We start from the raw sequence: 46,422 nt of genomic DNA on the forward strand, positions 1-46,422 counted from the left end.
GAGTCGATGAAGTGCTCTACAAAATTGTGGGGTTCGGTGACGGCCTGGCTCTCAAAGGTGGGCGGTGGCAAATCGTTCAGCCCTTCAAAGCTGCGGCCTTGCAGGAGTTCGGTCAGGCTGCGCTCCAACGCCACTTGAAGGCTCGGGTGCGCGCCGAAGGATGCAAACACCCCCCCTGTGCGTGGGTTCATCAAGGTGACGCACATCACCGGGTAGGTGCCACCCAGCGACGCGTCTTTGACCAGCACCGGAAAGCCTTGGGCCTCCAAGCCCTGGATGCCCGCCAAGATGCTGGGGTATTTGGCCAAAACGTCTTGCGGGACATCCGGCAAGCAGATTTCACCCTCCAAGATCTCGCGCTTGACGGCGCGCTCAAAAATTTCAGACAAGCATTGCACCTGCGCCTCGGCCAAGGTGTTGCCGGCACTCATGCCGTTGCTTACAAACAAGTTCTCAACCAGGTTGGTGGGGAAGTACACCACTTCCCCGTCGGATTGACGCACAAAGGGGAGCGAGCAAATGCCACGCGCGGCATTGCCCGAGTTGGTGTCGATCAGGTGCGAGCCACGCAGCTCGCCATCGGGGTTGTAGATGGACAGGCAGTACGCATCCAAAATTTCAGCGGGCAGCGCATCTTTTTTCCCTGGTTTGAACCAGCGTTCGTTCGGGTAATGCACAAACGCGGCGTTGGCGATGTCTTCTCCCCAAAACGCACCCGCGTAGAAATGGTTGTTGTTCAGTCGTTCAATGTATTCGCCCAACGCAGAAGCCAATGCGCTTTCTTTGGTGGAGCCTTTGCCATTGGTAAAGCACATGGGCGAGTGCGCATCACGGATGTGCAGGGACCACACATGGGGGATGATGTTGCGCCAAGAGGCAATTTCAATCTTGATCCCTAAGTCGGCCAAGAGGCCGGACATGTTGGCAATGGTTTGCTCCAAAGGCAGGTCTTTGCCCGGGATGAAGGTGTGCTTGTCGGTACTGGGCTTGAGGGTGAGCAAAGACTGCGCATCGGCATCCAGGTTGTCGACCTCTTCGATGACAAACTCGGGGCCTGCTTGCACCACTTTTTTCACGGTGCAGCGTTCAATCGAATTCAAAATGCCTCTGCGGTCTACCTCTTGGATGTCTGGAGGCAACTCCACCTGAATTTTGAAAATTTGCTGGTGACGGTTCTCGGGGTCAATGATGTTGTTTTGCGAGAGGCGGATGTTTTCGGTGGAAATCTTGCGGGTATCGCAATACAACTTTACAAAATACGCAGCACACAAAGCCGAGGAGGCCAAGAAATAATCGAAGGGGCCTGGGGCTGAGCCATCGCCTTTGTAGCGAATGGGCTGGTCGGCAACAACGGTGAAGTCATCGAATTTGGCTTCCAGACGCAGTTTGTCCAGAAAGTTGACTTTGATTTCCATGGGCGATTTTCAATAGGGACTCAAAATGATGCGAGCGCACGGGTTCGCCTACATGTGGGTACCCAGTATATAAAGCCCAACTGAAAAAAAGAGGATCCCAGCCAGAAAGACGACTGGGTGGGGCCCGAGTTCAAGCGCTGTATCGGCCGCTTGTGTGCTCAAGCGTTGTGGCTGGCAGTTTGTACGGCTTCGCTGTTGTAGGCATCGGCGTACCGACTGGCCAGAAAAGCGGTGAAAAAGCCGTTGAACCAATCCATGTTGATGGGCTTGGCCATGAAAATGCAGCCTTCGGGCAAGCCGCCGCGGCTTTCAATGACCTCAGAAGTCAGTGCAGACAAGACCAAGGTTGTCATGCGGTTGAATTGCGGGTTTTGGCGCAGAGTGCGCAGCAACTCGAAACCGTCCACCCCCGGCATGTCGAGGTCGGTGATCAGCACATCGGGCTTGATGCTGGCGATGTCGATCAAGGCCTCCAGACCCGATGACATGGCGGTGCAATCGACGGGCATGTTGGAGCGGTTGCAGTAACCGCGCAGCATTTCGCGGGTGACCGCATCGTCTTCCACCAGCAAGACCCGCAGCCTCTGGTCGCGGGGCTCGCTTAGGACGGTCAACATGTTGTGCTTACGCTGGTATTCGCGGATAGAGGGCATCGAAATTCTGCGATGCCCGCCTTGCGTTTTCCAAGCTTGCAGCTCATTTTTTTCGACCAAGGTCTGGATCGTGCCGACAGACAGCCCCAGCAGCTTGGCTGCATAGGTGGTGCCGCAGTAATCCTCGGGGGTGTCGGGTGTGGTGTAGGTTTGCATGGCATTTATTTTAATAATAAAATTATAAAAAACAATCTTTTTGATTTAAAAAAACCGCTTAATAATTAAAATTCATGGCTTGAAATACTGGCGTGTGGAGTGGATTGGTGGATGTTTTCACCTCGGCGCTCAAGGAATGCCCGTTTGGCGAGGTCTCCGCTGTGACAAAGCACGCACAGAAGCCAAGCCGCAGCGGGATTAACATGGATTCAAACCACACTTGGAGACTGTCGATGCCCGCCCATGCCGCTGTTTGGCCCGTACGCTTGCCTGCCAAGATCACCCCGCCAGCCACTTCTCTTTGGATGAACCTGGCCATCAGCGCCCTGCGTTATCCCGAAAAAGCAGCCTTTGTCTTCATGGGCAGGGTCTGGACTTACCGCGAGTTGATGGCCCATGCGGAGCAACTGGCCGGGCAATTGAAGGCTTTGGGCGTGGAGGCGGGGGATCGGGTGGTGTTGGACATGCAAAATTGCCCGCAGTTGGTGATCACCCACTTTGCTGTTTTGCGCATCGATGCGGTGGTGGTGCCCGTCAACCCGATGAACCGGGCCGAAGAACTGAAGCACTACATCACCGATCCAGATACACGGATGGCTGTGACCACCGCCGATTTGGCCCCGGACCTGGCGCAGGCCAGCGCCGCTTTGGCTCCTGAGCAGCGTCTGAAGCACTTGGTGGTGACGCAGTTCACCGATGTGTTTGAGGCCCAAGCCGTTGGCCCCGAGGACATGCCCGAAGCTTGGCGACCTTGGTTGTTGCCGGTCCGTGAATTGCCCGCGTTGTCATCTGGCCAAGTGCACGCTTGGTCAGATTTGATGGCTGCGCCCGCCACTGATTTGCCACCCCCCCAAGCCCAATCCGATGACTTGGCGGTTTTGCCCTACACCAGTGGCACCACCGGCTTGCCCAAGGGCTGCATGCACACCCACGGCACCCTGATGCACAACGCCATGGCCAGTGGTTTGTGGGGCAACGGGACGCCAGAAAACGTCACGCTCTGCGTGGTCCCCATGTTCCACATCACCGGCATGGTGAGCGTGATGCACACCAGCATTTTGTTGGGGGCCAGTTTGGTGATCATGCCCCGGTGGGACCGCGATGTGGCGGGGCATCTGATTTCCAAATGGAAAGTCACCCACTGGACCAACATCCCCACCATGGTGATCGACTTGTTGGGCAGTCCGCACATGGACCGCTATGACCTGAACAGCCTGGTCTACATTGGCGGCGGCGGTGCCGCCATGCCCGAAGCTGTGGCCCAGCGCTTGTTGGAGCAGTTCGGTCTGCGCTATGTGGAGGGTTATGGCCTGACCGAGACCGCCGCCCCGTCGCACACCAACCCACCCGATGCCCCCAAAAAACAGTGCTTGGGCATCCCCTTCATGAGTGTCGAGTCGCGCATTGTGGACCCCGAGACCCTGGTCGAATTGCCGCCGGGTGAGTCGGGCGAAATTGTGATTTCCGGACCCCAAGTTTTCAAGGGTTACTGGAAACGCCCCGATGCCACGGCCGAAGCCTTTTTTGAGCGCGATGGCTTGCGGTTTTTCCGCTCGGGCGACATGGGCCGTGTTGATGAAGCTGGCTACTTCTTCATGACCGACCGGCTCAAGCGCATGATCAACGCCAGCGGTTTCAAGGTCTGGCCGGCCGAGGTCGAAGCGCTGATGTTCCGCCATCCCGCCATTCAAGAGGCCTGCATCATCGCCACACGCGACGCATACCGGGGCGAATCGGTCAAAGCGGTGGTGGTTTTGCGGCTGGAACACAAGGGCCAAGTCTCCGAGCAAGACATCATCGATTGGTGCCGTGAGAACATGGCGGTTTACAAAATGCCCCGCGCTGTGAGTTTTGTCGATGTCTTGCCCAAGAGTGGCAGCGGTAAAGTCATGTGGCGGGCTCTGCAAGAGGCTGAAATGGCCGCTTTGGATGCACCTGCCAAGGGGTGATCACCTGCTCACAACCCAGTCGAATGAATCTGAAAATTTCCATCCTTGACCAATCTGCTGCTGCCGCCGGGCGGGGGCAGGACGCGACCATTCGCCAAACGCTGGCGCTGGCCCAGCAGGCGGAGGCCTGGGGTTACCACCGCTTTTGGGTGAGTGAGCACCACAGCCACCCCAGCATTGTGGGCACGGCACCAGAAGTCTTGATGGCCGCCATTGCAGCACGCACCCAACGCATACGCCTGGGCAGCGCGGGCGTGATGCTGCCGCATTACGCGGCCCTCAAGGTGGCCGAGCAGTTCCGGGTGCTCGACGCCTTGGCCCCTGGGCGCATCGATTTGGGCGTGGGCCGAGCGCCCGGCAGCGATGGCCGCACAGCGCAATTGCTCAACCCCGATCGCAACGCCTCGGAGCGTTTTCCGCAGCAGGTGATGGAACTGCAAGCCTGGGTCAGTGGCCACAACCTGCCGCCTGGCCATCCGGGTCACAACGTGTACGCCTACCCGCAATCAGACACTGCACCCGCGGTGTGGATGCTGGGCAGCTCGGATTACGGCGCTCAGTTGGCGGCCCACTTGGGGTTGCCTTATGCGTTTGCTTACTTCATCACCGACGGTCAGGGCGCAGATGAAGCCCTGCAGATTTACCGTGAAACCTTCCGGCCAAGTGCGGGTCTGCAAAAACCAAGCTCCGCGCTTTGCGTGTGGGCGTTGGCTGCGGATACCGACGACGAAGCGCTGCGCCTGTTCGAAAGCCGTGCCCGCTGGAAGATGGACCGCAACCTGGGCCGGATCGGGCCTTTGTTGCCGCCTGAAGAAGCCGCGCGTGATTACAGCCCGGCAGAACAGTTTGCGCTCGAGCGCCTGCGGGACTCGGCCCTGATCGGCTCGGCCGAGACGGTTGGCCGAAAACTCCGTCAACTCGCGGCGCGGCTGCAAGCCGATGAACTGGTCGTCATCACCTGGGCACATGACCCTGCGGCCCAAATGCGCTCTTATGAATTGCTCGCCCAGGAATTTGCACTTGCGGCAAACTGCTGACCTTCTATTTTGTGACCTCCAAGGATTTTTGACATGTTCACCACCGCGATCGCTGGCAGTTTGCCCAAACCCGCTTGGCTGGCCGAGACCGAAAAACTCTGGCCCCAGTGGACCTCCCAGGGGCCCGAGCTGCAGCAAGCCAAAGCCGATGCCACCCTCTTGTGGATCAAGGCCCAAGAGGACGCCGGTTTGGATGTGATCGGTGACGGCGAACAGGCGCGCCAGCACTTTGTGCACGGCTTTGTCGAGCAGGTCGAAGGCATCGACTTTGTGAACAAAGTGACCATGGGCATCCGCAACAACCGCTACGACGCGCAGGTGCCACAGGTCATTGCGCCGCTGCGTCTGAAGGGCCGTGTGCACGCGTTCGAAGCCCAGTTGGCCCGTGCCCACACAAACAAGAAACTCAAATTCACCTTGCCTGGCCCGATGACGATTGTGGACACCGTGGCCGACCGCTTTTACGGCGACAAGGTCAAAATGGCCATGGCCTTTGCCGAGTTGCTCAACCAAGAAGCGCTGGCGCTGCAAGCCGACGGCGTGGACATCATCCAATTCGATGAACCTGCTTTCAACGTCTACATGGACGACGCGGCCGATTGGGGCGTCAAGGCGCTGGAGATTGCTGCGCGGGGTTTGACCTGCACCACCGCCGTGCACATTTGCTATGGCTACGGCATCGAAGCCAACAACAAATGGAAAGAGACGCTGGGCCAAGAGTGGCGTCAATACGAAAAGGTGTTCCCGGCCCTGGCCAAGAGCAGCATCCAACAGGTCAGCCTGGAGTGCATGCACTCGCATGTGCCGATGGAAATGATGAAATTGCTGGAAGGCAAAGACGTGATGGTCGGCGTGATCGACGTGGCCAATCCGGCCATCGAAACCGCTGAGGAAATCGCCGATACGATTGGCCGCGCCTTGCAGTTCGTGCCCAAGCACCGCTTGATCGCTTGCACCAACTGCGGCCTGGCACCCATGAGCCGCGCCGTGGCCGAAGCCAAGCTCAAAGCCCTGGCCGAAGGCGCCAAGCTCGCCAGCCAACGCTACGCCTGAAACCGTCACCGAGGTCGTTCATGCCCCAACAAATGCTGCAGCCCCCGCTGACACCACCTGACCTGTTGAATGCCACCTTGGCGGACCAGGGGTTTGCGGTCCTGGGGGCTGCCAGTGTTTGCGCTTTGGCCGGTCTATCGGTGGAGGCCTTGAGAGCACTCGAGCCCAGTTGGAACCATTTGCCGCCCGACCAATACCTGAAAGACGGTGGACGTTACCGCCGCCGCCGGCACGCCAGCTTCGAGGTCACGGGCGATCAGGTGCAGGCCATGCCACACCGAGCCCATTGGCAACCCTTGTCATATAACGCCTTGCACGGTGGCATGCAGCGCTGGTTTGAGCCCATGGGCCAAGAGGTGGTGCATCAAGTGGCGTGGTTGCATTTGTTGTGTTGGTTGGCCCGTGTGGCCTCCAAAGCCCAAGGCCATCAGACCTGGTTCACCGAAGCGCATCAGTTTCGCATCGACACCACCGATGGCATTGGTCGCCCCACACCCGAGGGCGCACACCGCGACGGCGTGAACTGGGTGGCGGTGTTTTTGGTGGGCCGTCACAGCATCAAAGGCGGTGAAACCCGGGTGTTTGACATGGACACCCCTCGTGGCCAGCGGTTCACCTTGAGCGAGCCTTGGTCTTTGCTGTTGCTCGATGACAGCCGTGTGATCCATGAAACCACGCCCATTCAACCCGAACAAGAAGGCGGTTGGCGCGACACACTGGTTGTCACGCTGCGCTCCGGCGGATTTTTGGACGCCCCAGCGCCCTGATCAGTCGCGGAAGTTGTCGAAAGACAGGGGCAGTTCGGTCATGTCCTTGCGCAGCAAAGCCATGGCTGCTTGCAAGTCGTCGCGCTTGGTGCCGGTCACGCGCACCGCATCGCCCTGAATGGACGCTTGCACTTTGATCTTGCTCTCTTTAATGAGTTTGGTGATTTTTTTGGCATCTTCGGTCTCAATGCCGTTTTTGACCTTGATCACTTGCTTGACCTTGTCGCCACCGATTTTTTCGACTTTGCCAATGTCCAAAAAGCGCACGTCCACATTCCGTTTGGTGAGCTTGTTGCGCAAGATGTCTTCGACTTGGGTGAGCTGAAACTCGGCGTCACCGAACATCGTGATCTCTTTGTCCTTGAGTTCGATGTTGGCGGATGTGCCTTTGAAGTCAAAGCGGGTGCCGATTTCTTTGGCGCAAGTGTCAACGGCGTTGCGCACTTCGACCATATTGGGTTCGCAAACGGTATCAAACGAAGGCATGGCGGTAAAAATCCGAAGGTTGAGAATGCGACAATTCTCCCATGTTCCTTGAGAAAAATGTCCCCTTGCAGCCGTACAACACGTTCGGCATCGCCGCCAAGGCCCAGGCTTTTGTGCGGGTGCACTCCGAAGCCGACCTGTTGGCCGTGCTGGCCGACCCCCAATTGGCCACTTTGCCTCGGCAAGTGTTGGGCGGGGGGAGCAATATTGTGTTGACGGGCGACGTGAAAGCGCTGGTGCTCAAAGTCGAGGTGCGGGGTGTGCGTTTGGCGTCAGAAACGGACAAACACTGGATTGTTGAGGCCGGTGCGGGCGTGGACTGGCACGCCTTGGTCGCGTGGACGCTGGACCACGGCTATCCGGGCTTGGAAAACATGGCCCTTATTCCCGGTACGGTGGGCGCATCGCCCGTGCAAAACATCGGTGCTTATGGCGTGGAGCTGCAAGACCGCTTCGATTCGCTCGACGCCATGGACTTGCTCACGGGCGAGCTGTTCAGCTTGAATGCCGCCCAGTGCGGTTTCAGCTACCGCGACTCGGTGTTCAAACATGCCTCTGGTGATTCCGAAGGGCTTGGCTTGGCGGGCAGGGCGGTGATTTTGCGGGTGCGCTTGGCGCTGCCCAAGCGCTGGAAGCCCGAGCTGGGTTATTTGGACCTGGAGCGCAAAATGGCCGACACGGGCATTCACAACCCCGATGCCCGGCAGATATTTGATTGGGTGGTGGCGATTCGGCGCGCCAAACTGCCCGACCCGGCGGTGATCGGCAACGCGGGCAGCTTCTTCAAAAACCCGACGGTGACGCCCGAGCAGTGCGCCGACATCATCGCCCGCGACCCGAAAGTGGTGCATTACCCCATGCCCGACGGCAGCATCAAGCTGGCAGCGGGCTGGCTGATTGATGCCTGTGGCTGGAAAGGCAAGTCTGTGGGACACGCTGGGGTTTATGAAAAGCAGGCGCTGGTGCTGGTCAACCGGGGTGGGCGCGAGAACCCCTGCACCGGGGGCGAGGTGATGACGCTGGCCAAAGCCATTCAGACCAGCGTGTACGAGCGGTTTGGCATTCGGCTGGAGCCTGAGCCGGTGGTGATTTGAGACGGTTCAACAGCGATGGCGGTCGCGGTCGCGAAACTGCGTGAAGGGTTGAGTGGCCGAATGCCCAAGAACGAGATCGAGATCGTGCGCAGCGGACTGAAATTGGCCGTTGTCACTGAACACTGGCGCCAGAACTTCGCACGACGGCGCTCCATTTTCGGACTTCGTTGGCCATGAAAACGCCCAGTTCCTCTGAACTGCCGGGGACCCCCGTGGCACCCTGGGCAATGAGCGACTCTTGAACGCTCGATTTGGCCAACATCAACTTGATGGCGCCATCCAGTCGGGCAATGGTTGCAGGTGGTGTCCCTGCTGGAGCCAGAACAAAAAGGCGAGGTGATGCATCAAATCCAGGGAAAGTATCCGCCAAAGCCGGCCAGTCCGGAGCACTGATGAGCTTGCCAGGGCTGGTCAGTGCAATGGCTTTGAGTTTGCCAGCCTTGGCTTGAACCAAAGCGGGTGGTGCAGACATGATGGCCAATGGAATCTGGCCGCCGATCAAATCCGCAACGATGGGCGCTGCGCCCTTGTAGGGCACATGCACGAAGTCAAAATTACCCTGCTTTTTGAAAAGCTCCATGGCCAGATGGTGGACGGTACCGACACCCGGGGAGGCATAGCTGTACTTGCCCGGATTGGCCCTGAGCAGGGCAATCAGTTCGGTCGTATTTTTGGCTGGCAAAGAGGGATGAGCGACCACCACCAAGGGGGTGACACCGACCGAACCCACGGGTGTGAAACTTTTGATGGGATCGAAGGGGACGGATGCGTAAATGGACGGTGCAATCAAAAGGCCCGTTTCGCCAAAAAGCAGCGTGTAACCATCGGCGGGCGCTTTGGCGACGGCGTCTGCCGCCAATGTTCCGCCAGCGCCTGCCCGATTTTCCACAATGACTGGTTGCCCCAATGACTCTGTCAATTGTGTGGCAGTCAGACGCGCCAGGGCATCGGCGCCTCCGCCTGCGGCATATCCCACGATCAATCGGATGGGTTTGTTGGGAAAAGTCTGAGCGAGGGTCGAAATGGAGCTGAATGCGATCAAAAAGCAAACAAAGCCGTATATTTTTTTCATGGTGTCTCTCCGGGTTGGTCAATCTTAGCCCTGAACAAGTGAAGCCGGCAAGTTGGCAAGCTCGTCGACTTTATCCAGGAGATTCGCTGGGTGTTCTCTGGACACCGCCATCACGGGTTACACCCATGTCGCAGGGGTGGAGGTGGTGTCCGGCTTGGCTGACCATGCGGCAGGTGCAGCGGCCACCACCGCATTGCCCGCAGGCAAGATCGCGGTCACGGTCGATTTGCATGTGAACTTCTTGGCCCCGGCCAAAGGCCAAACTTTGCACACCAATGCGCGAACCCTGCGAGTGGGGGCACGATCTGCGTGGTGGCCGTGGCGCTTGAAACCGACCCGCAAGAGAGTCAAGCTCCCTGTGCGGTGGCCCATGTCACTTTGCGGGTGGTGGACATGCCACCTTTGAAATAAAAAACGGCCCGAAGGCCGTTTTTTGTGGGGCAAGCCAAAAATCACTTTTTGCCGCTGCCTTCGAGCTTGTAGATATGCGGTCCGTCGCCTGTGGACAGCAAGCCTGTATGGGCGTAGATGCCCAGTTTGGCGCGGGTGTCGGTGATGTCCAGGTTGCGCATGGTCAGCTGGCCAATGCGGTCCAGCGGGCTGAACGGCGCGTCTTCCACTTTTTCCATGCTCAAACGCTCTGGCGCGTAAGTCAGGTTGGGCGACTCGGTGTTGAGGATCGAGTAGTCGTTGCCGCGGCGCAGTTCCAGCGTCACGGTACCCGTCACGGCGCGGGCCACCCAGCGCTGGGCGGTTTCGCGCAGCATGATGGACTGCGGGTCGAACCAGCGGCCTTGGTACAACAAGCGGCCCAGGCGCAGGCCGTTGATGCGGTACTGCTCAATGGTGTCTTCGTTGTGGATGCCGGTGACCAAGCGCTCGTAAGCGATGTGCAGCAGGGCCATGCCGGGCGCTTCGTAGATGCCACGGCTCTTGGCTTCGATGATGCGGTTTTCGATCTGGTCGCTCATGCCCAAGCCGTGGCGGCCGCCGATTTCGTTGGCTTGGAGGAACAACTCGACCGGGTCGGCGTATTCCACACCGTTGAGCGCCACAGGCATGCCTTCTTCAAAGCGCACGCTCACATCTTCGGCTTTCACGTCCACTTCGGGCTTCCAGAACGCCACACCCATGATGGGGTTGACGATCTTCATGCCGCTTTGCAGGCTTTCGAGGTCTTTGGCTTCGTGGGTGGCACCCAGCATGTTGCTGTCGGTGGAGTAGGCTTTTTCGGCGCTCATTTTGTAGCCAAAGCCGTTGGCGGTCATGAAGGCGCTCATTTCGGCGCGGCCGCCCAGCTCGTCGATGAACAGCTGGTCCAGCCAAGGCTTGTAGATCTTCAGGCTCGGGTTGGTCAGCAGGCCGTAGCGGTAAAAGCGCTCGATGTCGTTGCCCTTGAAAGTCGAGCCGTCACCCCAGATGTTGACGTCGTCTTGCTTCATGGCGGCCACCAACATGGTGCCAGTCACGGCGCGGCCCAGCGGTGTGGTGTTGAAGTAGGTGATGCCACCGGTAGAAATGTGGAAAGCACCACATTGGATGGCGGCAATGCCTTCGTGCGCCAGCTGGGTACGGCAGTCGACCAGGCGGGCTTTTTCTGCGCCGTATTCCATCGCCTTGCGGGGGATTTCGTTGTAGTCGGATTCGTCAGGTTGTCCGAGGTTGGCGGTGTAGGCGTAGGGCAGGGCGCCCTTTTGCTTCATCCACAGCAGAGCAGCGGAGGTGTCCAGGCCGCCGGAGAAGGCGATGCCGACTTTTTGCCCTTTGGGCAGGTTTTGCAGGATGGTGCTCATGGCGTCTCGATCAATCGCTTTAACCAAAATGGCAGATGTAGTGGTAGGGCTCTGTCACGCGGATCTCGAACTTGGAGTTGCCGGGGATGCTGAACTCTTCGCCTGCGCTGGATTTGACACATTCGTTGCTGCCATCAAGCTTGTATTCGCACGAGCCGCCCACGCATTCCATGATTTCAGGGGCGCCGGTGTTGAAGGTCAGGGTAGCGGGCAAGATCACACCCACCGACAGTTTGGTGCCGTCGGCCAAGGTCAGGCCGTGGCTGACGCATTTGCCGTCGAAGTAAACATTGGCATGGGTGTTGACGGAGACGCCGTCGATGGTTTGGGTGGTCATGGGTGGGGCTTTAAAGGAGCGGATTTCCTCCGCATCAAACAAAAAGGGCGTCTGAAGACACCCTTGAAGGCAAATCAAGCCGATATTTTAGGCCAGTCGGCAGGAGGGGGCTGTTGGGGCTTGGCCCTTCAGCGCCACCCACCGGGCCTGAAACCGTGGTGATAAGGTTGCACGTGGCGGTGCCCGGCGCTCCATCCCAAGTTGATGCTCGTGTAACTGGGCGGGTAGTGGCGGTAAACCGGGGTGGGCACGTAGACCACACGCGACTCGGTGATGACGGTGGCAGGCTCAACAACCGTTGGAGCCGCTGAATAGTAGGTCTGTGCTGGACCTTCGGAGCGGGGTACGCCCACAGGGGTGACTTGCAGTGGAATGGTCGTGCCGGGGTCTTGTGGCAGTTGCACGTTGTATTGCTTGCCCGCATATTCATAAACCACGTTGTAGCCGACCAAACGGTTTTCGTAGACGGTTTGTGTGGTGCAGGTGGTGGTGGGCTGGGGGGCGTTGCCTTGGCTTTCGGCTTTGTCACCCAACATGGCACCGCCAATGACGCCTGCCATTGCCGTGAGGCCTCTGTTGTCACGTCCGCCCAGCTGGCTGCCGATCAACCCGCCGGCAATCGCGCCAATGAGGGCACCGCCCCCGGAGTTCAGGGCCGGTGCCACGGCAGGGCTTTGGGTGCAGGTTTGGCGTGGCACGGCCGTTTGTTGGTAAACCGCGGTGCGCGAGATCACTTGTCCAACTTCTTGCGCTTGTGCGCCCAAGGCTAAGAACAGCAGTGCAGGCGTGGTGACCCATGTTTTCATGATTTTTGCGAGTTTGGAGTGAATGATCAGAGTTTAAGCCGGTCAGATCGAACCCACGCACACTGAAAAGTAAAGATTTGTGACGGCCTTGTCAGCGGGGCCATTGCTCGGGCACAAAGCCGACAGTGACCTTTCCGGATGGCCAAGCGATGACAGGCCGTTTGATGGTGCTGGCGTGTTCTTGCATCACGGCCTTGGCTGTTGCGCTGTTGGTGACACCGGCTTGCACTGCGGCATCGAGCTTTCGCCACGTCGTGCCTTTGCGGTTGAGCAGGGTTTCCCAGCCGACGGCGGCCAGCCAGGTGTCCAGTGCTGCTTCAGGCACACCTTGCTTTTTGAAATCGTGGAAATTGGCCTCCAGGCCTTGCTCGCTCAGCCAAGTTCGGGCTTTTTTGACGGTGTCGCAGTTGGGGATACCGTAAACAATCGGGTGCATAGGTCAAATCGGAAAGGAAAGAAACAGGACTGGGCGACAATCGCCGCCATGAAGACTCTACAGCAATGGCTCGAATGGTGCGAGCAACTACACCCTGTGGCCATTGACATGGGGCTGGACCGCGTGAAAACCGTGGCTGACCGCATGGATCTGCGATTTGACTGCCCGGTGATCACGGTGGCTGGGACCAACGGCAAGGGCTCGACCTGCGCCATGCTGGAGGCGGTGTTGCTGCAAGCGGGTTACCGCACGGGTGTTTACACCTCACCGCACTTGGTGCACTTCGAGGAGCGCTGCCGCCTGCATGGTGAATCGGCCTCGGCCGAGGTGTTTGCCGAGGCTTTTGCTGCCGTGGAAGCGGTGAGGGGGGATGTCAGCCTGACCTATTTCGAGTTCAGCACCCTAGCCATCTTGCACCTGATGGCCGGTGCCAAGCTGGATGTGGCCATTTTGGAAGTGGGCTTGGGCGGCCGCCTGGATGCGGTCAACATCATCGACGCCGATTGCGCCGTGATCACCAGCATCGACATCGACCACACCGCGATTTTGGGCAAAGACCGTGAGAGCATCGGTTTCGAAAAGGCGGGCATCGTGCGCGCCGGCCGTCCTGTGATCGTGAGCGACCCGGTGCCACCGCAAAGCGTTTTGGCGCATGCCGCTGCCTTGGGTGCTGATATTTGGCTGTTTGGCAGAGATTTCAATTTTTCGGGTGACAAGCAGCAATGGGCTTGGGCTGGGCGTGACCGCCGCTACAGCGGCATGGCTTACCCGGCTTTGCGCGGGGCCAACCAGCTGATCAACGCCTCAGGCGTTTTGGCCGCATTGGACGCTTTGCGTCAGCGCATACCGGTCACGGCTCAAGCGGTGCGCAATGGCTTGGCCATGGTGGAGTTGCCGGGGCGCTTTCAGATTGTGCCGGGCCAGCCGGTGCTGGTGCTCGATGTGGCGCACAACCCGCATTCGGTGGCAGCGTTGGCGGCCAACCTGGATGCCATGGGTTTTTACCCGACCACCCACGCTGTGCTGGGGGCCATGGCCGACAAAGACCTGCTGCCCATGCTGCAGAAGGTCAATCCGATGGTGGACAGGTGGTATTTCACCGATTTGCCCTTGCCCCGTGCGGCCAAAGCGGCCGATTTGCAGCAGGTTTGGCAGGCGCAAAACACCCGAACCGACACCGCGTCGAGCACCCATGCCGACCCCATGTTGGCCCTCCAGGCGGCCATCGATGCGGCAGACCCGGCTGATAGAATTGTCGTCTTTGGCTCCTTCTATACCGTGGGCGGTGTTTTGAAAGACGGCATCCCGCGTCTGCAAGCCAAACACCTCTCCCCGTGAGCACCCGTCATGGCCTTTTTTAAGTTCCGATTGTCTGGACCATCTGCCTCTGCCGAAGCAGTCAATGCCGTCCCCAGTGAAAACATCGAGGTGGTCCGTCGACGTGCGCGTCACCGTTTGATGGGGGCTGTGGTGTTGGTGCTGGTGGCGGTGGTCGGTTTTCCGCTGCTGTTTGACACCCAGCCCCGACCTGTCGCAGTCGATACGCCGATTGTGATTCCCGATAGACAAACCACCCCCCCTTTGGCCAGTGCGACTGCCGTGCCCGCAGCCCAAGCGCCCGCCAAACCGTTGTTGTCTGCCCCTGAGGTGGTCTCTGCCCAAGCCAGCTTGGATGCGCGCGAACAGGTGGTGTCTGCCTCGCCTTCGCCCGTGACGGCCAAGCCTGAAGCGGCTAAGGAAACCCCGCCTGCTGAAAACCCCCCAGAAAAGCCGGCGGTGATCAAACAAGAGGCCAAACCCACAACACCTGCCAAGACGGATAAACCTGCGCCAGTGGCTAAGCCCAAAGAAGATGGAAACAAAGCCCAGGCCTTGCTGGAGGGCAAAACGGCCAAACCGTCGGTTGACCGCGTGGTCATTCAAGTCGGGGCGTTCTCTGATGCCACCAAAGTGCGTGATGTGCGCAGCAAGCTGGAACAAGCAGGCGTCAAAACTTACACCCAGACCGTCGAAAGAGACGGTAAAACCACCACCCGCATTCGCGTGGGACCCTTTGATTCCAAAGAGGAGGCCGATAAAGCGGCCGCGCGCATTCGCAAGCTGGACTTGCCAGTGTCTTTTTTGAAGATCTGACATGGCGGTCAGCCTCACCGATTGGATATTGCTGGGGGTTTTGCTGGCGTCCTTGCTGGTGGGACTTTGGCGCGGTTTGGTTTACGAGGTGCTCTCTTTGGCCGGATGGGTGGCTGCTTTTGTGGTGGCCCAGTGGCTGGCGGTCGATGCGGTCGCTTGGCTGCCCTTGATTCAAGGCGCCTCCGAGTCGGTGCAGTACGCGGTCGCTTTTGCGGTGGTGTTTGTGGCCACTGTGTTCGCCGCTGGCTTCGTGTCTTGGTTGATCAAAAAGTTGGTGGAAACCGTGGGTCTGCGCCCGGTGGATCGCACTTTGGGTGCCTTGTTTGGTTTGGCCCGTGGCGTGGTGTTGCTGTTGGCCTTGACCGTGGTGTTGCAATTGACCGGGGTGGCGCGTGATGCTTGGTGGGCCACGGCCCAAGGCCCCGCCTGGCTGCAGGTCATCCTCACGGGCTTGAAGCCACTGTTGCCGCAAACCTTTGTGAATTATTTGCCCTGAAAGTTTCAGGGCGCCTCGATTATTGAACGGATAGCAGTATGTGTGGAATTGTCGGCGTTGTCAGCAGCGCACCGGTCAATCAATTGATTTACGACGCCTTGCTGTTGTTGCAACACCGAGGCCAGGACGCTGCGGGTATCGTCACCCAGCTGGACCGCAAGTTCTTCATGCACAAGGCCAAGGGCATGGTGCGCGACGTGTTTCGCACCCGCAACATGCGCAGCTTGCCCGGCAATTGCGGACTGGGCCAGGTTCGATACCCCACAGCAGGCAATGCCTTCAGCGAAGAAGAGGCCCAGCCTTTTTATGTCAACGCCCCCTTTGGTTTGGTGCTGGTTCACAACGGCAACCTGACCAATGCCCACGCCTTGAAGTCGGAGCTGTTTTCCAACGACCACCGCCACATCAACACCGAAAGCGACTCCGAGGTCTTGCTCAACGTGTTGGCCCACGAACTGGAAAAAACCACCCGGGGCTTGCCCCTCAAACCCATGGATGTGTTCGAGGCCGTGCGCGGTGTGAATCGCCGTGTCAAAGGATCGTATGCGGTGATTGCCTTGATTGCAGGGCACGGCTTGGTGGCTTTTCGCGACCCGCATGGCATTCGGCCGTTGTGCATGGGTCGCAGTGAAGACGGCACCATCATGTTGGCCAGTGAGTCGGTGGCTTTGGATGGCGCGGGCCATCAGTTTGAGCGCGACGTGGCCCCGGGCGAGGCGATTTTTGTGGATCTGGAAGGCCAGATGCACACCCAGCCTTGCGCCGAGAAGTCGCAGCTGAGCCCCTGTATCTTCGAATATGTGTACCTGGCCCGCCCGGACTCCACCATGGACGGTATATCGGTCTACCAAGCCCGGTTGAACTTGGGTGAGACACTGGCCAAGCGGGTGATCTCCACCGTGCCGCCCAGCGACATCGATGTGGTGATCCCGATCCCCGAGTCCAGCCGACCCAGTGCCACGCAGTTGGCGCATTTGCTGGGCATTCCTTACCGCGAAGGTTTTGTGAAAAACCGTTACGTGGGCCGAACCTTCATCATGCCCGGCCAAGCGGTGCGCAAAAAATCGGTACGCCAAAAGCTCAACACCATCGTGAGCGAATTCAAGGGCCGCAATGTGCTGCTGGTGGACGATTCCATCGTGCGCGGCACCACCAGTCGCGAGATCGTACAAATGGCGCGTGACGCCGGGGCCCGCAAGGTCTACATGGCCAGCGCTGCGCCGCCCGTGCGCTTTCCAAATGTGTACGGCATCGACATGCCGACCAAAGAAGAGTTGGTGGCACACGGGCGCAGCATCGAAGAAATCCGCCAAATCATTGGCTGCGATGCCCTGATTTACCAAGACGTGGACGCCATGAAAACGGCCGTCGCCCAAGCGCGTGTCAACGCAGCGGGCTTGCTGTCTGATTTCGATGCGTCTTGCTTTGATGGCGTGTACGTGACGGGCGATATTTCGGCCGACGACATCCACCGTTTGAACCAAACCCGTCCTCAAACCGAAGAGGGCGACGACGATAACTCGCGTCTGGCATTGCCCAACGCCAGCGTGTGAGCCCCACCATGACCAAAGACACCCGATTTGACGATCTGCACATCGAAACCCTGGCGGTGCGTGCCGCGGTTGAGCGCAGCCAGTATGGCGAAAACTCCGAAGCGCTGTACCTGACCAGTGGCTATGTGCAGCCCACAGCGGAATCGGCCGCCCGGCGTTTTGCGGGCGACGAAGAGGGCTACACCTATGGCCGTTATGGCAACCCCACAGTTAGCAGCATGGAAATGCGCTTGGCGGCGCTTGAGGGCACCGAGGCCGCCATGGGCACGGCATCGGGCATGTCGGCGATCTTGATGATGTGCATGGGTCTCCTGAAAGCGGGCGACCATGTGGTGTGCTCGCGATCCATGTTCGGCTCCACCATCAAGCTGATCGGCTCTGATTTGGCCAAGTTTGGTGTCGAGTCGAGTTTTGTCTCGCAAACCGACTTGAACGAATGGCAAGCAGCCGTTCGGCCCAACACGCGTTTGCTGTTTGCCGAAACACCCACCAACCCGCTGACCGAGGTGTGTGATATCCAGGGTTTGGCCGACATCGCGCACAACGCCGGTGCTTTGTTTGCGGTCGACAATTGTTTTGCCACGCCCGCTTTGCAACGGCCCGTGGCCATGGGGGCCGACATCATCACGCACTCGGGCACCAAATACCTCGATGGTCAGGGGCGCGTGATGGCGGGCGCGCTCTGCGCTTCGCAGCAGATGATCACCGAGAAGTTCTTGCCAGTGCTCAAAAGTGGCGGCATGACACTGGCACCTTTCAACGCTTGGGTCGTCCTCAAAGGCTTGGAAACCTTGGACTTGCGCATGCGTGCCCAATCAGCCCGTGCGCAAATTTTGGCCGAATGGCTGGAGAAACACCCCGCCGTCGCGCGTGTGCATTACCCTGGCTTGGCCAGCCACTCGCAGCACGACTTGGCCATGCGGCAGATGTCGGGCTTAGGTGGTGCGGTGCTGTCTTTCGACGTGAAGGCCAATGGCCCTGAACAATCACGGCAAAGGGCCTTTCACATCTTGGACCAGATGCAAATGTTGTCGCTGTCCACCAACTTGGGTGATACCAAAACCTTGGTGGCGCACCCCGCCAGCACGTCCCATGGCCGACTGACGGAGGCACAGCGCCAAGCTGCAGGCATTGGCCAAGGGCTGATCCGAGTGGCTGTGGGCCTGGAATACCCGCAAGACGTTCAAAAAGACCTGTCCCGTGGTCTCGATACCCTCTGATATGACGACAACTCCAGCACGCTCCCGCACCCGTTTCGCTCCATCGCCCACCGGCTTCATTCATCTGGGCAATATCCGCTCGGCTTTGTACCCTTGGGCCTTTGCCCGTGCCACCGGCGGCGACTTCATTTTGCGCATCGAAGACACCGACCTGGACCGTTCCACACAAGCGTCTGTGGACGTGATCATCGAAGGCATGGCTTGGCTGGAACTGAACCATGACGAAGGCCCGTTCTACCAAATGCAGCGCATGGACCGCTACAAAGCGGTACTGGCCGACTTGCAGGCTGCAGGTCATGTGTACCCCTGCTACATGAGCATGCAAGAGCTCGACACTCTGCGCGAACGCCAGATGGCCAACAAAGAAAAGCCCCGATACGACGGCACATGGCGTCCCGCGGAAGGCAAAACTTTGCCTGCGATCCCTGAGGGTGTGAAGCCGGTGCTGCGTTTCAAAAACCCGATCGGTGGCGCGGTCGCTTGGGACGATAAGGTCAAAGGCCGCATTGAGATCCGCAACGACGAACTCGACGACCTGGTGATCGCCAGGCCTGACGGCACGCCCACCTACAACTTCTGCGTGGTGGTCGACGACATCGACATGCAGATCACACACGTCATCCGTGGTGACGACCATGTGAACAACACCCCGCGCCAGATCAACATCTTCCATGCCTTGGGCCAAGAGCCGCCTGTTTATGCCCACCTGCCCACCGTGCTGAATGAGCAGGGCGAGAAGATGAGCAAGCGCAATGGCGCCAAGGCCGTGACGGCTTACCGCGACGAAGGCTATCTGCCCGATGCCATGGTCAACTACCTGGCGCGACTGGGCTGGAGTCACGGTGACGATGAAATTTTCAGCCGTGCTCAGTTTTTGGCGTGGTTCAACCTCGACCACTTGGGCCGCAGTGCCGCTCAGTTTGACGAAGCCAAGCTCAAATGGGTCAATGCCCAGCACCTCAAAGCCATGGGCGATGACGATCTGGCCCAGCTTGTGCATCCCTTCCTTGCCAAACTGGGAGTTGTGGCCGACGAACGCTTGGCCAGCATTTGTGGTCTGTTCAAAGACCGCTGCGACACACTGGTGGTTTTGGCGCAATGGGTCTCAGCCTTTTACTTGGACGTGGTGCCCAATGCCCAAGAGAAGGCACAGCATGTGACCGACGCGGTCAAACCGGCGCTGGCCTTGTTGGCCGACAAGTTGGCTTCATGCGCGTGGGACAAGGCTTCGATTGCGGCAACGATCAAGGAGACATTGACCGAGACCGGGCTCAAAATGCCCCTCTTGGCGATGCCCGTTCGGGTGCTGGTGATGGGCACGGCTCAGACACCCTCGCTGGACGCGGTGCTCGCTCTCAGCCAAAGAGAAAAAATTCTGGAGCGTTTGAAAAACGCCTGAATATCTGTCTATAATTTGACTCTCGACACCAATTAGGTCTAACTCAAAGCAGCAATGCTCCACGTTGTTCCAAAGGGGGTATAGCTCAGCTGGGAGAGCGCTTGCATGGCATGCAAGAGGTCAGCGGTTCGATCCCGCTTACCTCCACCAAAGTGTCGAATAGATTCGCAAGAATCCGTCCAGGTTATGACCCTATCGTCTAGAGGCCTAGGACATCACCCTTTCACGGTGAGTACCGGGGTTCGAATCCCCGTAGGGTCGCCAAGTTTTGTGGCACTTGGTCAGTTTGCAACAGCAGTCTGACAAAAGTTACAGCTACCAGGAGTGGTAGTTCAGTTGGTTAGAATACCGGCCTGTCACGCCGGGGGTCGCGGGTTCGAGTCCCGTCCACTCCGCCAGAACGAATAAACCCTTGCATTCATGGATTGCAAGGGTTTTTTCTTGTCCAAATCACATGCGTCATCGGTTGCTTTTCAAGTGACTACAGCGACGATGGTCGCAATCACGCGTTACCTCCAACAAAAAGCCGCACCAGCTGATGCTGAGCGACTTTTGGTCAGGCTCTATGGGTGGACAGATTACAAACCTGCCGCCGCCTTCAGGGCTGCAGCCCGGTCCGTGCGCTCCCAGGTGAAGTCGGGCTCGTCGCGGCCAAAGTGGCCATAGGCAGCTGTCTTGCTGTAAATAGGGCGCAGCAGGTCCAGCATCTGGATGATGCCTTTGGGGCGCAGGTCAAAGTGCTCGGCCACCAGTGCAGACAGCTTGTCATCACTGATCACGCCCGTACCGGCGGTGTTGACGGTGATATTCATCGGGCGGGCCACGCCGATGGCGTAAGCCACTTGCACTTGGCATTGCGTGGCCAAACCCGCAGCCACAATGTTCTTGGCCACGTAGCGGGCTGCGTAAGCCGCAGAGCGGTCCACTTTGGAGGGGTCTTTGCCGGAGAACGCACCCCCGCCGTGCGGGCAGGCGCCGCCGTAGGTGTCCACAATGATCTTGCGGCCCGTCAAACCGCAATCGCCTTGGGGACCGCCAATGACGAAACGACCTGTCGGGTTGATCAGGTACTGGGTGTCTAGCAGCCACTCCTTGGGCAGCACGGGCTTGATGATCTCTTCGATGATGGCCTCGGTGAAGCTGGCTTTCATCTTGGTCGCGGTTTCCGACTGATCGGGGCTGTGCTGGGTAGAAAGCACCACGGTGTCGATGCTGTGCGGCTTGCCGTCCACGTAGCGCATCGTCACTTGGCTCTTGGCGTCAGGGCGCAAGAACGGCAAGCGACCGTCTTTGCGCAACTGGGCTTGGCGCTCGACCAAGCGGTGGGCGTAATAAATGGGGGCGGGCATCAGCTCTGGGGTTTCGCTGCAAGCGTAGCCAAACATCAGGCCTTGGTCACCCGCGCCGATATTGAGGTGGTCGTCAGAGGCGTGGTCCACGCCTTGGGCGATGTCGTTCGATTGCTTGTCATAGCAAACCATCACCGCGCAACCTTTGTAGTCGATGCCGTATTCGGTGTTGTCGTAACCGATGCGCTTGATGGTGTCGCGTGCCACCTGGATGTAGTCGACGTGCGCGTTGGTCGTGATTTCACCGGCCAAGACCACCAAGCCGGTGTTGGTCAGGGTCTCGGCGGCCACGCGGCTGCGGGAGTCTTGTTTAAAAATCGCGTCCAAGATGGCGTCGGAAATCTGGTCGGCCACTTTGTCGGGGTGGCCCTCAGAGACGGATTCGGAGGTGAAAAGGAAATTGCTGGACATGAAAAAGGCTCCTATCGTTTCAGTGGTTTTTTCGGCGTTGCCGACCCTGAAAAACCGGAGCCTGGCGAACGCTTTAGCAGGATTTATGAATCGCCCTGCAAGTAGTTCAGTTAACTCAGCGATGAGCAGATTATAAAAGATGTCATCAGCCCGTCCAAAATCAGGTCCAATAAGGGCCATGGACATTCCTTCCCCCATCGAAAACCGCTTGGTTGATCTGGAGATCAAGGCGGGCTTTACCGAAGACTTGCTCGATCAGCTCAATGCGCAGGTGTACCGCCAGCAGCAGCAAATTGACGCCCTGATGGGCGAATTGCGCCAGCTGCGCGATCGTTTGCCCGAATCAGGCGGCAGCGCAGAGGTGCGCAATCTCCGAGACGACATCCCGCCGCATTACTGATGCCCAAGCCCCACATTCACAGCATTGAGGACATCCGGGCGCACTTGCGCAGTTTGGGCGCCAATGAGCGGCACGAACAGCGTGTGCTGCGCTTGTGGGCCCAAGCCCAAGCGCAAAACAGTGGCCGCAGACCGCTGGAGAGTTTCATGCCGATAGATGTACGGCAAGCCTTGCCAGAGCTGAGTGAGAACTTGGCCGCTTTGGCCACTTTGCGCGAGCAACACCCGGGGCAAGACGGCTCAGCCCGTTTGTTGGTGGGGCTGCAGGATGGACAAACGGTCGAGAGCGTGCTCTTGCCACGGGGTGGCTTGTGCGTCTCCAGCCAAGTGGGTTGCGCAGTCGGTTGTGTGTTTTGCATGACAGGTCGCGAAGGCTTGGTGCGCCATGTCGGCAGTGCCGAAATCGTGGCGCAAGTGGCACTGGCCCGCACCCTCAGGCCCGTCAAAAAAGTCGTGTTCATGGGCATGGGAGAGCCCTCGCACAACCTGGATGCGGTGATGGAGGCCATCGACCTTTTGGGCACGGTGGGCAACATTGGACACAAGAATTTGGTGTTTTCCACCGTGGGCGATGCGCGGGTGTTTGAACGTTTGCCGCAAGGCCGGGTCAAACCCGCTTTGGCTTTGTCGCTGCACACCACACGGGCCGATTTGCGTGCCCAGCTGTTGCCCCGGGCCCCACGCTTTGACCCGCAAGACTTGGTCGAGGCCGGTGAGGCCTATGCCCGCGCTACGGGTTACCCGATCCAGTACCAGTGGACGCTGATCGAAGGCGTGAACGATGGCATGGATGAAATAGAGGGCATTGTGCGTTTGCTCAAAGGCAAGTACGCCCTCATGAACATGATCCCCTACAACGCCGTCCCCGATTTGCCCTTTGCCCGACCGAGTGGGAAACGTGCCGCCGAGATCGCCCGCACCTTGCACCAGCATGGCGTGCTGACCAAGCTGCGCCAATCGGCGGGGCAGGATGTGGACGGGGGCTGTGGCCAGTTGCGGGCCAGGGATGGGGTCAAAACGGTACGGGTTCACCGCGGCATCAACGCCCCGGTAATTTGACCAACCCGCTGGACAAGGAAGTGCCCAGCAAAATCACAGCGCCGCACATCAGCATCCAGGCCGTGACGGTTTCGCCCAGGAACAAGACGCCGTAAGCGATGGCAAACACCGGCACCAAAAAAGTCACCGTCAGGGCCCTTGCAGGTCCTGCGCGTTCGATCAGCCTGAAATATAGGATGTAGGCCACGCCCGTGCACACAACGCCCACCACGATCAAGGCCCACCAGGCCAGCGGACTGGGTCCGTGCTCAGGTGCGAACCACAGCGCAGGCAGCATCAAAGCCAAAGTGGCACCCACCTGACTGCCTGTGGCGATGACCAAAGGGGGCAGGCTGGGGATGTGTTTTTTGGTGAAGCTGGCCGCCAGGGCGTAGCAGGTGGTGGCGGCCAGGCAGGCCATGACCGCCCAGGCTGGAGCAATGCCCGAGTCATTGGGTTTGAAGCTCGCTTGCCCGCCTGCCAGCAGCACCACACCACCAAAACCCACACACAAGCCCACGGTGCGCGAGAGGCTGAGTTTGTCGCCCAGCCAAAGCCAGGCCACGACAGCGCCAAACAAGGGCACGGTCGCGTTCAAGATGGAAGAAAAGCCGGTGGTGATGTGAACCACCGCAAAGGCATACAAGGCAAAAGGCACGCCACTGTTGAGGACGCCCACAAACAGCACGGGCTTCCAGTGCTGCCGCAACGCAGCCCAGTGGCCTTTTGCCAGCATCAGTGGCAGCAGGAACACCGAAGCAATGGCCACCCGAAGGGCTGCGGTGGGCAGAGCGCCGAGCTCGACGGCGGCCACGCGCATGAATAAAAAAGACGAGCCCCAAATGGCGGCCAAGATCAAAAAATCGGTCAGCCAGCCTTTGGCATGAGAAGAGGGCATTTAAAAAGGGTTTTCAGGCAAGCGGGTGACCTTCGAGCAGCAGCAACGCACGTTTGCGTTCCAATCCTCCGGCGTACCCGGTGAGTTGACCGGTACTGCTTAATACCCGATGGCAAGGCACGATGATACTCACCGGATTGCGTCCCACCGCTGCGCCCACGGCCCGCACCGCTTTGGGGTTTTTCAAGCGCGAGGCCAATTGGCCATAGCTTTGGTGGGTGCCGGCCGCAATGGCCTGCAGCGCTTGCCAGACGGCTTGCTGAAAGGCTGTGCCGCGAGACAGGTCCAGCGGCAGGTCGAACACGGTTCTGCGCTGGGCAAAGTAATCCTGCAGTTGGACTGCAGTGGCTTGCAGCACAGGGTGCTCTGGCGCTGTCTGCCAGCCTTGCACCACCTGTGCTTGTGGCCCGTGGAGTTGCCCTTCAAACCAGACGCCGCACAGGCCCAGGTCGCTGCAAGCGAGGAGGAGTTCGCCCAAAGGGCTGGCGGTGCGGGTGGTGAAAGTGTTCATGGCTTCTCCGTCGCGGTGTGAGAGCGGCTGGCTAAGGCCCAGGCGGCCAACAGGGCATAGCTGCGAAAGGGCCGCCAGGCTTGACCCATGCGTTCCAGCGCTTGGGTGGGCCGGGCCTGTTGGCGCACACCCAGGGCGTTTTGCAGCGCCACGTCCTGCACTGGCCAAGCATCTTCCCAATGCAGGGTCCGCATGGCCAGGTAGTGGGCTGTCCAGGGGCCAATGCCGGGCAGGGCTTGAAGTGCGCTCAAGGTGGCGTCAATGTCACTGCCGGGTGTCAATTTCAGCTGGCCACTGTCCACAGCCCGTGCCAGGGCCTGGATGGCGCGTTGGCGCTGGCGCACGATGCCCAGGCTGCCCATGAGATCGGCGTTTTCGTCCCGCGCCAAAGTGGCGGCGTTTGGGAAATGTCGATGGAGCTCCGGCCAAGGCGTGAGGCAAGGTGTGCCCAAGGCATGCACCAGGCGTTCGCCCAGCGTGCGGGCGGCTTTGACCGTGATTTGTTGTCCCAGAACGGCGCGCACAGCCAGCTCAAAGTTGTCCATCCCGCCCGGTATGCGCAGGCCCTGCGCTTGGGGGAAGTCATGGCCCATCACAGCTGCAACGGCGGCTGGATGTGCATCCAAGTCCAGCCATTGGCGCACCTGCGCCACCAGCTCGGTCAGCACGGGCACAAGGCTGGCGCTGACTTGCAGTTGCACATGGGGTGAATCAGGCACCCAACCCACCACGATCCAGCCTCCGATCGGCGCTTGCGGTGATGTCCGCGGAGACCAGCGCACCGTTCTGTGCAGTTGGGCTTGCGTCCCTTCACCTTTCCACATTTCAACACCGGGCAGCGAGCGGTGTTGTAAAAAGTCCCAGAGGTGTTCGCGTTGCAAGGGCGGGCGGTAAGCCAGTCGAAGTGATACAGGCGCTTGAGGGTCGCGAGCCTTGGGGCGCAGCTGGCTTGGCGTCAATTGGTAATGCTGCGCAAAGCTGGCATTCATGCGCCGAGTGGAACCAAAACCACTGCGTTGCGCGATCTCGGATGTGCTCAAGGGGCTGTCGTGCAGCCACTGTTTGGCCTGCAGCAGCCGCCGGGTTTGCAAATATTGCAAAGGTGAAACTTGCCAATGCTTTTCAAAGACCCGCCGCAGGTGCCGATCGCTCACGCCCAATTGGGCAGCCAACTGGGTCATGGCAGGGGTTTTGTGGCCCTCAGACAAGGCCTTGTCGATCAGCCGGGCCGCCGCTTGCGCCAAGATGGCGCTGGCATCGGTGGTGGACCACCAGCGCTGGGCTGGGGCCAATTCTGGGCGGCACTTGAGGCAAGGCCGAAATCCTGCGGTCTCGGCCTGGCTGGGGTTTTCAAAGAAACGGCAATTTTTTTGCAGCGGCAAACGCACCCGGCACACAGGACGACAGTAAACGCCTGTGGAGCGCACCCCCATGAAGAACAGTCCGTCAAAACGGGCATCCTTACTCTGGAATGCGCGGTAGCAAAGGCCCGGGTCGACGGGTTGACCGTTCAAAAACAGTTCTGGGGCAGCGTGCATGAGAGGCATGTTAGCTTCAAAATGCTGACGAATGGGTCAATTTCGGACCTGTGGTTTCGGGCCTGTTACGCCATATCTGGCGTGCATTGACACCTACAATCCATGCTCAGTCTCTGAGTACAAACGGGTTCTACATGCAAGTCACCGCCTCCATCTTCAAAGCCTATGACATCCGCGGCGTGGTGCCGTCGAGCCTGAGTGAGGAGGTGGCCGAAGGCTTGGGCAAAGCATTTGGCACCCAGGCGATGGCCGAGGGCCAGACCCAGGTGGCCGTGGCCCGCGATGGTCGCCTGAGTGGGCCCAGCTTGTCGGCCGCCTTGATTCGTGGCTTGGTGGCCGCAGGCGTGCAGGTCATGGACATTGGCATGGCCACCACCCCCATGCTTTACTTTGCAGCCCACACCGCCTGTCAAAGTGGCATTCAGGTCACTGGCAGCCACAACCCCGCAGATTACAACGGCTTCAAAATGGTGCTGGCCGGTCGTGCCATTTATGGCGATGAGATCCAAGCCCTGCGCCAGATGATGGAAAGCGAAACCTGGCAACTTAGGGTCGGCGGGGGTGTTTCACACCGGGATGTGTTGTCCGATTACACCCAACGCATCGTGGGCGATATCCAATTGGCACGCCCCATGAAAATCGTGGTCGACTCAGGCAATGGCATTGCCGGAGTCTCTGCACCTAGCATCTTCCGCGCATTGGGTTGTGAGGTGATTGAACTGTTCAGTGAAGTCGACGGTGCGTTCCCTAACCACCACCCCGACCCCAGCAAACCCGAAAACCTGCAAGACCTGATGAACGCCCTCAAAACCACGGGCGCCGAGCTGGGCCTGGCCTTTGACGGTGACGGTGACCGTCTGGGCATCGTCACCCAAGACGGCAACAACATTTACCCCGACCGCCAAATGCAGTTGTTTGCGCAAGATGTGCTCAGCCGCGTGCCGGGTGGCACCATCTTGTTTGACGTGAAGTGCTCGCAGCGCCTCGCCCCTGCCATTGAGGCGGCGGGCGGCAAGGCCTTGATGTACAAAACGGGGCATTCACTGATCAAGGCCAAGATGAAAGCCATCGAGGCCGAAGGGGGCCAGGCACCCCTGGGCGGCGAGATGAGTGGTCACATTTTCTTCAAAGAGCGTTGGTACGGTTTTGACGATGGCACTTATGCGGGCTGCCGCTTGTTGGAGATCTTGAGCCAATCGCCCGATGCCAACGCGGTCCTCAACGCCTTGCCCAGCAGCTTCAGCACACCCGAGTTGAACGTGGCTTGCGCAGAAGGTGAGCCCCACCATGTGACGACAGCCTTACAAGCCAAAGCCGCCAGCGCGTTCAGTGCCCCCGCCCAGGTGTCCGACATCGATGGTCTGCGTGTGGATTGGCCCGATGGCTTTGGCCTGATCCGAGCCTCCAACACCACGCCCGTGCTGGTGCTGCGTTTTGAGGGCCAAACCGAAGCGGCCTTGCACCGCATTGAAGGCGAGATGTTGGCGCTGTTGCGTTCGGTCAAGCCCGATGCGCAGCTGGGCTCAGCAGCGCATTGAACCCCACACGACCCCTGGCCATGAATTCCGCCAACGCCGCTCTCAGCGATGACCCCGAGGTGATCGTGTTCAACCTCAAGCAACGCTACACCGGTGTGTCGGCCACCATCAACGCTTTGGTGCCCTTGCAAGCCCACCAGTGGAAGTTGGGGTTTTGTGGCACGCGCATGTCCAATGGTGTCGAGGGCATGACTTTGGGGCAAGCCATTCAGGTGTCCAAAAAGCCACCCAAGGGGCGAGCTTTTCGGATTTGGCATGTTCGGCGTGATCCGGAAATGATGGCCGCTGTTTTTGCGCGAGATGTTTTGCGTTTGCCGATCCAACTGGTGTTCACTTCCGCAGCGCAGCATTTGCATGGCCGCTTTCCTCGGTGGTTGATTTCCAAAATGGATGCGGTCATCGCCACCACGCCCTTGGCCGCCAGTTTTGTCCCCAACACCACCGCTGTGGTGCCGCATGGCATTGATTTGTCGCGCTTCAGTCCACCCCCTGACAAACTCAGTGCTTGGGCCGATTCGGGCTTGCCAGGCCAATATGGCATTGGCGTGTTTGGCCGTGTGCGGCCTGACAAAGGCAGCGATGTGTTTGTCCAAGCCATGATCGAGGCCTTGCCGAAATTGCCCGGCGCAACGGCGGTGATCGCGGGCTTGGCCCAAGTGCAACACCAGGCTTATCAGCAAGACCTGCAGCGGCAGATCGACGCCGCGGGCTTGCACGACCGCATTGTTTTTTTGGGTGAAGTGCCCGCAGGCGAAGTGCACCGTTGGTACCAGCGCTGCTTGCTGTGCGTGGCCTGCCCGCGCTACGAACCCTTTGGCTTGACGCCGTTTGAAGCTGCCGCAACAGGCTGTGCCTTGGTCTGCTCGCGCACGGGTGCGTTTGACCAATTGGCTTTGCCCGGGGTGACGGGTGAGATGGTGGACACAGGCGATGCACCAGGTCTGGCCCAAGCCGTTTTGACGGTCTTGAGCAACCCCCAGCGGGCAGTTCAAATGGGGGAGGCTGCGCGTGCCCGTGTCAGCGAACTTTTCTCCTTGGCACGGGAGGCTGAAGGCATTGCCCGTGTTTACAGCGGACTTTTTCAAAAGGCTGGGGATTGATGCAGGGCGGGCCTGCCGAGTTGAGTGGGTTGGAGCGGGTGGTTTTGGCCGCCTACAACTTGCTCATGCGGGCATTGCAACTCCTGTTGCGCATCAAACTGCGGCGCAGAGCGCGGCTAGAACCGGACTATGGTTTGAACGTGGCCCAGCGATTTGGGCGTTACACAGAGCGCTCGCCGCAAGCTGGTTTTGTTTGGCTGCACGCGGTGTCTTTGGGAGAAACCCGTGCTGCGGCGCTCTTGCTGCCCGCTTTGCGTGAAGCCATGCCCGGTATGCGGCTGTTGTTGACGCACAGCACGGCAACAGGTTGGGGCCAAGGTCGGGGCCTTTTGCAAGCCGGAGATGAACAGGCTTGGCTGCCTTGGGACACCGCGCAGGCCACACAGCAATTTTTAAGGCACTTCAAGCCCCGCATGGGCTTGCTCATGGAAACCGAGGTGTGGCCCAATTTAGTCCAAGCTTGTCGTCAAGCCCAAGTGCCTTTGTGCCTGATCAACGCCCGAATGAGTGAAAAGTCATGCGCCAAAGCGTTGCGCTGGCCCGGCTTGTCTGGCCCGGCCTACCGTGGTCTGAGCCGGGTATTGGCACAGTCACCAGCCGATGCGCAGCGTTTGGAAGCATTGGGCTGTCAGGCTGTTGAAGTGGCTGGCAACCTCAAATTTGATGTGACCGTTTCAAAGACTTCACAAGCCTTGGCCTCTGGCTGGCAAAGCGTGTTGTCATCTCGCCCTGTGGTGATGTTGGCCAGCACGCGCGAAGGGGAAGAGCTTTTGTGGCTGCAAGCCTTGCAGACCCATGCCGAGCGCTTGGAAAAATTCAAGGCCTTCGGTGTTTTGTGGTTGTTGGTGCCACGCCACCCTCAGCGGTTTGAAGAGGTGCATGCCTTGGTCGACCAAGCTGGGTGGCGTTGTGACAAACGCAGTGCATGGGGTGACCAGCTGCCCGATGCGACCCGCTTGGCGCAAGTGGACGTCTTGCTGGGCGACAGTTTGGGCGAGATGCAGGCCTATTTTGGGATCAGTCGGCTGGCACTTTTGGGGGGCAGTTTTGCACCTTTTGGCGGACAAAATTTGCTGGAGGCTGCGGCATGTGCCTGCCCTGTGGTCATGGGCCCGCACACATTCAATTTTTCTGAGGCCGCTCAATCGGCTGAGGCCTGCGGGGCTGCCTTGCGGGTGCCCGACATGCAGGCCGCTTTGGACCATGTGTCATGGGTGCTCAGCCATCCGCAATGGCTCACCCAAGCCCAAATGGGCGGTCAAAAACTGCTGGACCAAGGCCGTGGTGCTGCCGTCCAGCATGCCCAAGTGTTGAAAGCCCTGTGGGGCGAGGCACAGGGGGCTTCGCATCCGCCTCGGCTTTGAGGTTTGGACAGGATTCAAGCCAACACCTGCAGAGGAGACGCCGCTCACGACTGCTGCTTGCTGGACTGTTCCCAGGCCCAGGCGTGCGCCACGATCTCGTCCAATGCCACAAACTGGGGTCGCCAACCCAGTACTTTTTTGGCTTGAGAGGCATCGGCGACCAGTCGATCGGGGTCGCCATCTCGCCGGGGCGCATCCACCGATGCCACCGCTTGACCGGTCACACGGCGAGCGGCCTCAATGACTTCTTGAACCGAATAACCATTCCCATTGCCCAAGTTGTACTGTTGGCTACCTGCCCCTTCGATGAGGCTTTCCAAGGCCAGCCGATGTGCTTCGCACAAGTCGGTCACATGCACATAATCCCTCACGCAGGTGCCGTCCGGCGTGTCGTAATCCCGGCCAAAAACACGGATGTGGGGTTTTCTTCCGGAGGCCACTTGCAAGACCAAAGGGATCAAATGGGTTTCAGGATCATGCCGTTCACCCAATTGCACCTCAGGGTCTGCACCTGCTGCATTGAAGTACCGCAAGCACACGGACTTCAATCCGTAGGCGTGGTCAAAATCATCCAAGATGTGTTCGACCATCAGTTTGCTGCGCCCATAGGGATTGATCGGGTGCTGGGGGTGCTGCTCGTCAATGGGGGAGTAAAGCGGCTGCCCAAACGTGGCTGCCGTGGAAGAAAAAACAAACCGTTTGACATCGGCCAAGCGCATGGCCTGCAGCAAACTGAGGGTGTTGGCCACATTGTTTTCGTAATATTTCGCAGGTTCTTGAACCGATTCACCCACTTGGATGAACGATGCGAAATGCATCACCGCATCAAAACGACCGGGTTGAATCAGCTGGGCCAGCAAGGCCTTGTCCGCCAGATCGCCCTGCACAAAATCGCCGTAGAGCACAGCATCGCGGTGGCCATGGCTCAGGTCGTCCAGCGTGGTGACACGGCAGCCTGATTTGCCCAGTTGCTTGACCATGTGCGAGCCAATAAAACCCGCACCGCCGATCACCAAAATGTTCATGGTTGTGTGGGGGACAGCCTTTTTATTTCTGCAAGAGATCGTTGATTTTTTGCAGGTCTTCTAACTTCAAAACACCAGCTGCTTGGCTGAGCTTCAGTTGTCCCAACAACACGTCATAGCGGGCCTTGGCCAAGTCGCGTTTGGTTTGGAAAAGTTGGCTTTGGCTGTTGAGCACATCGATGTTGATGCGCACGCCAACTTGGTAGCCCAGCTTGTTGGCATCCAGGGCGCTTTGGCTGGATGCTTCCGCGGCTTCTAGCGCTTTGATTTGCCCCAAACCTGATTGCACGCCAAAGAAGGCTGTTCGCGTGGCTTGAGCGACATTGCGCTGGGCCGCATCCAGATCATTTCGTGCCTTGTCTTCGAGCGCCACGGTTTCTTGAATCCGGTTTTGTGTCGCCGATCCTGTGTACAAGGGCATGTTGAAGTTCAGGCCGATCGTTGCGGTGTTGTTGTCAACCCGTGAAGGGCTCCCATTTCGAAAGCGCGTGCCGCCAAACGATGCTGTCAAGTCCAGTGTGGGCAAGAGGCCGGCTTTGGCTTTTTCAATTTCGAGTTGGGCCACTTCCAGGGCAATCCGTGCTTGTTCAATGCCCGGGTTTTGCGTCGTGGATTGTTGAACCCAGGTTTCGGCATCGCCGATGGCGGATGCGTTCAAATTGGCGCCCACTTGGAGGGGCAGGGGTTGCGCATTGGTCGTGCCCACCGAAAGGTCAAGAGCGAGTTTTTTCACGCGCAAATCGTTTTCTGCGGCAATTTCTTGGGCGGTCACCAAGTCAAAGCGAGCCTGGGCTTCGCGTGTATCGGTGATGGTGGATGTACCCACTTCAAAGTTGCGCTTGGCTGCCGCCAATTGCTCAGCCACCGCGGTCTTTTGTGCCTTCACAAAGGTCAGGCTTTCTTGGGCGGTCAGTACATCAAAGTAGGCTTGGATGACTCGGATGATCAGCTCTTGCTCGGCTGTTTTGAGCTGGGCTTTGGCCAAGCCCAATTGCTTCATGCCCTGCTCAAAGCTGGCCTTGTTGGCAGGGCGGTACAAGGGCTGACTGGCGTTGAGTGTGAAGTTGCGCGTGCCATAGCTGGCATCTGCATTGCTGATGGTCACGTTATCGAAGTTCGATTCACTCACGTTGGCACCCAGGCCAGCGCTGGGCCGCAGCAAGGCCTTGACTTGTTCGGCCTTGGCCAAGTTGGCTTGGTACTGGGACTGTGCAGCTTTGTAGCTGGCGTCATAGCCCTTGGCCGCCTCATAAAGCAGGACCAGACTTTGGGCTTGAGCGGTACCTGCCAAAGCAGCCGTCAATGAAAGTGTCAAGGGCAAAAGACGCAGTGTCATGAAAAGTTCTTTCTGAAATCTGGGAGCTGTCGTCATCAGTAAACCGCAATCGTGGGGTCTATCTGCTCGGACCAAGCATGGATGCCACCGGCCACATTCACGACCTGATAGCCGTGTTGGAGCAAAAAGTTGGCCACTTGCATGCTGCGGCTGCCGTGATGGCACAAGCAAGCAATCGGCCTGGATTTGTCGAGTTCATCCAAGCGAGCGGGGATGCTTTGCATGGGCATGTGCACCAGATCCAGACCTTCAGGCTTGGCGCTGGCGGTCTGAATTTCCCATCCTTCGCGCACATCCAGCAAGACGGGGCGTTGGGTTTGTTGGCTGGCCCATTCGGCCACTTGAGAGGGGTAGAGCTGTTCCATGGTTCGACCAGAAGTGGAAATCAGAATTTGAAGCTGGACGGTTCGACAAAACCGGACAAGCGCGGTGCATTGCCGTCCCAAGGTTCGGTTGTGGTCCAAGCCGTCTCGCTGTTGCGGGTGATCACAGTGGCACGCATCATGGGCTCTTGGCCCACGATGGCCGCCAAGCGGCCGCCCACGGCCAGTTGTTGCAACAAAACAGCAGGCACCTCGGCCACCGAGCCATTGAGCACCACCACATCAAACGGCCCCTCGGCCGCAGCGCCTTGGCTGCCATCGGCATGACGGACCGTGACGTTGGACACACCCGCTTTGTTCAGGTTGACTTGGGCTTGTGCGGCCAGACCTGCATCGATTTCGAGGCTCAGCACGCTGGCGGCCTGGTGGGCCAGCAAAGCGGCCATGAAGCCCGATCCAGTGCCTACGTCCAGTGCTTTGTCGCCGGGCTGCACCGCCAGGTCTTGCAGCAGGCGGGCCTGAATGCGCGGGGCCAGCATGACTTGGTTGGGGGCGGCGCCCAGAGGGATCTCCATGTCCACAAAAGCCAATGCCCGGTTTGCCAATGGCACAAAGTCTTCACGGCGCACGGTCGACAACAAGGCCAGCACTTGAGGGTCCAGCACTTCCCAGGGGCGAATTTGCTGCTCAATCATGTTGAAGCGGGCTTGGTTCATGTCCATTTTTTCTCCTGTGGGGTCTTGTTCGGTGATTCATTGATTTTAAGGGGCCTGCGTGTCATGTCCCTGACGCGCTGGGGCCAAGCCGGCTTTTCGGCGCAGCCATTGGGCCAGATCGTCCATGTAGCAATACACCACAGGCACCACCACCAAAGTCAGCAGCGACGAGGTGATGACCCCGCCGATCACGGCCTGACCCATGGGCGCACGTTGTTCCGAGCCTTCGGTGAGGGCGAAAGCCAGGGGCACCATGCCAAAAATCATGGCCAAGGTGGTCATCAAAATGGGACGCAAGCGCACCTTGGCCGCCATCAAGAGTGCTTCGTTTCGTGGCATACCGGGAATCTGGCGGCCCTCAGCGTCGGTGTGGTCTGCACGGGCCCGAATGGCGAAGTCCACCAGCAAGATCGCGTTCTTGGTGACCAAGCCCATCAGCATGATCACGCCAATGACTGAAAACATCGACAAGGTCGAGCGGAAGGCCATCAGCGCCAGCACCACGCCAATCAGCGTCAAGGGCAGGGCGGTCATGAGGGCCAGCGGTTGCAGGAAGCTCTTGAACTGGCTGGCCAAAATCATGTAAATGAAGATCACCGCCATGGCCAAGGCCGTGACCGCGTAGCCAAACGATTCCGCCATGTTCTTGGTGGAGCCTCCAAACTGGTAGCGGTAGCCCGGTGGCAGGTTCACGCCTTCCATGATCTTGCGGATGTCAGCGGACACTTCGCCCGCCGCGCGGCCATAGGTGTTGGCATTGATGGCAACTTCGCGCGTCAGGTCGCGGCGGTTGATTTGGTTGGAGCCCGTGGATTCGGTGATGGTGGCCACTTGGCCCAAGCGGACCACCCGTGGGCTGCCGTCAGGCCCGTTGCCCACCACAAAGGGCAAACGCGCCAAGTCTTGTGTGGCGTTGCGGCTTTCGGGTGCCAAACGGACGATCACGTCATAGGTCTGGTCATCTGGGGCCCGCCAGTTGCCCACGGATTGACCGGCCACCAGGGTGCGCAGGGGTCCAGCGATCTGGCCAGTGCCCAGCCCCAGGTCGGCCGCAGAGTCGCGCAAAACTTCGACGCGCAGGGTGGGCTTGTTGGCTTTAACGCTCGAATCCAAATCCACCAAGCCGGGGATTTGGCGGACTTTCTCCATGACGCCCAAGGCCAAGCGTTCCAACTCGCGTTGGTCCGGACCTTGCAGTGAGAACTCCACTTGTTTGTTACCGCCCACCGCGTCGAGCAAGCCGACGTGGGTGACGGTGATGCCCGGGACTTGGCTCAATCGTTGGCGCAAAACGCCTGACATCTCGTCCACGTTGCGCTGGCGGTTCTTGCGGTCCACCAATCGGATGTAAATGCTGGTGTTGTTTTTGCCCAGCGCGTTGCCGGTGTTGAGGGTGGCCAAGGTATAACGCACTTCCGGAATCTCCCGGATGATGGCTTCCACTTGCCGGGCTTTGGCTTCGGTCGCTTCCAGTGAGCTGCCCACGGGGGTCTGAAAACTGACCGTGGTTTCAGAGAAGTCGGCTTTGGGTACAAATTCGGTGCCCACGAAACGCAGCATCACAAGGCTCAAAGCAAAAATAGCCACCGCCAGCAACACAGTTTTGCGTTTGTGCACCAGTGACCAGGCCAAAATTTTCTGGTAGCCCTCGGCCAGTTGGTCAGTGCCCCGGTCAAACCAGCCCGTCACCCGGCCAATGGTCTTGTCATAAACAGTCACGGGTGCGTGGTGTTTGCCGTGATTGGCAATGCTCGGGTCATGCCAGATGCTCGACAACATGGGGTCCAGGGTGAAGCTGACAAACATCGAGATCATCACGGCCGCGACGATGGTGATGCCAAACTCATGGAAAAACTTGCCGATGATGCCTTCCATGAAACCAATCGGTAAAAAAACCGCCACGATGGACAAGGTGGTGGCCAGAACCGCCAATCCGATTTCTTGTGTGCCTTCCATCGAAGCGCGGTAAGCGTTTTTGCCCATTTGCACATGGCGTACGATGTTTTCGCGCACCACGATGGCGTCGTCGATCAGCAAACCGACGCACAGCGACAGCGCCATCAGCGTGATCATGTTGATGGTGAAGCCGAACATTTGCATGAACATGAAGGTGCCGATCAGCGAGATCGGCAGCGTCAAGCCCGTGATGACCGTCGAGCGCCAGGAGTTCAGGAACAGGAAAACGATCAGCACCGTCAGAATGGCCCCTTCGATCAGGGTGCGACGCACGTTGTCCACGGCCACCCGAATCGGGCGTGAGCCATCGGTGATGGGTTCGAGCCGAATGCCTGCCGGTGTCAGACCCTTGATCTCGGCCAATGTCTTGACCAAGCCGTCGATCACGTCGATGGTGTTTTCATCCTGGGCTTTTTGCACCGTCAAAAGCAAAGTGCGTTGGCCCTTGTAAAGCGCCAGGGTCTCCAGTTCTTGGGCGCCGTCTTGCACCCGCGCCACTTGAGACAAGCGGATGGAGGTATTGCCCTTGCGGGCCACGATGATGCGCTCGAAGTCCTCGGGGCGCTTCATGCGCGATTCGATTTGAACCATGCGCTCCTGCTCCAGCGAACGGACCGCGCCCACGGGCAAATCTTGGTTTTCGTTGCGCACGGCGCTGACCACTTGCTCTGCGGTGACACCCAATGCCTCCATGGCGGCCGGCTGCAGGTACAGGTTGATCTCCCGCCGCGTGCCGCCCACCAGCGACACCGAGCCCACGCCGCGCACGTTTTCCAGGCGTTTTTTGAGAACTTGCTCGGACCAGTTGGTCAACTCCACGGCGCTCATGGCTTGTGCCTTGTCACCGTCTGGTGCCACCTGTGGCACGACCGCCAGTGACCAGATGGCCCGTGCCGATGGGTCAAAACGCAGCACTTTGGGCTCTTTGACCTCGGTGCGCAAGCTGGGGCGAATGGCAGCGACTTTTTCGCGCACATCCTCGGCGGCCTTGCGGCCATTGATGTTGAGCTGAAACTCGATCACCACCACCGACTGGTTTTCGTAACTGCGCGAGGTCAGTGCGCTGATGCCAGCGATCGAGTTGACGCCTTCTTCGATTTTTTTAGAGACTTCACTTTCGACGATCTCAGGGGATGCACCCGGGTACTCGGTGCTGATCACCACCACCGGAAAATCGATGTTGGGGAATTGGTCGACTTTGAGTTTTTGGTAAGAAAACAAACCCATCACCACCAAGGCCAGCATCACCATGGTGGCAAAAACGGGGTTTTGCAAACTGACGCGGGTGAACCACATGCTCAGGGTCCTTTCAGCGCACGCCGGCGGTGAACTTCACCTGGGTGCCTTCGCGAACCATTCCTGTGCTGGCCGTGAGCACCTGTGTACCCTCGGTCAAGCCTTGCACCTCGACCCAAGTTAAGGTGATGTTGTCCTTTGTTTGTTCGGTTCGGGTACCCGTTTGAACCGTGATGTGCTTGACTTGTTCACCATCAATCACCTGCACATAGGGTTGGGGTTTGTCGGTCCGCACGCTGGACAAAGGAATGGCGAGCGCCCGCAGGCTTCGGGTGCCCAAATGGCCTTGCGCAAAAAGCCCTTGTCTCAAACCAACTTCTCCGGCGATGCCCATGTAGACCAACACATTGCGGCTGCCCGCCTGAGTGCTGGGGCTGATGCGCAACACCTTGGCCGTGACGTCTTCTTCGATGCCTTCGATGTTCATTTTTGCACGCATGCCTGGGCGCACCAAGCTGGCGTCAGCGGCGGGCAAGGCGACTTCGAGTTCGAGCTGACTCAGGTTGACGACCTCCACAATCCGGCCGTCCAGGGCCATCCGCTCGCCCGGCTGCGCCAAGCGTTGGGCCACTTGACCGCTGATGGGGCTGCGAACGGTGGTGTCGTCCATGGTTTTGCGGGTTACATCGAGCGCTGCCAAGGCAGCCATGTGGGTGGCCTTGGCGCCGTTCAAGCTCGCCGCGGTGTTTTGCAAAGCGGTTTGAGAGATGAAACCCTGGTCCACCAAGGCCTTGTTGTTGTCGTACTGTTTTTGCGCAATTTCCACCTGTGCCCAGGCCGCGTCGGCCTGTTGTTTGGCTTGGCGCTCTCGCGCTTGGTATTCGGTGGGATCAATCCGTGCGATCACTTGGCCCGCCTTGACAGGGTCGCCTTCGCGTACCGTCATGTCCATCAGCTCACCCGCCGCGCGGGCCTTGACCATGGCGCTTTGTGTCGCTTTGAGCGTGCCGGAAACGGGCAAGTCCAGCACCATGTCCATGGCTTGGACCTTGATGACATCGCTGGGGCTCAATTCGATCGTGCTGCCTGCGGGTGCCTTGGTTTTGATGGCCGTGTCGGTCGTTGGGCGTGGGTTCATCCAACGCACACCGCCAGCCAACAAGGCCACAGCGGCGATGGCGCAAAGGATCCAAAGGGTTGATTTTTTCATGGCGGTTTGTGACAGAAATCAGACGCTTGTGTGGGGCCCGCTGAGGGCCAAGCCACGCACCAACAACTGGGCGTGTTGAGAAATAAAAGCTTCCGGGTCAATCTGTTCATGACTCGGGCTGCAAGGTCCCATGGAGTGTTTCCACATGACCAAAAAGATCAAAGGCGACATGACGGAATGCAGGGCCAGTTCCACGTTCACCGGGCGGAATTCCGCTTGGTCGATCCCTTTTTGCAAAGCATTGCGCACCAACGCGTGACCCGGCTCGATCACTTCGACCCGGTAAAACTGGGCCAGTTCCGGAAAGTTGCTGGCCTCGCTCATCACCAGTTTGGAGATGCCCGAAGCCTTGGTGGCGCCGTAGCGGTGCCACCACTGCAGCATCATCCACTCCAGCAATTCGCTGCAACTGCCCTGAAAACTGGCCACTTCGGCCGCCCCTTGAGTCACTGGCTCCACGAGGCTGGCCCGCACCACGGCCTTGAACAGGTCTTCTTTGCTGGGAAAGTACAAAAACAGCGTGCCCTTGGACACGCCGGCCCTGGCTGCCACCTCTTCGACGCGGGTCGCGGCGTAGCCTTTTTCCACGAACAAATCCAAGGCTGCTTCGAGCAATTCGCCCGGGCGGTCTTGTTTTCGGCGTTCGCGTTTGTGAGGTGGGAGGGCGTCGACGGAATTCACAAGGTATTTAATGACTGACTGGTTAGTACTGTACGCTTTAGGCCACGCGCTCGTCAAGGCGCTGGCGTACAAAAGGCGTTGCCCCAACGAAAAAGGGGCCAAGGCCCCCTTGCTTGTGTCCTGCCCACAGCTCAATAAAAGGCTTGCAAGCCGGTTTGGGCGCGACCCAAAATCAAGGCGTGTACGTCGTGCGTGCCTTCGTAGGTGTTCACGGTTTCCAGGTTGATCATGTGTCGGATCACATGGTATTCATCGTGGATGCCATTGCCGCCATGCATGTCGCGAGACATGCGGGCGATGTCCAGTGCCTTGCCGCAGCTGTTGCGCTTGATCATGCTGATCATTTCGGGCACGGCCTTGCCCTCGTCCATCAGGCGGCCCACACGCAAGCAGGCTTGAAGGCCCAAGGTGATTTCGGTTTGCATGTCGGCCAGTTTCTTTTGGATCAACTGGTTTTGTGCCAAAGGACGACCAAATTGAGTCCGGTCCAAGGTGTACTGACGGGCGCGGTGCCAGCAATCTTCCGCGGCGCCCAATGCGCCCCAAGCGATGCCGTAGCGGGCCTTGTTCAGGCAACCAAAGGGGCCTTTGAGGCCGTTGACGTTGGGCATCAGGTTCTCGGACGGTACGAACACGTCGTCCATCACGATCTCGCCTGTGATGCTGGCCCGCAGACTCATCTTGCCTTCGATCTTGGGGGCAGTCAGGCCTTTCATGCCTTTTTCAAGGATGAAGCCATGGATGGCTTCCTGGCCGCCGACGGAGCCATCTTCGTTTTCGAGCTTGGCCCAGACCACGAACACATCGGCGATCGGCGCATTGGTGATCCACATCTTGGCGCCCTTCAAGATGAAACCGCCGTCTACCGGCTTGGCACGCGTGATCATGCTGGCCGGGTCCGAGCCGTGGTTGGGCTCGGTCAGGCCAAAGCAGCCCACCCACTCGCCAGTGGCCAGTTTGGGCAGGTATTTTTGGCGTTGGGCTTCAGAGCCGTATTCGTTGATGGGGTGCATCACCAGCGAGCTTTGCACGCTGATGGCGCTGCGGTAGCCGCTGTCTACACGCTCGACTTCGCGGGCGATCAGGCCATAGGCCACATAACTCAGACCCGCGCAGCCGTGGCCCTCGATGGTGGAGCCCAAAAAGCCCATGGCACCGGCTTCGTTCATGATCTCGCGATCAAATTTTTCGTGGCGGGCTGCTTGCAGCACGCGGGTTTGCAGGCGTTCCTGGCAAAAAGTGTGGGCCGCTTCCACGATGGCGCGCTCGTCATCGGAGAGCTGCTCGCTCAGCAAAAAGGGGTCGTTCCATTGGAAAGTGGGTTTCATCGGTTATCTCCTGGGTCTATTCAGATCAAGTTGCCATTGTTGGCATTTCATGAATAGTTGTCTAATATTGATTACCTATTCGTCAATACATATTTTATATTCATGGAATTTCGTCATCTGCGTTATTTTTTGATGCTCGCTGAAGAGTTGCATTTTGGCCGAGCCGCTCAGCGCCTGGCGATTTCGCAGCCCCCTTTGAGCCTGAACATCCAGCAGCTCGAAGCCTCGGTGGGGGCGACATTGTTCAACCGCAACAGCCGCGGGGTGCAGCTCACCGCAGCGGGCATGGCTTTTGTCCCGGCCGCGCGGGCTTTGCTCGCGCAAGCCAGTGCTGCCGCGCGTGAGGCGCGGGATGTGGCCGAAGGCCAATCCGGGCAATTGCAAATCGGCTTTGCCGGGACCATGTTGTACTGCGGCTTGCCTCAAATCCTGCGCCAGTTCCAGGTCAGCCACCCGCGTTTGCGATTGGTCCTGCGTGAGTTGAGCTCATCGGAACAATTGTCTGAGCTGCTGCGCGATCGGCTCGATGTGGGCTTTGTGCACACGCCCCGAGTCCCACCGGGCTTTGAGCAGATTTTGGTGGCCAGTCAACCCTTGGTGGCGTGCTTGCCAGCCAGTCATCCTTTGGCAGGGGCCGTCAGCCTGAGTTTGGAGGAGCTGATCGGGCAAGACCTGGTGGTGGTGTCTCGCACCGTGTCGCCCGATTACCACGAGCGCATCTTGATGCTGTGCGAACAGGTGGGCTGGATGCCCCAGGTGGTGCACGAGTTGCGCCACTGGTTGAGCGTGGTGTCTTTGGTCTCGCAGGGCCTGGGCGCGGCGCTGGTGCCGCAGGCCTTACAACAGTCGGCTTTGGCCGGTGCAGTGTTTGTGCCGCTGAAAGCGGTGGATGTGCGTTACGACACCCGCTGCCTGTGGCGCAGCGACCGAGACCAGACTGCGCTGGGGGATTTTGTGCAGGCGGTGCAAGCTGGGGTGGTGGGCGGCTGATAATGCACCGCATATTGGAGAGGAAGCGACATGACAGAAACCTTGGTTTTGGGCGGCGGCTGCTTTTGGTGCACCGAGGCGGTGTATGTGAAGGTGCGAGGTGTGACCGATGTCGAGTCGGGTTACTGCAATGGTCAAACCCTTTCACCCACTTACGAAGACGTTTGCACGGGGCGGACCGGGCACAACGAGGTGGTCAAGCTGGCCTACGACCCCGAGCAGGTGAGCCTGCGCGAGCTGCTGGAAGTTTTCTTTGTGATCCATGATCCCACCACGCTCAACCGCCAGGGCAACGACACGGGAACCCAATACCGCAGTGGCATTTACTTCACCCGCCCCGAGCAAGCAGAGGAGGCGCGCGCCTTGATCGCCGAGTTGACAGCGGCCCAAGCCTTTGGCCGACCCATCGTGACCGAGGTGTTGGCACTCTCCAATTACAGCGCGGCCGAGGACTACCACCAGGACTTTTTTGAGCGCAATCCCTATCAAGGTTATTGCATGGCTGTGGCTGCGCCCAAGGTGGACAAGTTCAGGAAAACCTTTGTGCGTCTGGTGCGCGAGTGAGAATGTCTGCCGCCGGTGTCGTAAGATGCCCCGTGTGAACCCATCCGCACCTACCGAATCACCCATCGCCCAAAGAAAACCCATGAAAAAAATTGCTTTTTTCCTTGCCGCCATGAGCTTGTCTTGGGGGGCATTTGCTCAACACAGCAACAAAGACGTTCAGGAAGACATTGCCCGACACCGTGCCATGGCCGAAGCCCACGAGGCGGCGGCCAAATGCCTGGAGTCCGGTCAAAAGCCGGCCCAGTGCACCAAAGAGCTTCAAACCGCCTGCAAGGGCTTGGCGCTGGGCAAGTACTGCGGCATGAAGCACGCGCATTGATCCACTGCTGTTCACATAACCTCTCATGAGTTTGCCGCGCTCTCGCCTGCCCAGCTGGCTGAGTATCCTGCTGGTGGGGGCCTTGCTGTGGGCCCCGCTTTGGGGGTATCTGCACGGCATTGAACATGGCTTTGAACTCGGGAATCGGCAGGCGCTCACGGCCCCTGCTGGGCAGCATGAGGCTCATGTGCATGCTGCGCACACGCAGGATCAACATCAACACCAAGGGCACTCAGACAGCTTGGGCCATGAGGCCGACTCCGATCTGTGCCGTGTGCTGGATCACCTGTCCCAAGCCGAACGGCTCATTGCAACGAGCGCACCGGGCTTGGCCCCGATGGTGGCCATGGCGGCCCCCATATTTCGCGATTATTCTTTTATTGACCAGCCCCTCTGGTCTCCCGCGCAGGCCCGTGCCCCGCCTGCGCTGATTTGAATCCCTGATCCCGTCTAGTTGTTTTTCCGCCTTGGGCGGAAGGCGCTGGCTTGTTCCTGTTTTTCAAATCACATCCTCATGACACATTCTTTTCAGCTTTCGGCCTTGGCTTATGCCTGCTTGGCCACTTTGTCTTTTTCAAATGCTTGGGCGCAAAGCGACGCACCGGGTGTACCCAATGAAATCGTCATCACCGGCAACCCCTTGGGACGCGACACCACCACCGTGCCTGTAAGCACCTTGGGCCGCGCCGACCTGCTCGAACGCGGGCAAAACACTTTGGGCGAAACCCTGAACGGCTTGCCCGGCGTGTCGAGCACTTACTTTGGCCCCAACGCCAGTCGCCCTGTCATTCGTGGGCTCGATGGCGACCGCATCCGGGTGTTGAACAACAGTGCCTCCAGCCTGGACGCCTCTGCGCTCAGCTACGACCACGCGGTGCCGCTGGATGTCTTGTCCACCGACCGCATCGAGGTCTTGCGCGGCCCGGCCGCCTTGCTCTATGGCGGCAGCGCCGTGGGCGGCGTGGTCAATGTGATCGACAACCGCATCCCACGCGCGCCGGTCTCAGGCGTTCTGGGCAAAGCCCAGTTGCAAGCGGGCACAGGCAACGACGAGCGCAGTGTGGCCGGTTTGGTGGAGGCTGGCAACGAACGGTATGCCTTGCACCTGGACGGTTTTAACCGCCGCACTGGCGATGTCCGGGTGCCGGTGTCGCTCGAATGCACGAAACCCGGCTCGCCTGCCAACGCCCGGCGCATCTGCAACTCGGCCAGCACCGCCCGGGGTGGTGCTTTGGGTGCCAGCACCTTCTGGGACCATGGCTATTTGGGTGCATCGGTCAACACCTACCAAAGCGATTACGGCACCGTGGCCGAAGACGAAGTGACGATTGGCATGAAGACCAACCGCTATGCGCTGGAGGGCCAAGTGCGCCAACTGCCGGGCTGGTTTAACAGCGTCAAAGCCCGCCTGAGCCACACCGATTACCAGCACACCGAGTTTGAGGGCGCGCAAGCGGGCACCGTGTTTGCCAACAAGGGCCAGGACTTGCGCATCGAGGCGCGGCACCGTCCAGTGGCGGGGTGGCAAGGCGTGGTGGGTGTGCAGACTGAATCGAGCCGCTTTTCTGCGGTGGGCGATGAAGCCTTTGCTCCCTTCAGCCGCACGCGCAGTCAGGCTGTTTTTGTGCACGAAGAGTTGCCCACCCCCTGGGGCCAAGTCACGGCAGGTGCGCGTTGGGAGTCGGTGCGCGTTGAATCCTTGGGCAACACCGACTTGCCCCGTTTTGATGAGGCCATCGGCGCCAAGAAATTCACACCCTTCAGCGTGGCCGCCGGGGCGGTCTTCAAGCTGTCGTCTACCTGGTCTGTGACCGGCAATGCAGCCGTCACACAGCGTGCGCCCAAAGACTATGAGTTGTTTGCCAATGGCCCGCACCTGGCCACCAACGCTTGGGAAATCGGCCAGAAAGACCTGGGTTTGGAAAAGTCCAAGAGCCTTGATGCGGGCGTGCAGTGGAAGTCTGGCCACGACAGCTTGAATGTGACGGCCTTTGCCAGCCAATTTGCCAACTACATTGGCCTGATGAACACGCAGGACGTTGAGGACGATTTGCCCGTGCAGCGCTACCAAGGCGTCAAGGCACAATTCAAGGGTCTCGAAGCCAGTGGCCGACAGCGCTTGTGGCAAGGCACATCAACCCTTGATTTGGACTGGCGTGCCGACATGGTGCGTGCCACCCAAAGCAGCACGGGTGAGCATTTGCCACGCATTGCGCCCATGCGTGTGGGCGCCACGCTGGTGTATGGCCAAGGCCCCTGGCGCGCTAAGGTGGGCGCCGACTGGCATGCCGAGCAAAAGCGTGTGCCCGAAGGCAGTGTGGCCACGGGGTCTTATACCTTGGTCAACGCCAGCGTGTCTTACCGTCAGAAGCTGGACACCACGGTCTTGAACTGGTTTGCCCGCCTGGAAAACCTGACCGACCAATTGGCTTACAGCCCCAGCTCCATCCTCACGAGCACCGCTTTTGGCAAGTCGCCCTTGCCGGGACGCAGCTTCAAGTTGGGTGTTCAGGCCACCTTCTGATGGCCAGCGTAGTGTCATTGAAGGCGATGCTACGTGGTTTCCGCCATCTGTGACGGCGGGTCCAACGGGATAATCAGAGCATGAACCTTGATCATCCCGTTCTTTCTTCGCTTTTGCCGGTGGCGCTGTTGATCCTGATTGGTTTTGTGGCCGGCAAGGCCCAACTGGTGCGGGGGGAGTCGGTGCGCGATTTGTCCAATCTGGTGTTTCTGGTTTTGACCCAGGCCCTGCTGTTTCGGACCATGAGCAGCGTGCACATCGAGCAACTCGATTTCAAACCTGTGTTGCAATATTTTTTGGTGGGCGGGGCCTTGTTTGTGGCCATGCTCTGGATCTATGGGGGCAACAGCCGGGCCTCGGTGCTGGCACTGGCCAGTATTTTCAGCAACACCTTGATGATTGGCGTGCCCCTCATCGGTTTGGCTTATGGGCAGGAGGGTCAGGTGTTGCTGTTCACCTTGATCTCGTTGCATGCCTTGGTTTTGCTGAGTTTGGCAACCTTGGTGCTGGAGTTGCAAGTGGCCCAGGAAGAGGCGGCCTTGTCTGGGGAGCGACGTGCCATTTGGCGCACCGTGGCCTCGGCGGTGCGCAACGCCATCATTCACCCAGTGCCACTGCCCATTTTGATGGGCTTGGCCTATGCCCAAACGGGCTGGGGTCTGCACCCGGTGGTGGAGCGGCCTTTGGCCTTGCTGGGCAGCGCTTTTGGCCCCGTGGCGCTGGTTTTGGTCGGCATCACACTGGCATTGACCTCCATCGGCCAGCAAATGTCATTGGCCATTCGACTGTCTTTGGTCAAAACCGTGGTTCATCCCATGTTGATGTGCGCGGTCGGTTATGGCTTGGGCTTGCGTGGATTGAACTTGACGGTCATGACCGTGGTGGCGGCTTTGCCCATCGGTGCCAATGTGTTTTTGTTTTCGCAGCGTTACCGCAAAGAGGAAGATTCGGTGACGGCGGGCGTGGCCGTATCCACCGCCATGGCCATGGTGACCGTGACGGTGGTCATGGCGGTGCTGCCCTTGCTGCCCGCTTGAGCGGACCGCAGGTTCAGGGGGCAAGACGCTCACGCATCCATTGCCCGTCTTGCAGTGAATAGCGCAAGCGGTCGTGCAGGCGGCTTTTGCGGCCTTGCCAAAATTGCCATTGGTCGGGTACCAGGCGGTAGCCACCCCAGTGCGGGGGGCGCGGGGGCTGGAGCATGAACTGCGCCGCGTATTTGGCGGCATTCGTCACCAACACGGTGCGGCCATCGATCACCTGACTTTGGGGGGATGCCCAAGCGCCAATGCGCGAGTCAAGTGGGCGGCTATGGAAGTAGGCATCGCTTTCTGCGTCCGAAACTTTTTCGACCCGGCCTTCGATGCGCACCACGCGTTCGAGCTCGACCCAGTGGAACTGCAACGCAGCAAAGGGGTTGCCTGCAAGTTCCTGGCCCTTTTGGCTCTCGTAATTCGTGTACCAGACAATGCCGCGCGGGTCGCAGCCTTTGATGAGCACCACCCGCGTGCTGGGACGCAGGTTGCTGGCCACGGTCGCCAGTGTCATGGCGTTGGGCTCGGGCACATCGGCGGCGATGGCCTCTTGCAGCCATTGCTCAAACTGCTGGAGCGGGTCAGCGTGGGAGGCGTTTTCGTTGAGCTCGGCTTTTTCGTAGCTCTTGCGCAGGTCGGCGATGTTCATGGCGCAAGTATATGCAGGCCCTGTGTGCTTTCGCCCGCACGGGCCCGTTGGACTTGTGGTGGGCGGGGCTTCATGCTCCAAGGAGGTCAAGCCGAAGGGCCATCGGCATGGCGCAGCAAAGCGGCCAAGGCGCGGTCTTCGATACCGTGGTTTTGTAAGCTGCGGTAGGTCTGCAAGGCGTAGTCCAGCGTGGTGCCAAAGCGGCCGCTGGCTTGCTGAAAAATTTGCCGATATGTCTCGGCGGGCAAATGCCCTGTGTAGCTGGGGCTGTTGCGGGGCAGAGTGAAGGCCAGGGCTCGAACTGTGCCTTGCGGGGTGGCACAGGGCAGCCAACTGGGTACGTAGATGTCCATGGGCATTTCGCGCGCCCAAAGACGGACCAGGACCTCGTCGGCTTGTTCTTTGGGGACACGGTAAGCCACGCCGTGGCAACTGCCGCCGGGCAACAAGGCAAACACCAGACCTGGGCACTCGGGGCTGCCCCGGTTCAGGCGGCTCCACATTTTCAGGGCGCGGTGCCAGCCCCA

45 protein-coding genes and 3 tRNA genes are annotated in these 46,422 nt (G+C 59.2%); 26 read left to right on the forward strand and 22 right to left on the reverse strand.

Annotated features, from left to right (window positions below):
• Both Q0O19_RS02420 and Q0O19_RS02425 read right to left on the reverse strand, forming a co-directional pair.
• The coding region (locus Q0O19_RS02420; protein ID WP_295519750.1) for an OsmC domain/YcaO domain-containing protein at positions 1–1,415 on the reverse strand (1,415 nt) is incomplete at its 3' end.
• Between the two features lie 158 nt (positions 1,416–1,573).
• Entirely contained in the window at positions 1,574–2,224 is a 651-nt protein-coding gene (locus Q0O19_RS02425) for a response regulator (RefSeq protein WP_295519752.1), read from the reverse strand.
• Positions 2,225–2,457: 233 nt separating this feature from the next.
• Here Q0O19_RS02425 and Q0O19_RS02430 point away from each other — a divergent pair, with 233 nt between their 5' ends.
• Genes Q0O19_RS02430 through Q0O19_RS02445 form a run of 4 tightly spaced genes read left to right on the forward strand, consistent with a single transcriptional unit; the run spans position 2,458 to position 7,030 of the window.
• A complete protein-coding gene (locus tag Q0O19_RS02430) occupies positions 2,458–4,173 on the forward strand; it encodes a long-chain fatty acid--CoA ligase (protein ID WP_295519754.1) in 1,716 nt (571 codons plus the stop codon).
• Positions 4,174–4,196: 23 nt separating this feature from the next.
• A complete protein-coding gene (locus Q0O19_RS02435; RefSeq protein ID WP_295519755.1) occupies positions 4,197–5,210 on the forward strand; it encodes an LLM class flavin-dependent oxidoreductase in 1,014 nt (337 codons plus the stop codon).
• A gap of 33 nt (positions 5,211–5,243) precedes the next feature.
• Positions 5,244–6,263: a methionine synthase gene (locus Q0O19_RS02440; protein ID WP_295519757.1), complete on the forward strand. Its 1,020-nt coding sequence runs from the start codon at positions 5,244–5,246 to the stop codon at positions 6,261–6,263.
• Between the two features lie 20 nt (positions 6,264–6,283).
• Positions 6,284–7,030, forward strand: a complete 747-nt coding sequence (locus tag Q0O19_RS02445) for a 2OG-Fe dioxygenase family protein (RefSeq protein WP_295519758.1) — start codon at positions 6,284–6,286, stop codon at positions 7,028–7,030.
• Here the strand turns inward: Q0O19_RS02445 and Q0O19_RS02450 are convergent, their stop codons facing one another.
• Positions 7,031–7,516, reverse strand: a complete 486-nt coding sequence (locus tag Q0O19_RS02450; protein ID WP_295519760.1) for a YajQ family cyclic di-GMP-binding protein — start codon at positions 7,514–7,516, stop codon at positions 7,031–7,033.
• A gap of 41 nt (positions 7,517–7,557) precedes the next feature.
• Here Q0O19_RS02450 and murB point away from each other — a divergent pair, with 41 nt between their 5' ends.
• Entirely contained in the window at positions 7,558–8,610 is a 1,053-nt protein-coding gene (gene murB, locus Q0O19_RS02455; RefSeq protein ID WP_295519762.1) for a UDP-N-acetylmuramate dehydrogenase, read from the forward strand.
• Between the two features lie 112 nt (positions 8,611–8,722).
• On the opposite strand, the gene Q0O19_RS02460 is transcribed toward murB, so the two are convergent.
• Entirely contained in the window at positions 8,723–9,682 is a 960-nt protein-coding gene (locus Q0O19_RS02460; RefSeq protein WP_295519763.1) for a tripartite tricarboxylate transporter substrate-binding protein, read from the reverse strand.
• A 145-nt stretch (positions 9,683–9,827) separates the two neighbouring features.
• On the opposite strand from Q0O19_RS02460, the gene Q0O19_RS02465 reads away from it, so the two are divergent.
• Positions 9,828–10,088: a hotdog domain-containing protein gene (locus Q0O19_RS02465; protein ID WP_295519826.1), complete on the forward strand. Its 261-nt coding sequence runs from the start codon at positions 9,828–9,830 to the stop codon at positions 10,086–10,088.
• 46 nt (positions 10,089–10,134) lie between these two features.
• Here Q0O19_RS02465 and argG read toward each other — a convergent pair whose 3' ends face one another.
• The 4 genes from argG to Q0O19_RS02485 all read right to left on the reverse strand — a co-directional run bounded on the left by argG (position 10,135) and on the right by Q0O19_RS02485 (position 13,054).
• Positions 10,135–11,475, reverse strand: coding sequence for an argininosuccinate synthase (gene argG, locus Q0O19_RS02470; protein WP_295519764.1), 1,341 nt, complete (start codon positions 11,473–11,475; stop codon positions 10,135–10,137).
• A 19-nt stretch (positions 11,476–11,494) separates the two neighbouring features.
• Complete coding sequence (locus tag Q0O19_RS02475) at positions 11,495–11,812, reverse strand: pyrimidine/purine nucleoside phosphorylase (RefSeq protein ID WP_295519766.1); 318 nt, start codon at positions 11,810–11,812, stop codon at positions 11,495–11,497.
• A 128-nt stretch (positions 11,813–11,940) separates the two neighbouring features.
• The gene (locus Q0O19_RS02480; RefSeq protein WP_295519768.1) at positions 11,941–12,618 is read right to left on the reverse strand and encodes a glycine zipper 2TM domain-containing protein; all 678 of its coding nucleotides are present in this window, start codon (positions 12,616–12,618) and stop codon (positions 11,941–11,943) included.
• A 91-nt stretch (positions 12,619–12,709) separates the two neighbouring features.
• Positions 12,710–13,054 carry an arsenate reductase gene (locus tag Q0O19_RS02485; RefSeq protein ID WP_295519770.1) on the reverse strand — a complete coding sequence of 115 codons (345 nt, stop codon included), beginning with the start codon at positions 13,052–13,054 and terminating at the stop codon, positions 12,710–12,712.
• Positions 13,055–13,102: 48 nt separating this feature from the next.
• Here Q0O19_RS02485 and folC point away from each other — a divergent pair, with 48 nt between their 5' ends.
• The 9 genes from folC (at position 13,103) to Q0O19_RS02530 (ending at position 20,253) form a co-directional block, all read left to right on the forward strand.
• Positions 13,103–14,392, forward strand: a complete 1,290-nt coding sequence (gene folC / locus Q0O19_RS02490) for a bifunctional tetrahydrofolate synthase/dihydrofolate synthase (protein WP_295519771.1) — start codon at positions 13,103–13,105, stop codon at positions 14,390–14,392.
• A 30-nt stretch (positions 14,393–14,422) separates the two neighbouring features.
• Positions 14,423–15,187, forward strand: coding sequence for an SPOR domain-containing protein (locus Q0O19_RS02495; protein ID WP_366939019.1), 765 nt, complete (start codon positions 14,423–14,425; stop codon positions 15,185–15,187).
• 1 nt (position 15,188) lies between these two features.
• Positions 15,189–15,683 carry a CvpA family protein gene (locus tag Q0O19_RS02500; RefSeq protein WP_295519774.1) on the forward strand — a complete coding sequence of 165 codons (495 nt, stop codon included), beginning with the start codon at positions 15,189–15,191 and terminating at the stop codon, positions 15,681–15,683.
• Between the two features lie 38 nt (positions 15,684–15,721).
• Complete coding sequence (gene purF, locus Q0O19_RS02505; protein ID WP_295519776.1) at positions 15,722–17,236, forward strand: amidophosphoribosyltransferase; 1,515 nt, start codon at positions 15,722–15,724, stop codon at positions 17,234–17,236.
• 8 nt (positions 17,237–17,244) lie between these two features.
• Positions 17,245–18,456 (forward strand): O-succinylhomoserine sulfhydrylase, encoded by a 1,212-nt coding sequence (locus tag Q0O19_RS02510; protein WP_295519778.1) that lies wholly within the window; start codon positions 17,245–17,247, stop codon positions 18,454–18,456.
• Between the two features lies 1 nt (position 18,457).
• A complete protein-coding gene (gene gltX, locus Q0O19_RS02515) occupies positions 18,458–19,855 on the forward strand; it encodes a glutamate--tRNA ligase (RefSeq protein ID WP_295519780.1) in 1,398 nt (465 codons plus the stop codon).
• 74 nt (positions 19,856–19,929) lie between these two features.
• A tRNA-Ala gene (locus Q0O19_RS02520) sits at positions 19,930–20,005 on the forward strand.
• 38 nt (positions 20,006–20,043) lie between these two features.
• Positions 20,044–20,119: transfer RNA gene (locus tag Q0O19_RS02525), tRNA-Glu, on the forward strand.
• Between the two features lie 57 nt (positions 20,120–20,176).
• Positions 20,177–20,253: transfer RNA gene (locus Q0O19_RS02530), tRNA-Asp, on the forward strand.
• A 180-nt stretch (positions 20,254–20,433) separates the two neighbouring features.
• Here the strand turns inward: Q0O19_RS02530 and metK are convergent.
• Entirely contained in the window at positions 20,434–21,615 is a 1,182-nt protein-coding gene (gene metK / locus Q0O19_RS02535; RefSeq protein WP_295519782.1) for a methionine adenosyltransferase, read from the reverse strand.
• Between the two features lie 178 nt (positions 21,616–21,793).
• Between metK and Q0O19_RS02540 the strand changes: the two genes are divergently transcribed.
• Positions 21,794–22,015 (forward strand): SlyX family protein, encoded by a 222-nt coding sequence (locus tag Q0O19_RS02540; protein WP_295519784.1) that lies wholly within the window; start codon positions 21,794–21,796, stop codon positions 22,013–22,015.
• Positions 22,015–23,073, forward strand: a complete 1,059-nt coding sequence (locus Q0O19_RS02545) for an RNA methyltransferase (RefSeq protein ID WP_295519786.1) — start codon at positions 22,015–22,017, stop codon at positions 23,071–23,073. Before Q0O19_RS02540 ends, Q0O19_RS02545 begins: the two co-directional genes overlap by 1 nt.
• On the opposite strand, the gene Q0O19_RS02550 is transcribed toward Q0O19_RS02545, so the two are convergent.
• From Q0O19_RS02550 to Q0O19_RS02560, 3 genes are read right to left on the reverse strand one after another with little or no spacing between them, the layout of a single operon-like run.
• Positions 23,054–23,950: a DMT family transporter gene (locus Q0O19_RS02550; protein ID WP_295519788.1), complete on the reverse strand. Its 897-nt coding sequence runs from the start codon at positions 23,948–23,950 to the stop codon at positions 23,054–23,056. The two genes, Q0O19_RS02545 and Q0O19_RS02550, sit on opposite strands and share 20 nt — an antisense overlap.
• 13 nt (positions 23,951–23,963) lie before the next feature.
• A complete protein-coding gene (locus Q0O19_RS02555; protein WP_295519790.1) occupies positions 23,964–24,461 on the reverse strand; it encodes a methylated-DNA--[protein]-cysteine S-methyltransferase in 498 nt (165 codons plus the stop codon).
• Positions 24,458–25,999, reverse strand: a complete 1,542-nt coding sequence (locus tag Q0O19_RS02560; RefSeq protein ID WP_295519791.1) for an Ada metal-binding domain-containing protein — start codon at positions 25,997–25,999, stop codon at positions 24,458–24,460. The genes Q0O19_RS02555 and Q0O19_RS02560 overlap by 4 nt, the downstream gene beginning before the upstream one ends.
• A 134-nt stretch (positions 26,000–26,133) precedes the next feature.
• Here Q0O19_RS02560 and Q0O19_RS02565 point away from each other — a divergent pair, with 134 nt between their 5' ends.
• The 3 genes from Q0O19_RS02565 to Q0O19_RS02575 are packed head-to-tail and all read left to right on the forward strand — an operon-like array spanning position 26,134 to position 30,001.
• Positions 26,134–27,537: a phosphomannomutase/phosphoglucomutase gene (locus tag Q0O19_RS02565; protein WP_295519793.1), complete on the forward strand. Its 1,404-nt coding sequence runs from the start codon at positions 26,134–26,136 to the stop codon at positions 27,535–27,537.
• Between the two features lie 20 nt (positions 27,538–27,557).
• Complete coding sequence (locus tag Q0O19_RS02570; protein WP_295519795.1) at positions 27,558–28,637, forward strand: glycosyltransferase family 4 protein; 1,080 nt, start codon at positions 27,558–27,560, stop codon at positions 28,635–28,637.
• Complete coding sequence (locus tag Q0O19_RS02575) at positions 28,637–30,001, forward strand: 3-deoxy-D-manno-octulosonic acid transferase (RefSeq protein ID WP_295519797.1); 1,365 nt, start codon at positions 28,637–28,639, stop codon at positions 29,999–30,001. The genes Q0O19_RS02570 and Q0O19_RS02575 overlap by 1 nt, the downstream gene beginning before the upstream one ends.
• A 44-nt stretch (positions 30,002–30,045) precedes the next feature.
• Here Q0O19_RS02575 and galE read toward each other — a convergent pair whose 3' ends face one another.
• The 8 genes from galE to Q0O19_RS02615 form a co-directional block, all read right to left on the reverse strand.
• Positions 30,046–31,026 (reverse strand): UDP-glucose 4-epimerase GalE, encoded by a 981-nt coding sequence (galE, locus tag Q0O19_RS02580; RefSeq protein WP_295519799.1) that lies wholly within the window; start codon positions 31,024–31,026, stop codon positions 30,046–30,048.
• A gap of 22 nt (positions 31,027–31,048) precedes the next feature.
• Complete coding sequence (locus Q0O19_RS02585; protein WP_295519800.1) at positions 31,049–32,362, reverse strand: TolC family outer membrane protein; 1,314 nt, start codon at positions 32,360–32,362, stop codon at positions 31,049–31,051.
• A gap of 35 nt (positions 32,363–32,397) precedes the next feature.
• Complete coding sequence (locus Q0O19_RS02590; protein WP_295519802.1) at positions 32,398–32,727, reverse strand: rhodanese-like domain-containing protein; 330 nt, start codon at positions 32,725–32,727, stop codon at positions 32,398–32,400.
• A 20-nt stretch (positions 32,728–32,747) separates the two neighbouring features.
• Positions 32,748–33,407, reverse strand: a complete 660-nt coding sequence (locus Q0O19_RS02595; protein WP_295519803.1) for a protein-L-isoaspartate O-methyltransferase — start codon at positions 33,405–33,407, stop codon at positions 32,748–32,750.
• A gap of 39 nt (positions 33,408–33,446) precedes the next feature.
• The gene (locus Q0O19_RS02600; RefSeq protein WP_295519804.1) at positions 33,447–36,653 is read right to left on the reverse strand and encodes an efflux RND transporter permease subunit; all 3,207 of its coding nucleotides are present in this window, start codon (positions 36,651–36,653) and stop codon (positions 33,447–33,449) included.
• 13 nt (positions 36,654–36,666) lie between these two features.
• Positions 36,667–37,803, reverse strand: coding sequence for an efflux RND transporter periplasmic adaptor subunit (locus Q0O19_RS02605; protein WP_295519806.1), 1,137 nt, complete (start codon positions 37,801–37,803; stop codon positions 36,667–36,669).
• Between the two features lie 18 nt (positions 37,804–37,821).
• On the reverse strand, positions 37,822–38,484 hold the full coding sequence (locus Q0O19_RS02610; protein ID WP_295519808.1) for a TetR/AcrR family transcriptional regulator: 663 nt from the start codon (positions 38,482–38,484) through the stop codon (positions 37,822–37,824).
• Positions 38,485–38,615: 131 nt separating this feature from the next.
• Positions 38,616–39,812 carry an acyl-CoA dehydrogenase gene (locus Q0O19_RS02615; protein ID WP_295519810.1) on the reverse strand — a complete coding sequence of 399 codons (1,197 nt, stop codon included), beginning with the start codon at positions 39,810–39,812 and terminating at the stop codon, positions 38,616–38,618.
• A gap of 102 nt (positions 39,813–39,914) precedes the next feature.
• On the opposite strand from Q0O19_RS02615, the gene Q0O19_RS02620 reads away from it, so the two are divergent.
• The 6 genes from Q0O19_RS02620 to Q0O19_RS02645 all read left to right on the forward strand — a co-directional run bounded on the left by Q0O19_RS02620 (position 39,915) and on the right by Q0O19_RS02645 (position 45,249).
• On the forward strand, positions 39,915–40,802 hold the full coding sequence (locus Q0O19_RS02620; RefSeq protein WP_295519811.1) for a LysR family transcriptional regulator: 888 nt from the start codon (positions 39,915–39,917) through the stop codon (positions 40,800–40,802).
• Between the two features lie 30 nt (positions 40,803–40,832).
• Positions 40,833–41,366, forward strand: coding sequence for a peptide-methionine (S)-S-oxide reductase MsrA (gene msrA / locus Q0O19_RS02625; RefSeq protein ID WP_295519813.1), 534 nt, complete (start codon positions 40,833–40,835; stop codon positions 41,364–41,366).
• Positions 41,367–41,448: 82 nt separating this feature from the next.
• Positions 41,449–41,688, forward strand: coding sequence for a hypothetical protein (locus Q0O19_RS02630; RefSeq protein WP_295519815.1), 240 nt, complete (start codon positions 41,449–41,451; stop codon positions 41,686–41,688).
• Between the two features lie 25 nt (positions 41,689–41,713).
• Complete coding sequence (locus Q0O19_RS02635; RefSeq protein ID WP_295519817.1) at positions 41,714–42,124, forward strand: DUF2946 family protein; 411 nt, start codon at positions 41,714–41,716, stop codon at positions 42,122–42,124.
• Positions 42,125–42,202: 78 nt separating this feature from the next.
• Positions 42,203–44,212: a TonB-dependent receptor gene (locus tag Q0O19_RS02640; protein ID WP_295519819.1), complete on the forward strand. Its 2,010-nt coding sequence runs from the start codon at positions 42,203–42,205 to the stop codon at positions 44,210–44,212.
• 80 nt (positions 44,213–44,292) lie between these two features.
• On the forward strand, positions 44,293–45,249 hold the full coding sequence (locus tag Q0O19_RS02645; protein WP_295519821.1) for an AEC family transporter: 957 nt from the start codon (positions 44,293–44,295) through the stop codon (positions 45,247–45,249).
• A 13-nt stretch (positions 45,250–45,262) separates the two neighbouring features.
• On the opposite strand, the gene pdxH is transcribed toward Q0O19_RS02645, so the two are convergent.
• Both pdxH and Q0O19_RS02655 read right to left on the reverse strand, forming a co-directional pair.
• Positions 45,263–45,895, reverse strand: coding sequence for a pyridoxamine 5'-phosphate oxidase (gene pdxH, locus Q0O19_RS02650; protein ID WP_295519823.1), 633 nt, complete (start codon positions 45,893–45,895; stop codon positions 45,263–45,265).
• A gap of 86 nt (positions 45,896–45,981) precedes the next feature.
• The coding region (locus Q0O19_RS02655) for a gamma-glutamylcyclotransferase (RefSeq protein WP_295519824.1) at positions 45,982–46,422 on the reverse strand (441 nt) is incomplete at its 5' end.

The organism is Limnohabitans sp. Rim8, from assembly GCF_945869175.1.
GTDB lineage: Bacteria > Pseudomonadota > Gammaproteobacteria > Burkholderiales > Burkholderiaceae_C > Limnohabitans_A.

Coding starts and splice junctions, on each gene's coding strand:
- Q0O19_RS02425 (WP_295519752.1), bottom strand. CDS start 2,224: ATGCAAACCTACACCACACCCGACACCCCCGAGGATTACTGCGGCACC.
- Q0O19_RS02430 (WP_295519754.1), top strand. CDS start 2,458: ATGCCCGCCCATGCCGCTGTTTGGCCCGTACGCTTGCCTGCCAAGATC.
- Q0O19_RS02435 (WP_295519755.1), top strand. CDS start 4,197: ATGAATCTGAAAATTTCCATCCTTGACCAATCTGCTGCTGCCGCCGGG.
- Q0O19_RS02440 (WP_295519757.1), top strand. CDS start 5,244: ATGTTCACCACCGCGATCGCTGGCAGTTTGCCCAAACCCGCTTGGCTG.
- Q0O19_RS02445 (WP_295519758.1), top strand. CDS start 6,284: ATGCCCCAACAAATGCTGCAGCCCCCGCTGACACCACCTGACCTGTTG.
- Q0O19_RS02450 (WP_295519760.1), bottom strand. CDS start 7,516: ATGCCTTCGTTTGATACCGTTTGCGAACCCAATATGGTCGAAGTGCGC.
- murB (WP_295519762.1), top strand. CDS start 7,558: ATGTTCCTTGAGAAAAATGTCCCCTTGCAGCCGTACAACACGTTCGGC.
- Q0O19_RS02460 (WP_295519763.1), bottom strand. CDS start 9,682: ATGAAAAAAATATACGGCTTTGTTTGCTTTTTGATCGCATTCAGCTCC.
- argG (WP_295519764.1), bottom strand. CDS start 11,475: ATGAGCACCATCCTGCAAAACCTGCCCAAAGGGCAAAAAGTCGGCATC.
- Q0O19_RS02475 (WP_295519766.1), bottom strand. CDS start 11,812: ATGACCACCCAAACCATCGACGGCGTCTCCGTCAACACCCATGCCAAT.
- Q0O19_RS02480 (WP_295519768.1), bottom strand. CDS start 12,618: ATGAAAACATGGGTCACCACGCCTGCACTGCTGTTCTTAGCCTTGGGC.
- Q0O19_RS02485 (WP_295519770.1), bottom strand. CDS start 13,054: ATGCACCCGATTGTTTACGGTATCCCCAACTGCGACACCGTCAAAAAA.
- folC (WP_295519771.1), top strand. CDS start 13,103: ATGAAGACTCTACAGCAATGGCTCGAATGGTGCGAGCAACTACACCCT.
- Q0O19_RS02500 (WP_295519774.1), top strand. CDS start 15,189: ATGGCGGTCAGCCTCACCGATTGGATATTGCTGGGGGTTTTGCTGGCG.
- purF (WP_295519776.1), top strand. CDS start 15,722: ATGTGTGGAATTGTCGGCGTTGTCAGCAGCGCACCGGTCAATCAATTG.
- Q0O19_RS02510 (WP_295519778.1), top strand. CDS start 17,245: ATGACCAAAGACACCCGATTTGACGATCTGCACATCGAAACCCTGGCG.
- gltX (WP_295519780.1), top strand. CDS start 18,458: ATGACGACAACTCCAGCACGCTCCCGCACCCGTTTCGCTCCATCGCCC.
- metK (WP_295519782.1), bottom strand. CDS start 21,615: ATGTCCAGCAATTTCCTTTTCACCTCCGAATCCGTCTCTGAGGGCCAC.
- Q0O19_RS02540 (WP_295519784.1), top strand. CDS start 21,794: ATGGACATTCCTTCCCCCATCGAAAACCGCTTGGTTGATCTGGAGATC.
- Q0O19_RS02545 (WP_295519786.1), top strand. CDS start 22,015: ATGCCCAAGCCCCACATTCACAGCATTGAGGACATCCGGGCGCACTTG.
- Q0O19_RS02550 (WP_295519788.1), bottom strand. CDS start 23,950: ATGCCCTCTTCTCATGCCAAAGGCTGGCTGACCGATTTTTTGATCTTG.
- Q0O19_RS02555 (WP_295519790.1), bottom strand. CDS start 24,461: ATGAACACTTTCACCACCCGCACCGCCAGCCCTTTGGGCGAACTCCTC.
- Q0O19_RS02560 (WP_295519791.1), bottom strand. CDS start 25,999: ATGCACGCTGCCCCAGAACTGTTTTTGAACGGTCAACCCGTCGACCCG.
- Q0O19_RS02565 (WP_295519793.1), top strand. CDS start 26,134: ATGCAAGTCACCGCCTCCATCTTCAAAGCCTATGACATCCGCGGCGTG.
- Q0O19_RS02570 (WP_295519795.1), top strand. CDS start 27,558: ATGAATTCCGCCAACGCCGCTCTCAGCGATGACCCCGAGGTGATCGTG.
- Q0O19_RS02575 (WP_295519797.1), top strand. CDS start 28,637: ATGCAGGGCGGGCCTGCCGAGTTGAGTGGGTTGGAGCGGGTGGTTTTG.
- galE (WP_295519799.1), bottom strand. CDS start 31,026: ATGAACATTTTGGTGATCGGCGGTGCGGGTTTTATTGGCTCGCACATG.
- Q0O19_RS02585 (WP_295519800.1), bottom strand. CDS start 32,362: ATGACACTGCGTCTTTTGCCCTTGACACTTTCATTGACGGCTGCTTTG.
- Q0O19_RS02590 (WP_295519802.1), bottom strand. CDS start 32,727: ATGGAACAGCTCTACCCCTCTCAAGTGGCCGAATGGGCCAGCCAACAA.
- Q0O19_RS02595 (WP_295519803.1), bottom strand. CDS start 33,407: ATGGACATGAACCAAGCCCGCTTCAACATGATTGAGCAGCAAATTCGC.
- Q0O19_RS02600 (WP_295519804.1), bottom strand. CDS start 36,653: ATGTGGTTCACCCGCGTCAGTTTGCAAAACCCCGTTTTTGCCACCATG.
- Q0O19_RS02605 (WP_295519806.1), bottom strand. CDS start 37,803: ATGAAAAAATCAACCCTTTGGATCCTTTGCGCCATCGCCGCTGTGGCC.
- Q0O19_RS02615 (WP_295519810.1), bottom strand. CDS start 39,812: ATGAAACCCACTTTCCAATGGAACGACCCCTTTTTGCTGAGCGAGCAG.
- Q0O19_RS02620 (WP_295519811.1), top strand. CDS start 39,915: ATGGAATTTCGTCATCTGCGTTATTTTTTGATGCTCGCTGAAGAGTTG.
- msrA (WP_295519813.1), top strand. CDS start 40,833: ATGACAGAAACCTTGGTTTTGGGCGGCGGCTGCTTTTGGTGCACCGAG.
- Q0O19_RS02630 (WP_295519815.1), top strand. CDS start 41,449: ATGAAAAAAATTGCTTTTTTCCTTGCCGCCATGAGCTTGTCTTGGGGG.
- Q0O19_RS02635 (WP_295519817.1), top strand. CDS start 41,714: ATGAGTTTGCCGCGCTCTCGCCTGCCCAGCTGGCTGAGTATCCTGCTG.
- Q0O19_RS02640 (WP_295519819.1), top strand. CDS start 42,203: ATGACACATTCTTTTCAGCTTTCGGCCTTGGCTTATGCCTGCTTGGCC.
- Q0O19_RS02645 (WP_295519821.1), top strand. CDS start 44,293: ATGAACCTTGATCATCCCGTTCTTTCTTCGCTTTTGCCGGTGGCGCTG.
- pdxH (WP_295519823.1), bottom strand. CDS start 45,895: ATGAACATCGCCGACCTGCGCAAGAGCTACGAAAAAGCCGAGCTCAAC.